This is a genomic window from Halioglobus sp. HI00S01 (assembly GCF_001635445.1).
GTDB lineage: Bacteria > Pseudomonadota > Gammaproteobacteria > Pseudomonadales > Halieaceae > Halioglobus > Halioglobus japonicus.
Genome location: NZ_LWEE01000025.1, coordinates 172250 through 229920, shown reverse-complemented (window position 1 = coordinate 229920; position 57671 = coordinate 172250). Strand labels below are relative to the sequence as shown.

The window sequence follows — 57671 nt, the reverse complement described above, 5'->3', positions numbered from 1 at the left end:
ATCGACGACGGCGAGATCAAGGACAGCCAGTGGCTGACCGGCGCACAGGCGCTTGCCCAGCACCGCGCTGGCGAGATTGAGCTGGTGCCGCCGACTTATGTGACCTTGTGTCTGCTCAGCCGCTATAACAGCGTGGCTCAGGCGATGGCAGATTTTGTGCCACTCGAGCCGCGTTATTACCGTACCAAGATCTCCGCCTGTGGCGAGGACCTGGTGTCCATGTGGGAAGGCGATGCTGGCTACGATGCGGGCGAGGCGGACACCCCGGGACCACGCCATCGCCTGACCATGAAGAAAGCGGGTGGGTTTGAATTTGATGAGTCGGGTGTCGAATGAGTGAACTGATCGCGGATTTCCGCAGTGACACCGTGACCCGGCCCTGTGTTGCCATGAAGCAGGCCATGGTCAAGGCCGAGTTGGGTGATGATGTGCTCGGTGATGATCCCACCGTGAAACAACTGGAAGACACTTTGGCCCGGTTGGCTGGCAAAGAGGCGGGTCTGTTTTTACCCACAGGTACCCAGAGTAATCTGGNCGCGCTCATGGCGCACTGCGAGCGCGGCGACGAATATATCGTCGGCCAGGAAGCCCACACCTACAAGTATGAGGGTGGTGGCGCAGCGGTGCTGGGTAGCATTCAGCCGCAGCCGATTGAATTTGAGCCCGATGCCACCCTGGACCTGGCCAATGTCAGGGCCAAGATCAAAGCGGATGACAGCCATTTTGCCCGTAGCAGTCTGCTGTGCCTAGAAAACACCTGCTCCGGTAAGGTGCTGCCTTTTGACTACCACGCGTCAGCACGTGCGTTTTGCGACGAACACAGTCTCGGCCTGCATCTGGATGGTGCGCGCCTGTTTAATGCCTGCGTTAAGCAGCAGGTCTCACTGGAAGCCATTAGTCGCTATTACGACAGCGTATCGCTGTGTCTTTCCAAAGGTTTGGGAACCCCCGCAGGTTCGGTGTTGGTGGGCAGCGCCGAGGTGGTTGCCGATGCGCGACGTTGGCGCAAGGTGCTCGGCGGTGGCTTGCGCCAGTCCGGCATGCTTGCCGCGGCGGGGCTGTATGCACTGGACAACAACGTCGAGCGCCTGGCTGAAGATCACGACAATGCCCGGCGTCTGGCGGAGGGTTTGTCGCGTATCGAAGGCATTAGCTGTGATCCCGCGACGGTAGAAACCAATATGGTGTTTGCGGTAATTGAGAACACCGAACACGCGGATGCGCTCAAGGCACATCTGGAGGCGCGGGGTGTGCTGACCCTCGGCGGGCAAGTGATGCGGCTGGTGACCCACAAGGATATCGATGCAGCCGCTGTTGATGCCAGCCTGGCGTTGTTTGCCAGCTTCAGTGCTTAGCGCGTAACAGCGAGAGAGAAATCGAGCACCGCGTTCTGCGGTGCTCTCAATAATTTAACCCAGACGGCGTTGCAGCGCCCGGCGGCCGAAGCCTGCCAGTGCCGCTGCAACGAGGCCCAGTGCCCACAGGGGCAGGGTGGGAATACCGTAGGGCGCTTCCGGTACCCGGACACGAGCGTGGAAACGCGTTGTTCCTGACGCAACTGGGAAAGCATGGCCTTCAAGCACTGCGAAACTGCCATCGGGCGAGCGCAGTTCGATGGACGCGGTGTCGGTGAACGTCACGTTGTCCGGGCTCAGGAAATCGAAGCTGTGTAGCCCACCGGTAAAATGGTGTTCAGCTGGATAATCACGTTGCCTTCGATGACGGCATTTTCGGCATCGATGGCCGAATACGGGCTCAAGTTGTCGAGTTTGGACATGGAAGAAGGGGTTTTGCCTTCGCGACCGGTCTCGGGCATCGGGCCGGTATTGGCAATGGCCAGGTTTCCGTCAATGACTGAACAGGTGTTGCCGTCCAGTGCTGATGCCAGTACTTCGATTGAAGCATCGTCAGAAATAGTGAAGTCTTGCGCCGGGCAATTGCTGGCATTGGCTGTGTTCGCATACAGGCTGACCGCAGCTGCAACAGCCGCAAACATTGGATTACGCATTACGCCCCCAGGATGGTCCATTAGTAAATTTCTTATGCTTGCAAAACACCTGATTTTTTAGGTGTTTTATTCGGAACACGTCCCCTATGTCCCTCCGACCCCGCGAGCAGGGAAGGGCGAGCCTTTTTAGGGCTTTTTGCCGGGCGCAACTGTACCAGACTGAGAGCTGGTTCTACTTTTCAGACAGGATAAACGCCGCCCCCTGTTCAGCGATCATGACCGTGGGGGCATTGGTGTTGCCTGAGACGATGGTGGGCATGATGGAAGCATCCACTACCCGCAGCCCGGCAACGCCGTGGACGCGCAGGCGCTCGTCAACCACCGCCATGGGGTCGCCGCCCATTTTGCAGGTGCCTACCGGGTGGAAAATAGTGGTGCCCAGGTCGCCTGCGGCTCTGGCCAGGTCCTCTTCAGTTTCGATGTTGGGGCCAGGCTTCAACTCCTCGGGCGAGAAGGGCTTCATGGCGTCGCTGGCCATGATGCGGCGGGTGAATTTCAGGCCCTCAACGGCCGCCTTACGATCCGCTTCCGTGGACAGGTAGTTGAGTTTGATCTCTGGTGCCGCCTCTGGGTCGGGGCTGCGAATGTGCACATGCCCGCGACTGGTGGGACGCAGGTTGCATACCGATGGCGTGATCGCGTCGAAGGTATGGAGTGGGTCACCAAACTTATCCAGTGACAGCGGCTGTACGTGCCATTCCAGATCCGGCGTGGCGAGATTCGAATCACTCTTGGCAAATGCCCCGAGTTGTGACGGCGGCATGGTGAGAGGGCCAGTGCGAAACAACAGATATTGCAGCCCCATCTTCAGTTTGCCCCACAGCGAGTGGTAGAGCGTGTTCAGGGTTGTGGTGTTACTCACCCTATAGACGGTGCGGATTTGCAGGTGATCCTGAAGGTTTTCACCAACGCCACTCAGTTCCTGGCGGACCTCTATACCGTGCTTTTCCAGCAGGGGACGCGGGCCGATGCCGGAGAGTTGTAGCAATTGCGGAGAGCCGATGGAACCTGCCGCGAGAATGACTTCTTTTCGCGCCTTGAAAATCTGGGCTTCGCCCTTGCCGATGCGCGCTTTTACACCGGTAGCACGCAGCTTATCGTCGCTGGAATCCAGCTCCAGCCCATGCACCATGGCCTGGGTTTTAATGGTGAGATTGGGGCGATCTTTGACAGGGTGCAAAAAGGCATGGGCGGCACTGCAGCGCTGACCTTTGCGCTGGTTCATCTGGAAATAGGCGGTGCCGAAGTTATCGCCGCGATTGTATTCCTCGATTCTGGGAATCCCGGTCTCGGCGGCGGCGTCGCGCCAGGCATCGAGTATGTCCCAGCTGACCCGACGTTCCTCCACGCGCAGCTCACCCTGGTCGCCGTGAAACTCGCTGGCACCATGCTGGTAGCTCTCGGATTGTTTGAATACCGGAAGCACGTCCTTCCAGCCCCAGCCTTGGTTGCCGGCGGCAGCCCATTGGTCGTAGTCGTACTGCTGGCCCCGCATATAAACCATGGCATTAATGGATGAACAGCCACCCAGCACTTTGCCACGGGCATAGCCCAGGGAGCGGCCGTTGAGGCCGTCATCTGGCTCGGTTTCGAAGCACCAGTCGGTGCGGGGATTGCCGATGGTAAACAGATAGCCCACCGGAATGTTGATCCAGAAGTAGTCATCCTTGCCGCCGGCCTCGAGTAGCAGCACCTGCGTATCAGGATCTGCGCTGAGTCGGTTGGCGAGTACGCAGCCGGCGGTGCCGGCTCCGATGATGATGTAGTCGTATGTCTGGGTCATTGCTAGTCAAATGGCGTTGTAAAATATGGGGCCTATTCTCCAGCGTCTTTATAAATCTGGCAATCGGCGCAGCGTGAGTATCGCTCCACGCCGAATTCAGTGAGGGTGATCAGGCAGCCGCCAGTCCCAGCGCTTTGGCTTCTTTCTCCAGCACTGCTTTTACGTGTGGCTGTTCCCTGACACGTGCAATAAGGCCGGCAACGTTGGGCCATTTTTCAGCGTCTACTTCGTAGCCGGCATATCCAGCATTAAAGAAAGGAGAAGCGATGCAGAGGTCGGCCATCATAAATTCGCCAAAGACAAAGCCTTCAGCGGGTACAATGCTCTCCAGGTAGTCCAGCACCGGTGGGAGTTTCTTCTCTGTGATTTTGGCGATCAGTTCCTCGTCCGGATCCTGCTTGAACGCCAGTGGACGCATAAAGCGCTGGAAAAAGATGCCTGCTGCCAATTCCGCGACCTGGCCACCGCAGAAATCTTCATACCAATGGGCGCGTGCTTTGTCTGCTACATCCTCGGGGTACAGCGGGCGCTCAGGATAGGCGTTCTCCAGATGTTGGCAGATCACCTTGGAATCGCCGAGTGTCAGGTCGCCATCAACCAGTGCGGGGATCTTGCCGGTGGGATTGATCTTCAGGTAGTCCTGGTCGCCGGAGAAGGGCATCTGGGCAACGATCTCATAGGGGATGTCTTTGTAGTCCAGGGCGATGAAAACCTTGCGCACAAAGGGTGAGCCGTGCACACCGTAAATCTTGATCATGTGAATTCCTGTTGAATGAAACGCTTGCCAGCAGCGTTGCATATTGGCATGGTGCGTGTCAATTTGGTAAGGCCGGCAGAGTGTGCCAATTGGGTCTTTCGCTCTTCGATGTTTAGCGTGGCATTCGCCTCGAGCGCTGTATTTGAACCAGGACGCACTCTGCCGCGTAAGCTTGAGCAACGTGTCTGGTCTTGAGGTTCCACTTCTCGCCGGTGACACGTCATTACATTAATTGAACACACAGGAATTCATTATGTCCCTCGATCTGGGTAGTCTGTTTCGCCCTTACACCATTAACTCGCTGGAGTTGCCCAATCGCATTTTGATGGCGCCGATGACCCGTGAATTTTCGCCGGGCGGTGTGCCCGGTGAAGATGTGGCGGCGTATTACCGCCGCCGTGCAGAGGGCGAGGTGGGTTTAATTATCACCGAAGGAACCACGGTGAACGACCCGGTGGCCACCATGGGCAAGCGTATTCCACACTTCCACGGCGAGGCTGCGTTGGCCGGCTGGCAGCACGTGGTGCAAGAGGTACATGCCGCCGGTGGCAAGATCATGCCGCAGTTGTGGCACACCGGTATGGCGCGGAAAGCCGAGGACACGGACAATCCAGAGCTAAGCAGCGCAGGACCATCGGGGCTCGTGGCGCCTGGCAAGCAGTTAGCCGAACCGATGACCGTCGAGCACATCGAACAGGTGATTGAGGCTTTTGCGGACGGCGCGGCCGCCGCGCAGCAACTGGGCTTTGACGGTATCGAGATTCACGGCGCGCACGGTTACCTGATCGATCAGTTCTTCTGGGAGGGTACCAATCAGCGCAGTGATGCCTTTGGCGGCAGCTTCGAGAAACGCCTGCGTTTTGCTGAAGAGGTGATCAAGGCGACCCGCGCGGCGACCTCGCCGGGCTTCCCCATCATTTTCCGTTATTCCCAGTGGAAGCAACAGGACTTCGAAGCGAGGTTGTTCGACACACCCGAACGTATGGAGGCTTTCCTGACGCCGCTGGTGAAGGCAGGGGTCGATGGCTTCCACTGCTCAACCCGTCGCTACTGGGAGCCTGAATTCGCCGGTAGTGATTTGAACCTGGCAGGATGGACCAAGAACATTACGGGTAAAACTGCAATCACTGTGGGTTCTGTGGGATTGAGCGAAGACTTTATCGGCGCCTTTGTAGGCATGTCTTCCGACAAGAAGTCTATCGATGATCTGGTGGCCCGCCTGGATCGCGACGAATTTGATCTGGTTGCGGTAGGGCGCGCTGTGCTTCAGGACCCCGCGTTTCCGGCCAAGCTCAGGCGTGGCGATTTAGCCCAGATCGACGCCTTTGATGTGGAGTCATTGAAAGTACTGGCGTGAGGGCAGGGATGTGCTCTGTATGTATTGACACATCATGTGCCATATTGATAAATTGAATACCGAATCGAAGTGACGAGAGAGAACCGATGAAAACACGCATTACTGAAATGCTAGGTATTGAGACCCCCATTGTCTGTGGTGGCATGATGCGCGTGGGCACGGCAGACCTGGCTGCCGCTGCTTCCAACGCGGGTGCGCTGGGTGTGATGACTGCGCTGACTCAGCCCACGCCGGAAGGACTCGAGGCAGAGATTGCCCGCTGTTTTTCAATGACCGACAAGCCTTTTGCGGTGAATCTCACCGTGGGTGTAGTCGCCAGTGAAATCAATTACGACGATTATGTGGACGTCATTATTAAGAGTGGTGTCAAGATTGTGGAGACAGCCGGCCGTAGCCCCGAGCCATTCATGGAGCGCTTCAAGGCAGCTGGTATTAAAGTGATTCACAAGTGTGTGGCAGTGCGCCATGCACTTAAGGCCGAGCGTATCGGCGTTGATGTGGTCAGCATCGACGGCTTTGAGTGTGCCGGTCACCCTGGTGAGCAGGACGTGGGCGGCCTGGTGCTGTTTCCTGCGGCTACCCAGGCGCTGAGCATCCCGGTATTGGCCTCCGGTGGTATCGCCGATGGTCGTGGCCTGGCAGCGGCCCTGGCATTGGGTTGCGAGGGCATTAATATGGGCACCCGATTCCTGGTGACCAAAGAAGCGCCGGTGCATGAGGGCATTAAGCAGAAAGTCGTGGAGATGGATGAGAACCAGACTCGCCTGATTTTCCGCACATACAAAAACACCGCACGGGTGTATCGCAACGGCATCGCTGACGAAGTCGCGGCTATTGAAGCGTCTGGCGCTGATTTTGGTCAGGTGCATCACCTGGTATCCGGGGCCAATCAGGAGAAAGCCTGGAGCACCGGTGATATCGAAGCAGGTATGGTCACTGTGGGTATGTGTGGTGGCCTGATTAACGATATCCCCACCTGTGAGGAACTGGTGCGCAATATTGTGGGTGACGCGGAGCAGATCATTCGTGAACGGTTGGCATCTATCACGGCTGCTTGATGGTATAATTGGCATCCTCTATGCCAGAGTAACCAGGGGATGATCCGGGGGCAATATGTCGAAGACACAGGGAGATGACGTGGTCGACGGACGCAGACTTCGCAGTGAGCGGAGTCGCCTTGCCATTGTTGAGGCGGCTTTGGCCTTGCAGGAGGAGGGGGTGCTCGTCCCCACCGCCCAGCAGGTATCTGATCGGGCGGGCGTCGGTATCCGCTCCTTCTTTCGGCACTTTGAAGATATGGAAACGCTCTTCGAGGTTGCTGACGGCCATATTCGTGACTCCTACGAGGCGCTGTTTCTCGGGGGTGATCGCAACGGCACACTGGACGAGCGTATTGAGCACGCCGTAGAGCGTCACGGTGATGCCTACGAGAGTGTCAGCAATATGGTACTGGGCACCCATGCCCAACTCTGGCGCTACGAAGCACTGCGAAAAAACTACGCGCGCAATCAGCGTGGTTTGCGCAAGGATCTGGACGATTGGATTCCCGAGCTGAAGTCTGTTCCACGCGACACGCGCGAAGCTGTTGATGCCATTGCATCATTCGAAATGTGGAACCGGCTGAGATATCACCAGGGGCTGAGTAAGAGTAGCAGCATCGCCATCCTCAAGGGTTTGCTTAAAAATCTAATCATCGACGCCTGACTAAACTCCCCACGAATGCTTTGGGGTACGTATTGCATTGCTACCTAAATCGACATAAATTGTGCCACAATGATGATTGCTTGTAGATTTGCCGGTGACGCTATCCATCGGAGCTTGGCCAAGCGGAGAAAGCCACTTTGAAGAAAGTATTACTCTCGATTGTTGCTCTGGTCTTCGTGCTGGGCGCGTTCGCGTACCAGAACCAGACCGCGATTATGCTGGCGCTGGTCAAGTACAAGTCTGCCAATGAGTATGAGGTAGGGCCGCCGCGTGAGATTGCCTGGAAGCAGGGTCCAGCGCAGTCAGACACGCCGCTGGCAGATCGTCCCCCCAACATTATCCTGATTGTTGCCGACGACCTCGGTTACAACGATATCTCCACCTTTGGCGGCGGTGCTGCAGGTGGCCGTGTGCAAACACCGCATATTGACCAGCTGGCGGCAGAGGGGGCGGTGTTCACTCAGTCATATTCCGGATCGGGTACCTGCGCCGTGTCCCGGGCTATGCTCATGACGGGGCGCTATCCCACCCGTACCGGCTTCGAATTTACGCCGACCCCATCGGGCATGGCGCCCATGGTGGCGCGCATTGCGCAGGAGATGGATCCCGGCAAGCCACCGATGATTTACGATCAGGCCATGGATGAATCCAAGCCGCCCTACGAACAACAGGGCTTGCCGCCGGAGGAAGTTACCATTGCTGAAATGCTGCGTGAGCAGGGGTACAACACCTACCACATTGGCAAGTGGCATCTGGGGCGTTCAAATGGCATGGCACCTCATGATCAGGGTTTTGAGCAGAGTCTGCTTATGGCCAGTGGCCTGTACTTGCCAGAGGACGATCCCAATGTGGTTAACGCCAAGCTTGATTTCGATCCGATCGATCAATTCCTGTGGGCGCGCCTGGTTTATGCGGCCAGCTTCAATACCGGCGACCTCGATCGATTTGAGCCCAGTGGTTACCTGACAGACTACTGGACCGATGAGTCTATCAAGATCATCAATGCCAACAAGCATAGTCCTTTCTTCCTATACCTCGGCCACTGGGGCGTGCACACGCCACTGCAGGCGACGCGCGAAGATTACGAGGCGGTTGGCGACATCGAACCTCATCGTTTGCGCGTGTATGCTGCGATGATTCGCTCTCTGGATCGCAGCGTCGGGCGCATTAATGCCGCCCTCGAAGAGGCCGGTATTGCCGATAACACCATTGTGCTGTTCACCAGCGACAATGGCGGCCCTGGCTATATCGGCTTGCCCGATATCAATCACCCGTTCCGGGGTTGGAAGATCAGCCAGTTCGAAGGCGGGATTCGCGTGCCCCTGTTTGTTAAGTGGCCGGCGCGTATCACCGCGGGTACTGTCTCTGAAGAGCCGGTGGCGCACATCGATATGATGCCAACGCTGGCGGCGGCCGCCGAAGTGCCACACCCTGAGGGTGTTGAGATTGATGGTAAGAGTTTATTGCCGCTGGCGACAGGAGAGGGCGCCGATCAGTGGGACAGGGAAACCCTTTTCTGGCAGAGCGGCCACTATCGTGTCGTGCGCCACGGTGATTGGAAGTTGCAAGTCGCTGCGCGACCCACCAAGCAGTGGCTGTATAACCTCGCCGAGGATCCTACCGAGCAGGTAAACCTCGCGGAGTCAGAACCGGCCAAGCTGGCTGAGCTCCAGGCGCTGCTCGATGAACACGCTGCAAACGCCCGAGCTCCCCTCTACCCCGCCGTACTGGAATCATCCATCGCCATCGACAAAACCCTTCTGGAGCCCTTCGCCGAAGGTGACGAGTACATCTACTGGCCCAACTAAACTGGGGGCAGACCACCTGATGGTGGTCTGTCCCCCTTGCCCTTACTTCTTGGCCTTTGGCCTCGGCTTTCGCTTCCTTTTGGGTTTGGATTTGCGTTTGGCGGCCTTACTGCTCAGACCTGCCGCTTCCTCCAGCTCCACCAGCGCATCTTCCATGTAGTCGATAATGCGCTGCACATGTGGCATCGAGCGGCGGCAAGCGATGATGCCAAAGTCCACATTCTGGTCGTAGGTTACCAGGGTAATATTCATGGCCATCCCGTCTATGACGATGGAGAGGGGATAGGAGCCGTCCATACGTGCTCCGTTCCAATACATGGTTTCGCTAATGCCTGGCACATTGGAGATGGCGACATTGTAGGCAGGCATGCGGGATATCAGGCCCATGGGCACCAGGAGCAGGGAAGGGGTCTGCATGACCATGCTGACCAGTTCGATCTCCTCGGGCGACATGTCGGTATAGAACGCCCGGCCTGCCCTTACTGAGGCCATAATGGCCTGGATGCGTTTGGCTGGGTCCACAATGTCCGTTGCCAGGTCTGCGCTGATAGAGGCCACAGCATTGCCTGAGTCCACTTCCCCTGCCTGCCTGATCGACACCGGCACCATTGCCTTGAGTGACTCCTCGGGTAGTTCTGCGTGCGTCTCCAGATACTTTCGCAGGGCGCCGGCGCATATAGCCAGAACAGCGTCGTTAAACGTACCGTCAAAAGCACTACCAACTGCCCTTATGCGCGCAAAGGGCCAGGACTGTGCGACAAAGCGCCGCGCTCCATCCACTTCGGTGTTGAGCGCGCTGGTGGGCACCTGTAAATGAGGCAGCGAGAGTTCACCGCCGCGCCCACTCCAGGCTTGCGTAAAACCCTTGAGCGCACGGAACAGGTTGGTGCCGCTGTCGAATGTCGATTTGAGCATGTCCGCGGCGTTACGCAATTCTTCATCGGTGTGTGCTGCCTGCTTGCCGAGGCGCAGGGCGTCTTTATAGCGTTGCCAGGATTGCAGAGACAGGGGCGATTCGCTCAGCACGTTGTAGGGGTCGGCAGAGAGCATGCTGCGTGAAATGTGGATGGAGCGTGCGCCATCGACCGCCGCGTGATGGGTCTTGGTATATACGGCGAATTGCCTGTTTTTCAGGCCTTCGATCAGGTGCATTTCCCACAATGGTCGGGTGCGCTCGAGCAGCGTGCCGTGCAACCGGGATACGAGTGTAAACAGTTCGCGATAGCGGCCCGGTTTGGGGAGCGCGGAATGGCGGACATGGTAATCCATGTCCAATGCGGGGTCCGGCTCCCAATAGGCGTTGCCAGCAATCCCCAGGCGCCCAAGTTTGAGGCGGTCGCCGAAAGGGGGCAGTAATGCATCTGCCTCGCGCACATTGCGGGCGAGGCTGTGCATGAATTCGTGCTCGTCCACGCCATCAGGAAGTGTGTACAGGGAGACTCCGCCCACGTGCATGGGCATCTCGCGTGTTTCCGCCATCAGGAAACCTTTGTCCACAAAACTGAGCTTCTTCATCGCGCCCGCTCCTGCAAAGTGGGACAGACCACTATTAAAAATATTGGTCTGTCCCCGGTTTTATTTCGTCTGGTTGAACACCGGCTTGCGCTTCTCAATGAAGGCGAGCATTCCCTCTTGTTGATCCGGCGTGCCGAATGTTTCCAGTACGGCAGCTCTCTCGGTTTTTAGTAATTCGTTCAGGTCGCGGTCTTCACTGCCAACCGCCACGTTCATGACGCCTTTCACTGCCAAAGCCGGTTGTGATGCGAGCTCACGGGCAAGATCCATGGCACGCTGTTTCAGCTCCTGGAGTGGCCACACTTCATGGACGAGGCCGATACGTAGCGCCTCAGATCCGGATATTTTTTTGCCGCGGAGAATCATATCCAGTGCGTGATCGCGGCCTACGCATTTGCTCAGGCGTGCGCTGCCGCCCCAGGCGGGAACAGAGCCCAGATCCATTTCCGGCAGGCCAATCTGGGCACCTTCTGCTGCGGCAAGGCGGAAGTGGCAGCCAAGTGGTAATTCGAGGCCAGCGCCGAGGCAGTATCCGAATAGAGTGACAACCCAGGGTTTACCCATATTCTCGATGGCGGCGATCATCCGCAGACGTTGGTCGAAAAATGCGTGTGGATTGAAGTCCTGTTGCATCGCCGCGCCGAGCTGCATCAGATCCATGCCGACCGAGAAATTGTCCAGGCCTTCGGCAGTCATTACCACTGCACGGATATTGTTGTCGTCGGCGATGTTGTTGACGAGAGATTCCAACTTATCGACAAACTCGAGGCTCATACGGTTATAGGGGGCATCGTTAACCGAGATAACGGCCACACCGTCGTCAACAGTAAACAGCAGTGCTTCGCTCATATATTCAGCTCTCTTATTATCACGGAACAGACCATCACTTTATCTTTTTGAAAGGGTGGTCTGTCCCCAATTTTTTGCTCAATTACTACAGGCCGATGCGGGTCTTGATAATCTCAGAAGAGTTTGCCGGAAGGCTAAACGAAACCCCATCCTGGCCAATGGTGTACTCCGGAAAAATGTCTTCAGCACCGTCCAGGAACAGCGCATCCTGGCCCGGGATGACCATGGGCGGCACAATGTGATAGTAGAGCAGGTGGCCAACTTTGGCATCTCTGGCGATCTCGGCAGCCTCAACCGGGCTGGTGTGGTAGTCGAGAACATCGTAAGTGATTTTCGCCATGATCGGGTTGCCAATTTTCTTGGCCGCTGCATTCATCCTCAAGAGGAGATTTGGCGCCAGCGCCTCATGCACGAGCAGGTCAATGCCTTCAGAAAATGCCTGCAAGTTAGCCTGCTTGGTTGTGTCGCCAGAGATCAGCAACGTACGGCCTTTGTAGCTGAACCGGTAACCTACCGCAGGATCTATCGGGAAGTGATCGACCACGAGCATCTCTACCTTGAGTCCGTCTTTTTCGTAGACTACGGTGAGCTCGTCTTTTGCGGGCACGTCAAATGCGATGGCCGTCATGCCGGCGCCACTCATTGGCGCGACTGTGTCCCCGTGGTGTTCATGACGATAAACGAAGTCTTGTGAATACGCAGCATTGAATGCCTCTACCACTTTTTCCACGCCTGTTGGACCGTAAACGGGGAGCGGGCTGGTATTGTCGCCAGCGGCCCAACGCAATGTACTTAGTTCGCCAAGGCCATCAATGTGATCAGAGTGGAAGTGGGTGATAAAAACACCGTTCAGGTCGCCGATAGGGTAGTTCATGCGGCCGAGGTTACGTGGTCCATCCGTGCCAGTATCAACCACGAAGAACTGCTCGCCGGCGACGACGGCGACACAGGGTCCTGAGGCTTTGGGTGCTGGCATCGGTCCGCCTGCGCCGCACAGTGTGAGGTGCAGCCCGTCGTCCAGATCGGCAATCAGGTTGGCCCCCATCATTCGTTCAAGGCCAACGTCCATGATTCTGCCAGCAATACTTGCACGTTGGCTGTATGCGATCACAGCAAGTGTGGCGATGACGCCTAGAACGAGCGCAGTCTTTTTCATAGTTCCACCATAGTAGAGAGTAGTTCGACTTGATGCCGCAGTGTTACTTATGGCATTCTTTGTGTCAAATTAATTCACGGTTAGGTTGCTTGCCTATAAGTGTATGGTAATTAAGGTTTTTTGTTTATGAAAAGATTGCTCAAGATCGGTGTGGTAGTGGTTGTGCTGCTGGGTGTGTTCCTGCTTGCGTTACCTACGATCCTGCACAAGGCCGGTGTGCATCCTGAGTACACGGGCCCGACTGTAGAACTGCCTGGCAAGCGTGCCCTGGTCATTGCCACCAGCCACGCCGTGCTGGCGGCTCCCGGCGAAACCGAAGGCCCGGCAACCGGAGTGATGGCCTCTGAATTGACCCACCCTTACTACACATTTCTCGACGGTGGGATGGAAGTCGACGTTGCCAGCATCAAAGGCGGCGAGATTCCTATCGATCCGCAGACGCTTCAGTTTATGATTATTTCACCCGAGGACGAACGCTTTCTTGAGGACAGCATCGCGCTGGCGAAGGTCAAAAAATCCATCCCCATCGCGGATGTAGATGTGTCGCAATACGATATCGTCTTCATTGCCGGCGGCTGGGGAGCGGCCTACGACCTGGCGCAATCGCCGGAGTTGGCGGCCAAGGTGAGTGAGGCCTACTACGGCGATAAGGCAGCGATGATCGGCGGTATCTGCCATGGCGTGCTAGGACTCGTGAGCGCGCGTGATCAAGATGGTGAGCTACTGATCGCCGGACGCCGCATGACGGGGGTGACCGATAAGCAGGTCAAGGAGCTAGGTATTGATATCACGCCACTGCACCCTGAAACGGAGCTTCGCAAGGCCGGGGCTATCTACGAAAGCCAAACTGCGTTCAAGGATTTCTTTGCCACCCACGTCACTGTAGATGATGAGCAGCGCTTTGTGACCGGGCAGAATCAGAACTCAGGCCTGGAGGCTGCCAATCGCATGATGCTTATCCTGGCCGACCGCGAGCAATAAAGCTTAAGTGGACAGACCACAATTCGCCCTTTAATTGTGTTCTGTCCCCAATTGACCAATTGTGGGCTGTACCCATTTTATCGGATGAGCAAATTATGAATAGAGTGTTGAGCGTGCTGGTACTGCTGCCAGCCATTCTTTTTATTGTGATGGGCGTTCGCTGGCTGGTAGCTCCGGCGGGCATCGCACCTGAATTCGGACTCGAGCTGGCAACAGGCCTGGGGCTTAGTTCGCAGGTGGGGGATATGTCAGGGTTTTTTCTGACCTTGGGCATCTGCATGTTGGCTGGCTTGGTGACAGGGCGGCGCACCTGGTTTTACCCGGCTGCGCTCCTGCTGTTTCTGACGGCCATTGGGCGGGTAGTCGCCTGGCTGTTCCATGATGCCGCCCTGGCGCCGCAGATCGGTGTAGAGTTGGTGGTCACGGTGATTCTTCTGCTCGCGTCACAGCGCTTGGCACGGGAGCCCTGAGTGGTGATAGCCCGTACGCTTTCGAGCGCATTGTTTGCCGCGCTGCTGCTACATACATCCCTGGGACAGTCTGAAGAAGCCATTGTTGAGCCGGAGCAGGTTCCCGTCGCTTCAGCGCGGCCCAACATCCTGCTGGTGCTGGCCGATGACCTGGGCTTTAGCGATCTTGGTTCTTACGGCAGCGAAATCAACACGCCCACACTCGATGCCCTGGCGCAGGAGGGCATGCGCTTCACCAACTATCACACTGCGGCGAACTGTGCCCCCGCCCGTGCAATGCTGCTCACCGGGGTGGATGCGCATCTTGCCGGCGTGCCGAATATCCCGGAAATGCTGGCCCCCGAACAGCAACGCCATAGACACTACCAGGGCGTGTTGGGCAGCAACGTGGTCACCGTGGCGACCCTGCTTGAGGGGGCTGGCTACCACACGTATATGGCGGGTAAATGGCACCTCGGGGCAGGTGACGGGCAGCTACCGAGTCAGCGCGGTTTTCAGCGCACGATCGCACTGGCGGACTCGGGAGCCGACAACTGGGAGCAGCGTCCCTATATCCCGCTCTACGAGAAGGCCAATTGGTACGCCGATGGTGAAGAGTACCAGCTGCCTGACGACTTCTATTCCTCACGCTTCCTGGTAGATAAAACCATCGAGTTTATCGATAGCAATCTCGATGACGGCCAGCCATTCTTCGCCTATCTGCCATTCCAGGCGGTTCATATACCGGTGCAGGCGCCGCAGGAATTCATCGATCGTTATATGGGTGTCTATGATGGCGGGTGGGATGAATTGCGCGAGCAGCGGCTGGCGCGTGCCGTAGAACTTGGGATAGTGCCTGCAGGCATCGACATGGTTCAGATGTCGACAACCGGTGACTGGGGCGCGCTGGATGTAGGGCAGCGTCGCTATGAGGCTAAGCGAATGGCTGTATACGGCGCCATGGTTGAGGCTATGGATTTCCATCTTGGTCGCTTGTTGCATTATCTCAAGGCGCGAGGGCAATACGAGAATACGATTGTTATCTTCACCTCGGATAACGGTGCGGAGGCCAGCGGCCCGGCAGATCCTGATTCCCTTGTGGCCCGCCGCGGGCCAGAGGCGCTGGGCTATAACACGGATTACGAAAGTCTTGGCCTCAAGGGTAGCTACAACACGATCAGCCCCAGTTTTGCCAGCGCCGCTGCCAGCCCACTGGCTTACTACAAATTTTATGCGGGGGAGGGCGGCATGCGGGTGCCATTGATTGTGGCAGGGGCCGGCCTAGCCGGGCAGGGTGAGCTCAATCATGCGTTTTCATTTGTCACCGATATTACGCCCACCATACTCTCACTGACCGGGGTGGCTGCACCTGAAGGTCGCTTTGGCGGCCGGCCGGTAGAGCCGATGATCGGGCGCGACCTGAAGCCACTGCTGAAGCAGGAAGTAACGCGTGTGTACGGAGCTGAAGACGCTGTCGGGTATGAATTGGCAGGGCATGCGGCGTTGTTCCAGGGCGATTACAAATTGCTCTCCATTCGCCCGCCTTTAGGGGATGGGCAGTGGCGTCTTTACGATATCGTGCGAGACCCCGGTGAAACCATCGACCTTGCTGCAGAGCAGCCGGTCAGGCTTCAGCGTATGCTGTCGGCCTATGAAGTGTATGCCCGGGACAACAAAGTACTGGCAAACCCGCCAGGATATGACCACATGAAACAACTGGTGATCAACACGCTCTACCAGCGTCTGCAGACGCCAGTGCTGGTGGGATTGCTGACGGCGCTGATCTTGCTGCCATTCCTGGTTGCTCACAGTGCAAGAAGAAAGGTTCAATAACATGTCAAACACACACAAGCTATACGCGATCACCCACTCTCTGTATTCAGGCCGGGCACGCAGCTATCTGATCAAACAACAGATCCCGTTTCAGGAGTTGTCTACGGGCCACGAGAGCTTCAAGGCTGAGGTGCTGCCCAAGGGTAAACTGGCCACTATCCCCACGCTGGTGACCCCTGAAGGGGAAGTGATTCGCGACGGCGCCGCTATCATTGAACATTTCGAGGCGGCCAACGGTCGTCCGAACCGTCCGACAGGCCCTCGTCAACAGGTGATCAGTGCGCTGTTCGACGTGATTGGAACCGATGGCCTGCTGCGGCCGGCCATGCATTACCGCTGGAATTTCCCGGAAGACAATCTTGAGTTTGTGCGTTATCACTTCCTCCACTCCCAGCGGGACATGCCCGAGCGCGAGGAAAAAACCGAGGCGATGATGAATCGCATGCGCCACGCGGGGATGTTTTTTGGTGTCACCGATGAGACACGCGAGGTGGTTGAGGCTCTCTATCTGGAGTACCTGGAAGCCCTGAACGCGCACTTTGAGCAATATCCCTACCTGCTGGGTTGGCGTCCCTCCATTGGTGACTACGGCCTGTTGGCGCCGATGTATGCTCACCTGGGGCGCGACCCTCATCCAGCTAGACTCATGCAGCAGCGCGCCACGCGGGTGTATCGCTGGGTAGAGCGCATGAACCGTGCGGATCAGGATGTGCCCGAGTACTTCAATGCGGGAACTGATTTCCTCGCGGAGGATGAAATTCCCGATACCCTCGTGGCCGTACTCAAGGTATTGGCGGAAGACTTCGTGCCGGAAACCCTTGCTGCCGCAGCGTTAATCAACGCTTGGCTGGACGAAAATCAGCCCGAGGTGGGTTCGGCGGCGGTGGGGCGTCTGGCCCTGGTCCTGGGGACCGCAGAGTTCTCCCTACGCGGTGCTACTGTCAATGCCCTGGCCCAGCCCCATCGCTTCTACTTGCTGCAGCGAGTGCAGGATACCTACGCTGCATTGGCAGATGATGAGAAAGCCGAGGTCGACTCGCTCTTGGCGGACTGCGGCATGACGCCCATTCTCACGGCCACCCTGAGCCGCCGTATCTCTCGCGCCGATAACCTCGAAGTTTGGGACTAGAAAATATGGGACAGCCCACAGTTTTATGCAAAACTGTGGGCTGTCCCATATTGCTATCTGAGGCTGGCTCCTTGAGCGACAAGAAGACCTACCGCCAGACTAAATTCGTGCGACCTGCGGGTGCTACCGAGATTTTGCTGATTCGCCATGGCGAATCTAGAGCGGCCTCCGAAGCTAATCCGTTTCCTCTGGTGAATGGTCAGGGCGACCCGGAGTTGGCCGCTACAGGGCGAGACCAGGCGGAGAAGTTGGCACAACGCCTTGCTGATCACGCGATTGATGCGGTCTATGTAACAAACCTGTCCCGTACGCATGAGACGGCGGCACCTCTTTGCAAGATCAAAGAAATTGTGCCCGGAGTTGTAGAAGATCTGCGTGAGGTCCATCTGGGCGATTGGGAAGGCGGAGTATTCCGAATCAAGGCGCACCAGAATCATCCCAACATTGTTGAAATGTATGAACGACAGGAGTGGGGTGTGATTCCTGGTGCAGAGACTAATGCTGAGCTGGATGCCCGGGTATCACGTGGGCTGGAACACATCATTTCAAAACATCCCGACCAGCTGGTGGCCGTTGTCGTGCACGGCGGAGTCATCGGCAGTCTGCTGGCGCAGGCTACTCGCTCGGAGCCATTTGCTTTCGTCGGTGCCGACAACGGCTCGATCAGTCATCTCGTTGCTCACCGGGGGCGCTTGAGCCTCAGGCGTTTCAATGACACCAGCCATTTGTCTCTCGCGATAGGTTCGGACACGTCGATGCCAACCTGAAACTGGGGGCAGGCCAAGCGCGAACAATGTGGTCTGTCACAAAAAAAAGCCCAGGCACTAGGCGCTGGGCTTGATAATCAGGACATAGCTAAGTTTAGAAGTCGTAGCGAACTGTCGCTCCATACGTTCTCGGTGGGGCCAGGAAGTAGGCGTCCATATCGGTGATGGGGTAGGCTACCAGAGTCTGGGCCGCGTATTCCTCATCGGTCAGGTTCTTGCCCCACACGCTTACATTCCAGTTGTCGTTGCGCCAGCCCAGGGTCATATTCAGGTTCTGGCGGTCCTGTTCATCCTGGGCCTGCAACTGTGCAGCTGGCGCCGTGTTGGTCAGGTGGTCACCCATAAAGCTGTAGTCGCCGCGCAGGTAGGTATTGCCGTCGGCGAGGGGTAGGACGAGGGTTGCTGCCAGGCTGCCGCTGATGTCCGAGGCGTATGCGAGGTCTAGGCCTTTATCCGGTCCGCCAGTGAACTCGTACTTATCCAGGTACTGCAGGCCGAGGGTGACGGTCAGGTTGGGCAGCGGCAGTGCATCCATCTGGAAGTCCAGGCCAGCAACTTCTGCCTCGCCCTGGTTGGAGGTGAACTGGCCAAGACCGCTGGAAGCCTGCTGGTTGGTCTGCATGTCTTCGATCTTGGTGAAGAACAGGGTGGAGTTAATGCGTAGGCGATTGTCCAGCAGGGTGCTCTTGATGCCGAGCTCGTAACTGGTTGTGTCTTCGTCGTCGAATTCGCGCTCATCGGATTCGCCGGCTACACCGTTAAAGCCACCTGACTTGGTGCCCGTTGAGGCACTGGCAAAGAGCATTGTGTCGAGGTTCAAGTCATAACTGACACTTGCCAGCCAGTCCACGTTGTCGCTGCTGCGATTGAACGACTCATCAATCTCCGGGCGGGCTGATGACAGGAGTGAGAAGGGCGGAACAATGCCCTGTTGAGCCAGCAGAGCGAGGACAAATTCAGGAATATTTTCTGGGTCCTGAGCTGTCAGGGCTGTTGACTCGACGTCATTAAACAGTTCCGCATCCTTTTCTTCATCGCTCCAGCGCAGACCGCCAGTCAGGTGCCAGTTGTCTCCGACGTGCCATGTGGCTTGACCGAACACAGCAATAGTTTCGGTTTCGAAAACGCTGTTCTGGATGGCATAGTCACCCGGCGCCGCGATCAGTGGCAGCGATGGCCCGAAGATCTCGGTGCCGACAGCGATATCGTCACCCACAATAGTTGAAATACGCCCCTCGAATTCCCTGGTCTCCTGCTCGAAGTAGTAGAGACCCACCATATAGTCGACGTTGTCTGTACTGTTGCTGAAGCGCAGTTCCTGGGAGAAACTATCACCGGATTGGGGCTGGTCCAACCATGTCACGTTCAGCACAGAGCGGCTAGCTTCCTGTGAAGATTCAAGTTCATATTCATCCCAGGCGGTGATTGACTCAATCATGCCCCAATCCGCTTCATAGTCGATATGGAGCGAAACGGCAGTGGATTCCTGTTCGAATGGGCTGGGAGTGTCCTGTGATGTTTTGTGATCAAAAGGATCGTCGCCCAAGGGCGGGAGACCTTGATCGATAATCGCTTGCTCTGCAATGGGGCTATGAACGGCATCGGGCGAGCAGCAGTACATATCACGTTCTACCCGGCTGGCTTTGAGCAGCATCGACATTTCATCGGTGGGTTCCCAGGCCAGTTTGCCCACAACATTCCACTCATCGGCGTCGTTGAGGTCTGGTCCTGCGAGGTTTTCCAAGTATCCGTCACGCTCATGGTAGTTACCTGCAATACGGTACGCCACGGTGTCAGAGAGGGGGCCTGATACTGAGCCGGTATAGCGCTGCATGGCATAGTTGCCGGCAGTGGCTTCCAGGTGGCCTTCGGTTTCCTCGAAGTTGGGGCGCAAGGTGGTAATGCTGATAGCGCCGGCGTTGGTGTTCTTGCCGTACAGCGTACCCTGCGGCCCCTGTAGTACCTCGATACGCTCGATATCCACCAGGTCTGACACAGCAAGGCCGGTCCGATTCAGGTAAACGCCATCGACGAAGGTGCCCACAGAGGGTTCAAGAAAAGTGGAGCCGGCGGTGCCGATGCCGCGAATGGTCATCCGTGCGCTGAAAGGGCTGATGTTGGCGTTAATGTTGAGTGATGGGGTCAGTACAGCGACATCTCCAGCGTCGCGGATATTGGCTTCCTGAATTGTATCTTCATTGAACGCTGTGACAGTGACTGCAATGTCCTGCAGGCTTTCGGCGCGCTTTGTGGCAGTGACAATTACCTCTTCCAGAGCCAGTGACTGCGCAAATGCGCCAGACCCAGAGGTGGCGAGAGCGAGTGCTGATACCAGGGGTTTTAATCTCATCATAGTAAGGTTCCTCACGGCGTATTATTTTATAACGGCATTGATTATGTCATTTGTATGTGGCATAAAGTATGTCATAATTATGAAAAACGCAAGCGCAATATCGACGAATGTGGATTTCTCCACGCGTTGAGCGCGGCTACAGGATAAGAAAAAGGATCCCTTAAAGATGGAATTCAAACGTACACCGGATCAGCGATTCGAAGACCTTCCTGACTACCCCTATGAGCCACATTATGTGCAGGTGGCCGATGGTGAGGGTGGGGAGCTGCGCGTCCACTATCTGGATGAGGGGCCGTCGGACGGGGATGTAGTGCTGCTGATGCATGGTCAGCCCGTATGGAGCTACCTTTATCGTCACATGATCCCGCCGTTGGTCAGCGCCGGCTTCAGGGTGATTGCGCCAGATCTGGTTGGCTTCGGTCGCTCTGACAAGCCCACTCGTACCGAGGATTATACCTACGCTAGGCATGTGGCCTGGATGAGTGACTGGCTATGCCAGCTTGATCTTCAGGGCATCACTGTGTTCTTCCAGGATTGGGGTAGCCTGATTGGACTGCGGCTGGTGGCAGCCTTTCCCGAGCGATTCGCCAATGTCGTTCTCTCTAATGGTGGGCTGCCGGCTGGGTTGATTCCTGAAGAGTTTGCTGAGCCGTTGCGAGAAGCTTATAAGACGCTGCCGGTTGTCCCTGCGGCTGAGTTGGATTCGCGTTTTCGCGATACCTCCGGGCTGCCAGGTTTTATGTATTGGCGAAAATTCTGCGCAGAGAGTCCGGAGGCACTGCAGCCAGGTAATTTTTTAGACATGATTGGCAATGCCAAGCCCCTGTCAGAAGCGGAGCAGGCAGCGTTCAATGCGCCCTATCCGGATGAGTCCTATCTGGCGGGTGCGCGCCGTTTTCCCTCGCTTGTGCCCCTGTTCCGGGACGAGCCAGAGGTCGAGGAAAATCGTGCTGCCTGGAAAGTTCTCGAGCAGTTCGATAAGCCTTTTTTGCTCGCCTTTGCAGATGATGATCCTGTGACCTCGGCGATGGCGAAGCCGTTCATGGATAAGGTGCCCGGTTGTCGGGGCCAGAAACATAGAACTATCGAGCCCGCAGGGCATTTCCTGCAACAGGACCAGCCCGAGCAATGCGTACAGGCGCTCCTGGATATCACCGGTCGCAACTAACAAAGCATCGGGTACAGACCACCATTGACTCCGTTAATGGTGGTCTGTACCCAATCAAGTAAGGAGTAAATATGGATACCCGTTTTTCTGATGAGGAACTCGCCTTCCAGGCGGAGGTTCGGCAGTTTTTCGCCGAGGTGATGGATGATGACCTCAATGCAATGTTGGCAGCTGGCGAAGCGTCGCCGAAGCTCAAAGAAGGTATGGTGGAGTACCAGCGCCGCCTCAATGCGAAAGGCTGGCTAGCGCCTGGTTGGCCCGTGGAATACGGCGGCCAGGATTGGACGGCGACCCAGCACTACATCTTCAATGCAGAGCGTGGCAATGCCGGTGCCCTTGCACCCATTCCCTTTGGCGTGACCATGGTGGCCCCCGTCATTTATACCTATGGTACTGAGGAACAGAAGGCCCGCTTTTTGCCGCGCATTCTCACCTCTGACGACTGGTGGTGCCAGGGCTACTCAGAGCCGGGCGCGGGTTCAGACCTGGCTTCGCTGCAGTGCAAGGCCGAGAGAGAAGGCGATGAGTACGTGGTTACCGGGAGCAAGATCTGGACATCGTTTGCCCAGGCTGCTGATTGGATCTTCTGCCTCGTTCGCACTGACAACAGCGGGCGCAAGCAGGATGGCATTAGCTTCCTGCTGATTGATATGAAGACCCCGGGTGTGACAGTCAGCCAGATCGAAACCATTGACGGTATCTACCACCTGAACGAGGTGCATTTCGACAATGTGCGCGTGCCGGTGGAGAACCGGATTGGAGAGGAAGGTAAGGGCTGGACTTACGCCAAGTCGCTGCTGGTTCATGAGCGTCTGTCGATTGCGGAAGTGCCTGAGTCAAGGCGCAACCTTGAGAAGCTGCGCGCGCTAGCGCGTGCTGAAGTAAATGGCGGTGATTCCCTGCTGGATGACCCGATTTTCGCCGCTCGCCTGGCTGAGGTAGAGATAGACCTGATGGCACTGGAGTTCACTGAGTTGCGTGTTCTCGCCTCCGCGGCGGAGGGGGGCATGCCCGGTCCAGAGTCGTCCCTGCTGAAGTTGCAGGGGACGACAATCCAGAAAACGCTACAGGAATTGCGCATGGATGTGGCGGGCTATTATAGCCAAGCGCTTCAGGGTGACCTGGATGGCGCGCAGTTTGGCCACGACTTTGCTGACGTTGCCCAAAAGCAGTACTTCCGGGGACGCGCCTCCTCCATCTATGGCGGCTCAGATGAAGTACAGAAAAATGTAACTGCCAAGCATGTGCTGGGCTTGTAGGTAGAACACCAGGAGTAATGTGATGAATTTCAATCTATCTGAAGAGCAGACCATGATCCAGGACAGCATTGCGCGCTTTGTCCAGGATAACTACAACTACGATCAGCGTAATGCCGTGGTGGCACTGCCCGGCGGCTTCAGCACTGAACACTGGCAGCAATTCGCCGACCTCGGTTGGCTTTCCATTCCATTCGCAGAGGAGTTCGGCGGTTTTGGCGGCGGGCCTGTGGATACCATGGTTATCATGCAGGAGTTGGGGCGCGGCCTGGTTATTGAACCTTTTCTTCCCACGGTAGTTCTGTTCGGTGGCCTCTTGCAGGCTGGTGCCAGCGACGAGCTCAAGAATGATCTCATTCCGCAGATCATTGCCGGACAGCTGCAGGGCGGCTTCGCCTATCTGGAGCGCCAGAGCCGCTATAGTGTCGCCGACGTCAAGACATGTGCCCGACAGGATGGCGTGGACTGGGTCCTCAATGGTGAGAAGACAGTTGTGCTCAATGGTGGCGCAGCACAGAAACTGATTGTCCTTGCTCGCAGTTCCGGCGAACAGGCTGATGAGAATGGCTTGAGCCTGTTCCTGGTAGATGGCAACGCTCCCGGTGTGGAGACGACAAGCTACCGTATGACCGATGGTCGTGAAGCAGCTAACGTCGTACTCGATAACGTTAACGCTCAGGCGCTGATTGGCGGCCCCGGTGAAGGCTATGCGCTTATGACACCGGTGATCGAGCAGGCCATGCTCGCCGTAGCAGCAGATGCTTTTGGGGCGATGGAATCCCTGAATGCCCAGACGCTGGAATATCTCAAGACGCGCAAACAGTTCGGCACTCATATCGGTGCGTTTCAGGCCCTGCAGCACCGTATGGTGGACATGTTCGCTGCCTGCGAGAACACCAAATCACTGCTGTATCGGGCCGTGTGCGCCTTTGATGCCGGCGACGCCGACGCGCAGCGTAGCCTGCTGGCTCTTAAGGTCATGGTGGGCCGGGCAGGGCGTAAGATCGGCGGTGAAGGTATTCAGATGCACGGTGGCATGGGTATGACCGAAGAGCTTTCGGTGGGTGCCTACGTCAAGCGCCTTATGATTGCCAACATCTTGTTCGGTGATGCCGATCACCATCAGCAGCAGTTCGCCGCTTTGGTAAACACACCGGCAGCAGCGTAAAAAAGTGGGGACAGAACACAATTAGTTTCACTAATTCTGGTCTGTCCCCAATGAGAGGATCTGAAATGATTGAATATAAGAAAGAAGGCAGTCTTCACCTCGTTACTATGAACGACGGCCAGAACACCATCTGTCCTCAGTGGCATCAAGAGATGCTGGATATTCTCGATACGGTAGAGAATGATTGCGGGCAGGGGGCAGCGTTGGTCCTCACGGGCACCGACAAGTTCTTCTGTAATGGTCTTAACCTGGAAAAGGTCATGGCGCTCTCACCGGAAGAGATGCAGGTTTTTGCCAAAAATATGGCCGAGATCCATAGCCGGTTCCTCGTTTTGCAATGTCCTACTGTCGCGGCTTTGAATGGCCATGCGTTTGCGGGCGGCGCATTTATGGCGCTGTCCTGCGACTATCGAATCATGCGGGAAGATCGCGGCTGGTTCTGCGTGTCCGAGGTGGATGTAGGTGTGCCAATTCCTCCGCCTATGATGGGTATCTTGCAGGGTAAACTCACACCCAACATCGCTCGTGACGCGCTGCTGACGGGCAAACGCTATACCGCTGAAGAAGCAATGGCTGCGGGTATTGCCGATGGTAAAGCTTGTGCAGAAACATTGTTGGAGCAATCCATGGCCCTGGCAAGCCTATTGGCCACCAAAGAGCCCGGTATTTTCAAGACACTCAAGCAGACCTGGTTTGGTCCGATGGCTGAAGCGCTGGTTGCGGGCTAGAAGATATGGGGAGGAATAGCATTGCCATGAAAAAGTTTCTGCTTGCATTGTTGCTTGTACCTTTTTGTCTTGTTCTGTTTGTATTCTGGCTGGGATTTTTGTCCGCGCGTCCGCCCTTGACCACCGATCCAGCCACATTGGCGGGCGATGGCAGTACGCTGGATTACTGTGACTTGCCCGAGCTCGACGGTAGCGGCGTTATGGCCGCCGACATCCCCAAAGGTAATACGCCGGGCTGTGGCTACTCGCATTTTCCCCTGCCGATTCTGGCCCAATGTACTGAGCCATTGCCCGATGCTGCAGCTGATATTCGGGGTCTTTGGATCGGTGTTGAAGGTGGACATATCGGGCATTTGGAGCGGGTGGAACAGTGTGGCGAGCGCACGGTAGTGACCAGTAGTGGCATCATTCACGACTATGGGCCTAACAGTACGGCTGGCCTGAATACCGATGACACAGAGGGCTCAGTGCTGTTTACGGTAGGCGAGCGCGAATACTGTATGCGAACTTCTGCCTCCATGATCTGGAATGATGGTGTACTCGATTTCCATGCCTTTGGCTGGGGGCCTGTTGTCGTCAGGCGCTATATGGATGGCGACCAGCTCATCTGGGAGTATGCCGACGGCAGCAAAACCCGTATGGACAGGATTTGTACGCTGCCTGAAGATGAAAAAGTGCCCGCAGCGCGCGGCCCGCGTTATCAATTGTTTTAGTAGGAAAAGTATTTGATGTCTTCTGTCGATACGCTGGATGAATCAGCTTTAGCCAAATATCTTGAGGTCAACGTCCCCGGTTTTAGAGGCCCGCTCACCGCCAGCAAGTTCCCGGGTGGGCAGTCGAATCCGACGTTCAAAATAGACGCACAGTCCGGCACTTACGTGCTGCGCCGGCAGCCTCCCGGTAAACTGCTCAAGTCGGCGCACGCGGTGGATCGAGAATACCGGGTGCTTGCTGCATTGCGTGACACCCCCGTGCCAGTCGCTGAGGTTTTTCATCTTTGCGAAGACACGTCGATCATTGGCTCCATGTTTTATGTGATGCAGTACTGCGAGGGCAACGTTTACTGGAACCCCGCATTGGGCGAAATAGAAAGCCCCGCGACGCGCACTGCTATGTACGACCAGATGGCACAAACCCTGGCAGCAATCCATAGCGTCGATTTTGAAGCTGTCGGGCTAGGAGATTACGGTCGCCCCGGGAATTACTTCGAGCGCCAGGTAGGACGATGGACAGGCCAGTACCGTGCTTCGGAACTGCAGAGAATTGATCCAATGGATCGCCTGATTACCCGGCTTGAGGCCCATCTTCCCGCTGACGATGGTCAGGTGGCTTTGGTGCATGGTGATTTCAGGCTAGACAACCTGATGTACGCCAGTGACAACAGTAAAGTGATCGCCGTGCTGGACTGGGAGCTCTCAACTCTGGGTCACCCCTGCGCAGACCTGGCCTACCAGTGCATGGCTATGCGACTGCCAGCGAGTGACAAGCCCCAAATGGCACCCTCTGGCCTGGTGGGGCTTGACCTGAGTGCACTTGGCTTGCCTAATGAAGAAGAGTACGTGGCCAAGTACTGCGAATATATGGGTATCGAGCGCATCGACAACTGGAGCTTCTTCCTGGCCTTCAGTTTCTTCCGCCTGGCAGCTATTGCCCAGGGTGTAGCCAAGCGGGCTACCCAGGGTAATGCGTCCAACACTGCCGCAGCAGAGGTTGCTCAACTGGTTCAGCCTATCGCTGAAGCTGCGCTCGAACTGGTCGAATAATAGGGGACAGACCACGTTTATGAAAATGTGGTCCGTCCCCAGTTTTTTAGGGGGTATTGCTCATCGCGACACAGAGGCAAATCAAGCGAGCATTAAAGGATGCGCGCAGTTATGAGGAATGGCGTGACGCGGCCCAGGCCTGGGATGCCCTTAAGGGGCTCGATCGTTGGCGCCGTCAGGACCAAAGCCAGCAGTACGATTATGTCTCGATCAGAAGTCGACTGGACCAGCTGCGTAGCCTGAAGGCCCGGCACGATAGCAGGGGCTTGCTGTATACCCTGAACGAGGGCATTCACGGCAATATGGGTGGTATGGGCCAGGCCGGCCTGTACGGTCACGCACGTTCAGGGACTAAGCACCTGATCGAAGACTACATCGATGAAATCGTGCACACGCTGGAACATTTGGCCAGCGAGACCGAAAGCGATATTTCCGATGACGAAAAGCGCGATTTCTTCCATCGCGCCAGTCACTGTTTTGGACACTCTGCGTTTATGATGAGCGGCTCCGGCTCGTTACTCTATTTTCACGTGGGCGTAGCACGCGCGCTGCTGGAGGCAGATCTATTGCCGATGGTAATGTCCGGCTCCAGTGGTGGTTCAATCGTGGGCAGCATCGTATGTAGCCATACCGATGATGAATTGCGTGACTTTATGGACCCTCAAGCACTGGTGGACGCCGCATCTGGTCTGACGCGTAATACCGGCGTCGCTGATCCAGTCGATCTGGAGGACTACCTCGCGACCTTTCTGCCAGATGACATGACCTTTCAGAAGGCCTTCGAAATAACCGGCCGCGCTATGAATGTGTCGATAGCACCAGCCGAAACCCATCAAACATCCCGCCTGCTCAATGCAACCACGTCGCCCAGTGTGTTAATGCGCAGTGCGGTGATGGCCTCTGCTGCTGTGCCCGGCATTTTTCCCCCGGTGACTCTGCAGGCTTTGGATAGTGAAGGCCAGCGCAAGAGTTATCTGCCTTCGCGTCGTTGGGTCGATGGATCCGTGAGCGATGACATGCCCGCAAAACGACTTGCGCGCCTGTACGGTGTTAACCACTACATCGTCAGCCAGACCAACCCGCATGTACTGCCCTTTGTAACGGATGGTCATCGCAAGCAAACATCGCTTGGTATTCTCGGCAGTGCGGGCCGCCGCGCCACCCGCGAGTGGTTTAATGCCGTCACTATGATTCTGGATCGCGCCGACAAGCGCAATGGTGTGGTGACCCAAACGACTAGCCTGATGCGTTCGATCATCAACCAGGACTACGTTGGGGATATCAATATCCTTCCGGACTACCGTCTGATAAACCCAACCAAGCTATTGAGCTTCCCGGGAGAGAAACAGGTAAAAAACCTCATAGCATCTGGCGAGCGCTGTACCTGGCCCAAGCTGGAAATGATCCGTCAGCAGACCAAAATTAGCCGCACGTTGCGAAATATTTTGCAGCAATACCAGACCGATATCGTGGTCTGAGCAGGAGAGTAAAGTAGTGGAAGTTAATAATCGTGTTTATCCCAACGGCGAGCAGATTCAAGGTTTTCTCGAGCCTGGTCCCGATGGAGCTATCTGTATGGTGAATTTACTCAAGTTCAAGCCACAGGCCGAGTATGAAGATGGCCGCGAGAGTGATCTCACGGGGCGCGAGGCATACGAGATATATGAAGCAGGTGTGACCAAGATCCTGGAGAAGGTCGGTGGCAGCATCGGTTTTTTTGGCGAAGTAGAGCGCCTCACTATAGGAGAGGTGGAAGAGCTTTGGGATACGGTGGCTCTTGCTGTATGGCCTTCGCGCAAGGTTATGTTTGAAGTCATGCAATCCGAAGACATGCAGGCCATTGCGGTGCACCGTGCTGCGGGTCTCGCTGGTCAATTGAATATTGAGACGCGTGATCTTGCAGGTAGTTGGATCGCCTAACCCATTTAAGATTGGAGGATAATATGAATATACGTTTTCTGCTGCTCGTTGCGGTCTTGCTTGCCGCACCGGCGACATATGCAAAAGATATTACAGGTATCTGGAAATACAACGACGCTGCCGTCTGGATTGTGATTGACGGCGAGAAAGGGACCGGTGTGGTCGCGCGTAATGATGAGCATCCTGACCGGGTCGGCAAGGACGTACTCAAGGATCTTGTTCCAGTGAATGCCGAAGAGGGTGTATGGAAGGCGCAGATCCTTGCTGATGGCCGCGATAGATATCGGGATGCGGACATCACCCTCGTGGGCCTCGGTCAAATGAACATTAAAGCAAAGTGGGGCATTTTTTTCCGCAATTTCGAGTGGCTTCGTTATAAAGAAGTTCCTGACGCATCCCAGGAATAGGGCTTGCGATGTTTTTGAAGGCCTTACGGGTCATTCAATGAATACCTCAAAATTGACGGCCATTGAGGAGTATTTACAGCAGGAAGTTCCCTTTGAGGCTCTGGAGAGCGTGGCGTTGGCCGAAGGGCGGATGCCTCATCCCCGCTATGTCAGGCTGTGTATTGCCGGCGGACGTAAACAGAAGGTGTGCTCGTGGGATATTCTGGGCGCTTGACGGCAAGATGAAGGGGCGCAAGTTCAAGGTGCGTAGTCGCTGAAAAGAATAGGGGACAGACCACGGTTTAAACCGTGGTCTGTCCCCTATTTTTCAATTACCGATTGGGGCCGTTGTAGTCCGGGTTGTGTGCATCCATGATGGATTTAGCTATGGCTTTTAGATCGGTCTGGTAGAGCGGGTCATAGGCGTACCTGTCGAGATCGACACCATAGATGGCGTTAATCCAGATGAGTTCTCCCAGGTCTTTGAGTATCTGGCCGGCGTGTCCCTTGTAGTCGGTGAAGATTGCGCTGGTAGCTGGCCCCTGCAGGCTGCTGACATCTGGCAACTCACCTGCTTCAAACATCCTGCGCAGTTCATTAGCGGCAGCGCCGTAAGGGATGGAATAGATGGTGACGCCGGGGTAAAGCGAGCGCAATTCGTCTATCTCGGCGAGCCAAATATCATCGTAATACTCATACCAGGGGTCGGCGTAGGCTTCGGCATCAGCATAGTCTGTGGGGAAGTCCCGCCAGGGCAGCGCGATAAAAAAGTCGGTGTCCGGGTTCTGTGCGAGCGCATAGTCAAACCAGCGCTTGTAGCCCTCAGTGATGAGAGTTCTTTCTTCACCGGGGCCCTCCTCGGTGTCGCAGCACGTCATGCCAAACAGCTCAACATCGCCGGCGTCCAAGACGGCCTGGATGCTGGCGCGGTGACCTGGGTCGTTCCACAACGCCAGGGGGGCCCCCGATTCGCCACCTGAAAATTCCAATCTCTGGCTGTGGCCGTCAACCCCGGCGCGCACTGCATGGTAGGGCATTTCCGTGGCAAAGGGCCTGAAGAAGCTGTGGCCCATTAACATCATCTTCAAACCTGGAATCTTGCGGAACGGTGCGCCTGGGTTGTCTGCCAGGATGTCGTCAATAAATGCATCAACTGTGTTGTTCACAGGCCCTGCATCAAGAGTGGGGACATGACCGCGGTCAGTGACAAAAGCCATCTGGTGAGGTGAGTCTGGCTGGTCGGCAATCGCCTGCCTGATACCTTCGTAGTGATACGCACAATTGCTGTCCAGACCCAGTTCCAGCGCTTCCGGGATAGCAGGAAAGCTTTCGTAGCAGAAGGGATCGTTCTGGCCCCCCACGAAAAGTATGGGTACCTCGTCAAAGCCAGCGTTGATGCGTGCTTCGGGATAGGCCTTGTTGTCGAAGTCGCCATAAAATCCCACCTTTTCCGCAACAGCATCCCGGTCAAGGCCCGGTTGGTTGTTAGAGCCGGGTTCGCCATTGTAGGCTTCAATCAGGGGATCCCCGTTGGGTGTGACGATCGCCGAGTCGGGCACGGCGCCGGTCAGGTAGGTACTTTCGGCGGCAAAGCTCATGGTGAGGTTGTAGACCCCTGTGGAGCCAGCGCTGGTGCCGTGTGCCCAGACTTCTGTCGTCGGGTAGTTAGCCACGGTGTAGTCGACCGCAGACATGGTTGCCTGCATGCCATTTACTTCTCTACCAGGGTTCGGGTTGTTGGGGTAGGACATGCCGAGGCCGGAGTAGAGGTCATGGTCGCACATTGATACCACGAGTAATCGGTAGCCCTCCTGGATACGACGGATCAGAGTGTTGTTGATAAGCTGGCCATTGTTCGACGTGCGAGTGTTTAGTATTTCCTGCAGGTCCCCAAAGTTCTCTTCGTTATTCCAGGTATCCGCTGTCTGGTTCAGCACTCCGTAGTAGTTGCCCTGCTCGTCGAAGTGGCCGACACCACCGCCGTGCAGGTACACCCACAGTGGGGCCTCGTCATCTGCACTGCCGTTGCCGGGATTGAAGACCATAAAGGTATAGTTGCCCGACAGGCCACATCCGTAGGCGGAGTTGCGATAAAAGTCCATGTCGAAGCTCATGCCAGCGCGGCTGGTGGTTGCCTGGTCCGCCAGGGCAATGCCGCTGGTGGTTCGGGGTACGACGAATTCGGGTTTGAGATAGGTAATGCTGGTAGGCTCGGCCAGGGCCGCTTCCAGGTCTTCATTTCCTTCGAAGCCTGCGGTGTTGATAGTGCAGGGTGTCGAGTTGCCACCGCACAGGCCCATATGTCTCTTGTTCCACCTGGCGAACTGCCAGCCAGGTGCGGGATCAGCGACAAAGGTCTCATTGAAGAAAAGGTCGCTCACATCCACGGTGCAGGCCTGGTTGGCTGGGCACTCAATATTGTTAGAGCTTGTGGTTACGCCGCCTTCTACGGGGGTCTCAATTTCAATTTTGCATGCATTCAGGGATGCGACAGCAGTGAGAAGAACGATAGCTTTTACTTTCATAGGTGCCCTCACCAGTAAATGTGCAGGCGCTTCGATGCCGATATCGTGCGCTGAGTTAACAGGGTATCTTGCGAAATATCTGCGCCTAGGAATATGTCGATTTTGACCAATTTATTGTCCGATCTTTACCTTCACCTCGGCAATCTCCCTGGGCATTTCCTCATGCAAAAACCAATGAAAATAGTCCCGTTTGTTCTGGCTTGCATTAAAGTGGGATTCGAAGAAACTGAATATTGTGACCAGGTTCGCCATCTGTTGGCGTAGCGGGTTGATAGAAACAGGTTGGGGATGCGTTGCGCAGGGTAATGGCACATCCTCATACAGAACGCCTTGCTCAGGCGAACCCACCAGGTCGTGCCAGGGCTCTTCCGCGGGGTCTATGTTCCCAAGTACTGCATAGCAACCCACGGAATCCGCGTTGTCCAGCCAGCGTAGAATGCCGGTATGTGCGGCAAATCCCAGGCGGGTACCTCCGGTAATAGTGACTAAGGTTGATCAAGGGGTCCGGTTCAATATCGGCAGGGCGTGCACCGGGTAGGGAACAATGGCATCGCTATCTGCCGCCAGCATCAGAAACGGGATATCCGCCGTCTGGTAAAACTTCTCGGAGAGTGAGTCGAGCGCTCACCGGTGTGGCGAGCCTGGTTGAGAGCTATGGCTATGACCCGGACGACATTGCCCGTCGTGTGGACCTGGAACCGTCTGCGCTGTATCGGCCAGATCTTCTGATCGAGGGTGGCGTGTTTAATGATTATCTTGAGGAAGCGGCGCTGGTTTGTGGTGATCGATTCTTTTCCCTGAAATTGGCCCCAATACAGGGTTGGCATTTGCTGGGCCCGATGTGGCAGTTGATTCGCCAGGCGGAAACGGTTGACGAACTGTTGCGTGTCATTGCTGCACACCTGGAGTCTTACGCAAGTACTATCTCTTCACCGTTGGTAGAGGATGAGCGGGGTATCTCGATATCTCTGGAGGCGAGATGGGACCCTCATTGGGGGCGAGGACTCAACACCAGCCGTGTCCAGGTAGTGGAACTGGCCTGTGCTATTTTCATGCATGAGATGCGACGTTTGCTAGGAACCAATTGGCGCCCAGAGCTGGTGCAGTTTCGCCACTCAGCCCCCGAAAATCCAAGGCCTCTATATAAGTTCTTTGGCGAAAAGCTGAGCTTTAATCAGGACGCCAATGCGATCCTGGTCAGCCAGGCAGATTGTAAACGCACAATTGCCCCCATCCCCGACCGGCCAACATTCGCTGTGCAACATGAAACACCTGTGGACCTGAAGAGGAACCTACCTTTCGTGCTAGAAGTTGATCGTGCTATTCGTCTATTGCTGAATAAGGATGAAGCATCAGTCGATTCCGTGGCGGGCGCTTTGGGTATCAGTGCGCGTACGTTGCAACACAGGTTAAGAGAGAGCGATACCACCTATCAAAGCTTGTTCGATATCGCTCGCGTTGATCTGGCCCTTGAGTACCTGAACGATTCAGATCTCAATATGTTGGCCATCAGCGAACGGCTGGGCTTTACCGATGCGGCGGCATTCTCCAGGTTCTTTAAAAAGCATTTGAAGATGTCGCCGCGGGATTACGCTAAGCGCATCAGTCAGGGGTAGAGAAGTCGTGCGTCTCGCCCCTGTTACCTGTTTTGTCTCGAAAGACGAAGCAGGTCGATCAGCGCTGTAAGGGCGAGCAGGATGAGACCGAGCAACAGTCTCGGATCGCCAAGGTACAGCTGCGGCTCAATAGGGTAGGCGACGGTCTTTGTTAGTGCAGCCGTCTTGAATTCGTGCTTACCCCCAAACACCGGGTTTGTCACAATGTCCATCAAGTCGCGACGGCTGCGATAGCGGAATAGGGCTCCAGTGTCCCAGACTTCAGCGTCTTCGATGCCGACCACATCGATGCTCTGGTAAACCACTGGGCCCATCAGCACAGGGTGGCTGGCGCGTCTTAGCATGGCCGGGAGCATGTGTTCCATGTACTTGGCCATCAACTCTTCTGCGGTCGCGTTGGGATTGGCTCCCTCTACTGCCGGTGGTGTTTCGTTGTAGTCGATATTGTTGACCATTAAGAATTGCTTGCCGCTGTCCTGGCGGGCAAATTCTTCGATGAAGGCAATGGTCTCAGGGGCGCTGCCATTGCTCTCCATGGTGGCTCGATAGGCAGCGATTTCTGTATCGCTAAGTGGCCCGCCAAAATCCGTATACCAGTAGACAAAAGCGGTATAGAGCAGCGTTGGAATAAGCCAGATTTTTGTACGTGTCGACATGGAAGTATCCTTTCTTCTGGTGCGCGTATCTCGAGCTTAGTCGAGGTAGTATTCGAGAATGTCGCGGCCTGCGAAGTATGTTTGAATTTCTGCGTTGTCGTTCGCGCCGATGCGATTAAGTTCGTCTTTTACGTGGAGTCTCGCCTGGTTGAGGCGTTTCTGGGTGCGGGCTTGTGTGGGGCCAAAACCGCAGTCGTATTCGTAGTATTTTTCGCCGGCGAGGCCCGCGGCGATGTTATTAGTCGCGGCTTTGAAGTAGCTCCCTTCAAAGTATCCCAGTAGCCCTGTAAGTGTGTCGGGTAGCGTGTCACCGTCGAGCCACTCGCCTTTCTCCAATGGTTGCCCATCAAAGAACTGGTTCGTGTATCGAGTCAGCATCTCGCGATGTTCTTCCAGCCAACTCAGGGGCTCTGGGTCGGTGATGAAATGCGCTTTACTGGCGCCTGCCAGTGCGAAATCGGCGAGGCAAGGGCGATCGCCGAGCAAAAAGCGATGCAGGGAAAGATGATCGCCGAGCGCAGCGAGCATGTTGTTGAAGTCACCTCTGACAGCATCTCCCTGCTCAGGGCCGACGCCGTTAACCTCACATACCTGCTTGCCAAAGCCCTCGAACATCATCGGCCCAATGGGCGCCAGCTGTTTCAGTTCAGCCTCCGAAAAGGGCGTGTCGATGGAACGGTCCAATATCAGGTTGGCACCAAAGCGAATACCGACCCAGTCGACGTTGTCTGGATAACACCAGCGGGAATGCACGCAGACGCGTCCCAGCCAATGATTGAAGGCATCTTCCAGAATGAAACAGCAGGCTCGCTGGAGCGGCGTTGTTGGGATCACAGCGCGTTCGTTGAAGCGCTCGCTAAGCATAGGCCCGATAGCGATGGTGTCTTGAAGTAACCATTTGTCGGGCGTTTGGAGGAGTGGGATAAAGTGCGTTCCAGCTCTGGCCTCCAGCTCAGCCTTGCGTTCTTCTGTTTTATACAGATACCGCCAGGGTACTTGCTGATATCGCAACTGAGCTTCCAGCTTGCGCGTAAAGAAGCTCAGTTCGCTACCAATAAGCTGATATTCGCCTTGATACATACCTTCTCCGAAAATAGGGGACAGCCCCCAATGTCCTTGAAATTGTGGGCTGTCCCCTATTTGTATATTTCGGTACAGGTTTACATAATGGCACTAAGTGTGTCAATATTCGTGACCCTTGCAACAGCGCCGCTGGCTGACCGTCATAAGGAGATAATCCATGGTTTCGCAGAATCCAATTCGACTGGTAGGAGGAACCGGATCCCCCTACACGCAAAAAATGGTGGCGTTGCTGAGATATCGTCGGGTTCCTTATGCCATTACCTGGGGTCAGCCTGAGCAGGCTTGTGAGGCTCGCGGTGTGGACAAGCCCAAGCCCATTTTTATGCCGACGTTTTTTTTCGAGGAAGAAGATGGGCTTAAGGCCGAGTGCGACTCCACGCCCATTATCCGCCGCCTTGAATCGATGTATTCGGGCCGGTCGGTCCTGCCTGAAGATCCGGCGCTGGCCTTCATTGACTACCTGATCGAAGATTTCAGTGACGAGTGGTGTACCAAGTACATGTTCCACTATCGCTGGTACCCCGAGCTGGATGCAGATAACGCGGGCACTATGCTGCCGCTCGGGCTGGAGATCAGTATGCCGGGTGAGATGCACAAGCAATTCAAAGACTATGTATCAGAGAGGCAGATCAACCGCCTGTATGTAGTAGGTTCAAACGACACGACCGCGCCTGTGATCGACGCCAGTTATCGCCGCTTCCTTGCTGCTATGGAAGCCCATCTCGAGCAGCAGAAGTTTATGCTAGGGCACCGCCCTGGCGCAGGTGACTTTGGCCTGTACGGGCAGCTGACGCAATTGGTTGGATTTGATCCAACCCCGCGAGCCATTGCCCATGAAGTGTCGCCACGAACGGTGGCCTGGGTCGATCAAATGGCTGACCAGGGCGGTATAGAACCCCAATCAGAAGATTGGCTTCCCCTCGACTCGCAGCCCGAGACGTTGCGTGGTCTACTTGCCGAGATAGGCAGAGTGTATGCGCCCGCGCAGCTGGCCAACGCCAGGGCAGTGCAGGCCGGCGAAAAAACCTGGGAATCGGAAATTGATGGCGCCCCCTGGGCCCAGCAGACTTTCCCCTATCAGGCCAAGTGCCTTATGTGGACCAACGAACGCTATCGAGCGCTGTCGGATAGCGACCGTGCCCGGGTAGATAATTTGCTGGACGGTACGGGCATAGAAACTATGCTCTCATTGGCCTGACAAAACATAACGAATTTAGGAGTCGATGAATGACCGCGCGCCCCATGAGAAACCGTGTGACCGAAATGACGGGCACAGACTACCCGATTATCCAGGCGCCCATGGGTTGGATTGCCCGGGCCAGGCTGGCGTCGGCGGTCAGCAACGCCGGGGGGCTGGGAATCATCGAAACCTCTTCTGGTGAGTTCGACAATATTCGCAATGAGGTCGCGAAAATGCGCGACCTGACGGACAAGCCCTTTGGGATGAACGTTGCCTTGTCCTATGTGAAGGGCACCAATGTCATCGATTTTGTCATCGAGCAGGGGATTAAGTTTGTTACCACATCCTCGGGTAGCCCGAGTGTCTGTACCAAAACGTTCCAGGAAGCGGGGATTAAGGTCTTTCACGTAGTGCCCACGTTCGATATGGCTCTCAAAGCCCTCGATTGTGGCGTTGATGGCCTCGTGGTCGAAGGCGGCGAAGGCGGTGGCTTCAAAAACCCCAGCCCGGTATCGACCATGGTGCTGCTGCCGCTCATCCGCTCACGTACCGATGTGCCGATTATTGCCGCCGGCGGCATATGTGATGGCCTGTCCATGGCTGGCGCCTTCGCCATGGGTGCCGAGGGTGTGCAAATGGGAACACGCATGCTTAGCTGTGCCGATTCGCCGGTGCACGATAACTGGAAGCAGGCAGTGGTTGCGGCCAAGGAAACAGATACGGTATTCCTAAATCAAGCCTCGCGCCCTGCGCTGCGCGCACTGCGTACCGAGCGTACCAGCGAGTTACTGCCGTTGGGCGCTTTCAACGCCATGGAACATTTCGCCGGAGTAGGGGAGCTGTATTTTGGCGGCGATATGGAGGCGGCTATTCCCTTGTCCGGGCAGGTTGTGGGGCGCATTGATTCGGTGAAGAGCGCCGACGAGATTGTGCAGGGCACCATGACCGGCTTTTACAGCGCCGTAGATACTCTCGCTTCGACGTATACCGGCTGATCGATATGCCCACCGACTCGGCACCTGTTGTTCTCCACGGTTCCAACATTTCCTATTTCACGGGAAAAATGGAGAACTACTTCCGTGTACGGTCGATTCCCTACCAGTTGCAGAGCCCGACCTATCCGGCCCACAGGGACCGGATGGTAAAAGAAGTCGGCGTTCATCAAATGCCAGCGGTCGAACTGCCTGATGGGCGCTGGATGACAGATTCCACGGTCATGATTCAGTGGTTCGAGAAGGAAGTACCCGGCCCAGGAGTGATTCCTGATGACCCGGTGCTCCGCTTTGTTAGCCTCCTGCTGGAAGACTGGGCTGACGAATGGTGGTGGCGCCCGGCAATGCATTATCGCTGGCACTATCCCGAGGGAGCGCGTTTTGCGTCATTCCACCTGGCCACAGAGGTGCTCGGCGGCTTGCCGTTACCGGTGTGGTTGAAACGCAGAATGATGGTGTACAGGCAGCGCAGTGGTTATACCGTAGGTGACGGTATCCGCCCCGAATCAGTGGCCGGTGTTGAGGCAGGTGTAATGCGCTTGCTGGGACAATTGGAAGGCATCTTCAGCCATCGGCCCTTCCTGCTCGGAGACCGCCCTTCACTGGCGGACATTGGCTTCTCCGGCCCCTTCTTCCGCCATTTCGCACTCGATCCTGTCCCTCTGGAGATTCTGCGCCAGAAAGCGCCGTCGGTGCTGGAGTGGGTGGCGCGCTTGTGGAACACCAGGCTTGAAAGCTGCAGTGGGCAGTGGAGCACGCAACTTCCCGACGACATCGGGCCACTATTGGGCGATATCGGCAGGGCTTACCTCCCTTACCTGTGCGCCAATGCAGAGGCGGTCGCGGCGGATAAGCAGCGCTTTGATATTGAACTTGGCGCTGTGCCTTATCAAGGCGCCCGAACCTCACGTTATCGAGTGTGGTGTCTGGCGCAATTGCGCGGGCACTACCGCAAGCTTGATGAGGCCGATCAGAGCACGCTGAAAGCGCTGCTCGAGCAACACGGTTGCTGGGAGCCATTGTGGCGTCTGGCGACTCTTCCCCTGTCTCCGGCACAGGAGAACCAACTTCCATTTCGCGCCGACGCCAAGATGTTGGCTGTGAACGAATAGATTGATACAAAGAGGAATTAACCATGGGATTTGAAATTACACCCCGCGTGGCCGAGCTGAACGCACAGCTGGAAGCCTTTATGCGCGAGCACATCTATCCGCGTGAACATGACTGGAACGAGTGGAGCCTGGATCAGGACAATCTTTGGCAAACGCCCGACTGGTTTCGGGAATTACGTCAGCGCGCCAAGGCGGAAGGACTGTGGAACCTGTTCCTGCCGCGAGAGTATGCGCCCTGGAGCCCCGGATTAACCAATACAGAGATTGCGCCGCTGTTCGAAACCATGAGCAAAGTGATGTGGGCCCAGGCAGTGTTTAACTGTAACGCCCCGGATCGCGGCAACATGGAAGTATTGGCCAAGTACGGCACCGAGGAACAGCAGGAGCAATGGCTTAAGCCGCTACTGGCCGGCGAGATTCGCAGTTCCTATGCCATGACGGAGCCTCAGGTGGCCTCCAGTGACGCGACTAACATGGAGCTTGAGATCAAGCGCGATGGCGACGAGTACGTACTCAATGGCCGCAAGTGGTGGACTACCGGTGCGATCAACCCTGACTGCAAAATCATGTTGGTCATGGGCAAGTCCAACCCCGAAAACGATCGTCATCGTCAGCACTCCACCATTCTCGTGCCCAGAGATACCCCGGGTGTGACTCTGGTGCGCAGCCTGCGCGTGTTCGATAGCCTGCACTCACCCGGTGGCGAGGCGGAGCTGTTGTTCGACAATGTTCGTGTCCCTGTGACCAACATGATCAAGGGCGAGGGCTGCGGTTTCGAGATTGCCCAGGGGCGTCTCGGGCCTGGCCGTTTTCAGTATTCAATGGGACTTGTGGGGCTGGCACAGCGTTGCCTGGAACTCATGTGTGCCCGCGCCGACGAACGTGTGGCCTTTGGTGAGAAGCTGATCAAAAAGACCAGTGTGCAGCATGAAATTGCCCGTTGCCGCTGTGACATCGAGCAGGCACGCCTGCTGACCTTGCAGGCAGCGCATGTCATGGATACCCAGGGTATGACTGCCGCCAGACCCTATATCAGCATGGTTAAAATCGTTGCGCCGAATATGGCCCAGCAAGTCGCGGACCGCGCCATGCAGGTGTTCGGCGGCATGGGTGTGTCCCAGGACACGCTGATTCCCGAAGTGTTCACGCTGGCACGCTTCTCTAGGATCGCCGACGGCCCCGATGAAGTCCATATGTCGCAGTTGGGCAAAATGACCGCGCGCGAACTGAATAATTGATTAGCTGTCCCCAGAGGCAGACAAGGAGAAAGACAATGAAAGAAGCCGTAATCGTATCAACAGCACGTACCCCCATTGGCAAGGCATACCGTGGTGGTTTCAATAACCTTGGTGGTGCCAGCCTCGGCGCTGCGTCAGTTGCAGAGGCGGTGCGTCGCGCGGGCATTGAGCCCGGTGAGGTGCAGGACGTCATTATGGGTAGCGCGCTGCAGCAGGGCGCAACCGGGGCCAACGTGGCCCGCCAGATTGCCTTGCGCGCCGGTCTGCCGGTAACCACCTCCGGCATGACCATTGACCGTCAGTGCTCGTCGGGCCTGATGGCCGTGGCTACCGCCGCCAAGCAGGTGATGTACGACGGTATGGATGTGGTGGTCGGCGGCGGCCTGGAATCCATTTCTCTGGTACAGAACGAGCACATGAATATCCACCGTATGGTCGACGACGAACTGATGGCCATGCATCCAAACATTCACATGCCGATGCTGCAGACCGCGGAAGTGGTTGCCCAGCGCTACAATATTTCCCGCGATGCCATGGACGAGTATGGCCTTCAATCGCAGCAGCGGACCGCTGATGCCTATGCAGCGGGCAAGTACGACGACGAACTGGTGTCTGTCACCTGCAAGCGCACTGTCTGGGACAAGGAAACCGGTGAAGCGTCTGAAGCAGAGGCAACGGTGGAACGCGATGAAGGCATCCGTGCCACTATGGCCGAGGGCCTGGCAAGTCTGAAAACCGTGATAGAGGGCGGCACGATTACAGCCGGCAATGCCTCACAGCTGTCCGATGGCTCCTCTGCACAGGTCGTCATGGATGCCAAACTCGCCGAGCAGCGTGGCTTGGAGCCCCTGGGTATTTACCGGGGTATTGCGGTCGCAGGCCTGGAGCCCGATGAAATGGGTATTGGTCCTGTCTACGCCGTTCCCAAGCTGCTCAAGCAGCACGGCCTGTCGGTCAACGATATAGGTCTGTGGGAACTGAACGAAGCGTTTGCGGTGCAGGTGCTGTACTGCCGCGATCAGCTGGGTATCGACAACGATAAACTTAACGTCAACGGCGGTGCAATTTCTATTGGGCATCCCTATGGCATGAGTGGCTCGCGCATGATTGGTCACGCACTGATCGAAGGCAAGCGCCGCGGCGTGAAGTACGTAGTGATCACCATGTGTGTCGGTGGTGGTATGGGTGCAGCTGGCCTCTTTGAGGTCGCCTGATCCACTGGACAGGAGTAGCGTCGTTTTATGTCGAATCGTTCCAAAATTGGCGAATTCTTTCGGGTAACGAAGGAATTCGCCGGGGTAATCCCTTATCTCAATTATCGTCAGCCGGACGACGCCAGCCAGGTGTCGTTGGGGGCGCTGTTTGAAGATACCGCGGCAAAATTCCCTGACAACACCATGCTGTTGTTCGAAGATCGTGAGTGGACCTACCGGGCCTTCAACGCCGAGGTCAATCAGCTTGCCAGAGTGCTTGCCAGTCGCGGTATTGGCCGCGGCGATACGGTGGCGCTATTCATGGAGAATCGCGCCGAGTATGTACTGAGCATGCTTGCCGTGGTGAAGCTCGGCGCCAGCTGCAGCCTTATCAATAACAGCCTTACCGGCGCTGGATTGGTTCACTGCATTCAGGTTAGTGAAGCTCGAGCCTGTATTGTCGGCGAGGAGCGCGTTGTCGTGCTTGATGAGGTGCGGTCAGATCTTGGCCTGGAGAACGCCGCCGGGTATCTCTGGTTGCAGGATCACGGCATCGAGGCCATGCCAGCATGGGCGCTGGACGCCCGCAGCGAAATGGCGGTCATGGCTGACCAGAACCTCGAGGTGACGCGTGAGATTACCGCTGGAGAAACGGCGCTGTATATCTTCACCTCCGGGACCACGGGATTGCCCAAGGCTGCTGTGATGCCCCATCGCCGCATACTGGCCGCGGGGCAGGCCATGGGAGCGATTGGCTTCCGTGTGAAGCCTGAGGATCGGCTCTATCTCTGCTTACCCATATACCATATCACCGGGATGGGGCCTGGCTTCTGCGCCTTTATTGCGGTGGGGGCGTCTGTTGTGTTGCGGCGCAGCTTCTCTGCATCAAAATTCTGGCCGGAGATACAGAAGTATCGCCCCAACAGCTTTATTTATGTGGGCGAATTGTGTCGTTATCTCACCATGCAGCCTGAGTGTCCCGAGGAGAAGCACAATTCCCTCGAGAAGATGCTCGGCAATGGCTTGAGACCGGATGTGTGGGACGAGTTCAAGGGGCGCTTTGGGATTTCTCGAATTTGCGAAATCTATGGTTCCAGCGAAGGCAATGTCACGTTCCTCAATATGCTCAATAAGGACAAGACGATTGGTGCCGCCATCAGCAAGGTGGCACTCGTGAGCTACGACCACGAAAACGACGATATTATTCGTGATGCCAATGGTCGCTGTATAGAGGTGCCTTTGGGTGAGCCGGGGCTGTTGCTAGGCGAAATATCCGATAAGGCGCTTTTTGATGGCTACACCGACCCATCTGCTACCGCTAAAAAAATTATTACCGGTGTGCTGCAAGACGGTGACAGGTGGTTCAATACCGGTGATCTTGTGCGTCAGATCGACGTTGGCTTTGCTTTCGGTCTGAAACACTTTCAGTTTGTCGATCGCACCGGCGATACATTCCGCTGGCGTGCAGAAAATGTGTCTACCAATGAAGTAGGCGAGGTGCTCAATCAGCACGCGCAGATTGATATGGCGAATGTTTACGGCGTCGAGGTGCCAGGTGCCGAGGGACGCGCGGGCATGGTGGCATTTGCCCTCGAGCAGGGGGCCGAGTTTGATGTCGAGAGCTTTACAGAGCTTGTCGATGCCGAGCTGCCCATTTACGCCAGGCCGGTGTTTTTAAGGGTCCAACGCAATATAGCGACCACAGGAACCTTTAAACTGCTCAAGACGGATTTGCGTCGTCAGGCCTATCATCTGAATCAGGTAGACCAGGACGAGGTTTATGTGCGCAGACCTCGCAGCGATCGCTACGAGCGGCTGGAGCCCACTTTTTATCAAGAGATAACATCAGGGCAGGCGGGCTATTAGCACGGAGTATCTGTCCTAAAAACACAAGAGGAAAAACCATGGCGATTGGACTACTGGCAACCATTACGGTGCAGGAAGGCAAGAATGCTGAGTTTGAACAGGCGTTTATGGAGCTGACCGCCCAGGTGCGGGCTAACGAACCGGGCAACGTGTTTTACGCGCTGAACCGCAGTACCAGTAATCCGCAGGTGTATAAGGTTATGGAACAGTATGCCAGCCCGGAAGCGCTGGATGCCCACAGTAAGTCAGAGCACTTCCAGGCGGCCAACCAAAAGTTGGCAGGCCTGGTGGCGGCTGCACCCGAGATCGAGATTCTGGACGCCATTACCGGCTGAAAGTCTTTACAAAAAAGATAGGGCTGGCATCTTAAGACCCCGGTTCTGTAACGGAGTGTGACGATGAGTGTGTTTACGACCCTAATGGCCTTAGCGGTCGGTATTTTTCTCGGGTGCCGATATCATTTCGCTAACAAGGTTCAGCCTCGCCGATTCACCGCGGACTGGCCCGGGCGTGATGAGGGTGGAGCGCTGTATTGCACTGGTGATACTGTCATTGCGGTTCGCACCGGCAGTGAGGATGACTCACGCACCGTAGTAGCATTTCCCGGTTTTCTCGAGGATATGCGCTATTTCCAGGCGCTTTATCAGGACTTCACCGGCCAGCTTATCCTCGTCAACAACGCTGACTACCACAATCCTTTCGACGGCGATATCACGCCGCTGGTGGACTGGTCTGCGAATCCCTATCCGCTGGGTACGATTGAGCACGACGGCTTTGTGCTGGCGCAGGTTGTACAGCAACTGGCCAGTGGCACTCAGGTGACTGTTCATGGCCATTCTCGCGGGGGTGCGGTAACGCTCGAGGCGGCCAGGCAGTTCCCTGCGGTAATGCGCCCTGAGGAGCGCGCAGTGAGCGCCATACTCGAGGCTGCGGTGCTGCCGCAGGCGCGTACCGTTGGCCCTACCAGCAGGCCTTTAGGGTTTACTATTGCCAGATGGATATTCCCCTTGGTCATGACGCTGCTGCGGAAAGCGCCGCCCGAGCGGATTCTGGAAAACCCGATGATGCGGCCTACCAATCCTTTAAAGACTGCGCTGTGTCAGTCAATCTTTTTCACACCTCGGCGCTACGCAACGGCGGTGACCAATTTTGTCAGCATTCGTCGCTGGCAGGCAGAACACACCGCAGTGCTATTCAATGGCTACGCACATATTGATGTGGTGATTGGCGAGAAAGATCACGTACTCGACAATCCTACGATGACGGCGAGCGCCGAGCAGGGTGCGGAGCAGAATGCGGGTCTCAATATCGTCCAGACGCAGCAGACCAATCACTTTGTTTCACTGGAACAGCCGGCCATTATTCGCGCACTCGTGGATAGCGCCAAGCCGTAATGCGAGGAGCACCCGCCCAGCAACTGACGTTTTTTGGTGTGGAGGCCTCGCCATATCAGCTCAAAATGCAGGCCCTGGCGGACGGTGCCGGCGTGGCCTGGAGACGATTACCGGCTCAGGGCTCTCGCTGGCAAAACACGGCGTTGTATGCGCAACTGGGCCTGGCGCGGACCCGGGGAAAAATTACCCGGGTGCCCGCGCTTGTCAGCGGAATGGACGAATATCCCTCGGTGCCTTTCTACCGCTTCGATGGCGAAGATATTCGCTACGATTCGAGTGGGCTGGGTCGGGATCTCGCCCTGCGCGGTGCGGGCCACCTCGTCCCTGAGGACCCCGTGCTGGCCTTTGTGTGTCGGCTTCTCGACGAAGCCTTCGACGAATTCGGTCTGTATATGGTGCACCATCATCGCTGGGTGACCTCGGCACACACCAATAAGATGGGCGACAAGACAGCGGCGGAAATGAGTCGCTTGTTGCCCCCGGGTTTTGCGCGTCGTCTCGCCAGAGAACTGCCGCAGCGTCAGGTCCGTCGTTGCCCCTATTTGTTTAGTGTTGCCCCGTCTGATTACGATTGTGGTATGCCATTGGCGCTGACTCCCCCCTCCAGAGAAGGCTTTCCCTCGACACATACACTGCTGGATCAGAGCTGGCGTGACTACCTGGCGGCGATGGAATCGCTTTTGGCAGTCCAGCCATATTTATTGGGTGATCAGTTCAGCCTGGCGGACGCCAGTGCCTATGGCCAGCTAGCCATGAACCTTGGTGACGGGCGAGCGGAGGAACTCATGCGTGAGATAGCTCCCCGAACGCATGTCTGGCTGCAGAAGATATCAATGGGAGAGCATGGCCACAGTGGCGGTGAGAGTGCACTGAGTGAGGCCCTTGGTCCGCTACTGGATGTGGTGGGCGCGACCTTTATTCCCCTCATGGCCCAGAATGCCGTTGCCTATGACCGGGAGGTCGCCGGGGGGCAGACTAAATTCAATGAGAGCGCCTTTGACAGCGGTGAGGCACTCTACGACGGTGAATTGCGGGGTTTCCCGTTTCGCGCCGTGGTGAAAACCTTTCAGGTTCAGGTGTGGCGCGAGATCGGGCAGGCCTGGGCTGAGCTGAGCCTCAGCCAGCATCAGGTGCTGCTTAACGCCTGCCCGGCGCTCAGTGCGCTGCAGGCGGTCTGCGAACCTCTGGAGCTATAAAACGGTCGATCTGAAGCCACTGCAAACTTGTCCCGGCATAGGCTAAGCTGGGGCTCCACTACACACGGGAGAATCAAAATCATGAACGCCCCAGAGAACCCCACCCAGCAGGCCGGTATTGCGGCCGTGATGTCCGACACCCTAGCGGCCCAGCGAGAAGATTATCTGCGCGAGGGAGAAGCCAGTGTAGAAGCCCGGATCGATCGGATTGATCGTTGTATTGATGCCATCCTGCGCTACAGCGACCAGTTGAGCACAGCGATGAACAGTGATTTCACCTGCCGTCCACGAGAGATTAACCTGCTCACCGACATTGGCGGTTCGCTCGGTGCCATGAAACATGCCCGCAAGCATCTTCGCACCTGGATGAAGCCACAGAAACGTCCCAGCATGTTTCCGTTGGGGCTGCTGGGCGCGCGCTCGCGGATCGAGTACCAGCCACTGGGCGTGGTAGGCATTATTGCCCCCTGGAATTTTCCCGTGTCCATGGTATTCCAGCCTATGTCGGGTGCACTGGCTGCCGGCAACCGGATTATGATCAAGCCATCTGAATTCACACCTGCGACCTCGGAGGTCTTGGCGGAAATGATTGGCGATGCATTTAGCCCCGAGGAGGCTGCGGTGTTTACCGGTGGTCCTGAGGTGGGAGCGGCGTTTTCCAGCCAGGCTTTCGATCACCTGATCTTCACCGGGGCGACTTCTGTCGCCCGTCATATCATGGCGGCGGCGGCACAAAACCTTGTGCCGGTGACATTGGAGCTCGGCGGTAAATCGCCCACGGTCATCTCCCGTAGTGCCGATATCGAGAAGAGCATCGAACGGATTATGATGGGCAAGACACTGAACGCAGGCCAGATCTGCCTGGCGCCCGATTACCTGCTGGTGCCCGAGGAGAAATTGGAAGAGGTGATCGCTGAGGCTGAAAAGGCGGTGGCGTCCATGTATCCCACGCTGCTAGGCAATGCTACCTACACATCGGTGATTAACGACCGACACTATGAGCGCCTGACAGGTTACATTACCGAGGCCGAGCAGGCAGGTGCCAGGGTGATCCCTATCAATCCTGCCAAGGAAGACTTCGCAGGCCAGCAGGGTACCTACAAGATACCGCCAACTCTGGTGGTTAAGCCCACGTCGGATCTCAAGGTGTTGCAGGACGAAATGTTTGGACCGGTACTGCCCATACTCACCTATCAGGATTTCGAGGAAACCATCCGATACATCAACGCACAGCCGCGTCCGCTGGCAGCCTATTACTTTGGTTCTGACGCGGCGGAGCAGAGTGCGCTGGAGAAGCGCACTACCTCAGGCGGCATGTGCATTAACGATGTGATTATGCATGTCATGCAGGAGGATCTGCCCTTTGGCGGTGTAGGTCCGAGTGGTATGGGAAGTTATCACGGACTCGAGGGCTTCCGTACCTTCAGTCACGCAAAATCCATCTACAGCCAGACCGGCGTCAATGTCGCCAAACTGGGCGGTATGCTGCCGCCGTACAACAAGAATACCGAGCGTACCATCGCCAGTCAGGTTAAGAAGTAAGCTGCTTCACGCCAAGTGCGATGTCGGCCATATGGCCGGCATCATGCACACCATAATGAGACAACAATAATGAAATCAGTGAGAATGATGCCTTGGGCGGCTGCCGTCGCGGCGGGGATGTTGGTGGGCTGTGGTGGTGAGCAGATCGCGCAGTCGGGTGATGCTTTCAGTGCGGCAGCGGATGTGCACGACGATCCACAGATTATCGAAAACACCGAGGAGATTGACAGTATTATCGTCGATATGAATGCCGATGGTGGTTTTACCCGCAAGGTGTTCGAAACAGAAACTGTGCTCATGGAGCGCGAAGCGGACCCTGGGGCGCCAGATGCCGAGGCTGCGTCGGATCGCAAGGCCTATTTTGGCGACCTACATGTGCATACCACGTACTCTTTTGACGGGCACTCCATGGGCACGCTGGCAACGCCCTATGACGCCTATCGGTTTGCACTGGGCGAGGCGATTGCCAATCCCGCGGGATTTGATATGCAGTTGTCGGCCCCGCTGGATTTCTACTCGGTCACTGATCACGCGATGTTCCTGGGTTTGTTTAATGCAGCATCAGATACCTCCACTGCGTTTTCACGCAATACCTTCGCCGAGCCCTATCGCGACTTTAACGCCGCTGAAAAGAATGGCACAGACATAGTCAGCACCTTGCGCCGCCTGGCGACATTTGCGAGTTTTCTGCCGACAGCCTCCGGCATGATTGCTGCGGGAGAATTGGATCGCGAAGAGGCGCTGGGCATTATTCGTGGCACCTGGGCAGATATCGTCGAAGCCGCAGATCAGTACAACGATCCAGGTAAATTTACGACGTTTGTCGGTTTCGAATACACCACGTCCACGCCGGATATGGGCAATCTGCATCGCAATGTGATCTTCGAGGGCAGCGAACGCCTGCCGCGAGAGCCTTTCTCTCGTTTTCACTCCACCAACCCGGAGGACCTGTGGGACTGGATGGATGAGTTGCGTGACATGGGCGTAGAGAGCCTGGCAATACCCCACAACTCGAATGCGTCCAATGGCCAGATGTTCAAAATGGTCGACTGGGCGGGCAATCCCATGGATGACGCTTACGCTACCCAGCGCCTGCGCAATGAGCCAATTGTTGAGATTACCCAGATCAAGGGTACCTCTGAGACCCACCCGCGACTTTCCAGTCGCGACGAGTTTGCCGGCTTCGAGATTCTGCCTTATCGCGTGGCGACCAATGCACTGAGCCAGATTGAAGGTTCTTATGTGCGTGAGGCACTGCGCACCGGGCTAACGCTGGAAGAGCAGGGTATCGCCAACCCCTATATGTTTGGCTTCATCGGCTCCAGCGACACGCATTCGGCGGCCAGCCAGCTGGATGAATCTACCTATGTTTCGAAGCTTGGCCTGTTGTCCGCACTACCTGAACAGCGGGGATCTGTGCCACGGCAGGGCCTCGACGGTGAGTTTTCGTATTGGTTTACCAAGGCAGCCATGACCCTGGTGCCGTCCCCCCAGGGCAAGGGTATGTTCACGCGTATTAACGGCGATGTTTATGCGCGTGGATCAAGCCCGCTGTATGGCGCCTCGGGACTAGCGGCGGTATGGGCAGAGGAAAATACCCGCGAGTCAATTTATCGGGCCTTTCGTCGCAAGGAGGTTTTTGCAACTTCTGGGCCGCGGATCTCGCTGCGATTCTTCGCCGGCTACGATCTGGACGACAGCATGCTGGAAAGTGCCGAAGCCGTGCAGCGTGCCTATACAACGGGCGTGAGCATGGGGGGTGAGTTGGCGGCGCCGTCTGGCCTCGAAGCCGAGCCGCAATCGCCAGGGTTTATTGTCATGGCTTCTGCCGATCCTCGCGGGGCTCCGTTACAGCGTCTGCAAGTGATCAAGGGCTGGATTGATGCTCAGGGCACTACCCATGAGCAGGTAGTTGATGTCGCCTGTGCTGGTGGCGCTGCTGTGGACCTTGTCACGCAACGTTGTCCCGATAACGGCGCCCGTGTTGATGTCAGTGATTGTTCCATCAATGTGGAGACCGGTGCCAGCCAGCTTGCGGTACTGTGGCATGACCCGGATTTTCAGCCCGGCCAGCGAGCTTTTTACTACGCCCGAGCGCTGGAGAACCCGACCTGCCGCTGGTCAACCTGGGATGCGATACGCGCAGGCGTGGATCCGAGACCTGATCTGGCCAGAACGTTACAAGAGCGGGCCTGGTCGTCCCCCATTCATTTTCTCGGCGCACAATGAGGCGCCTGTTTAAGGAGTTATGACATGTCCATTGAGCCTACTGATGAACAGCTTGCCGCCCTGGTTGAGCGTGATGGGGGTGGACCCATCAACATGTTAAATCTGCTCAAGTTTAAGGATCTGGCCACTTATCCCGACGGCAGCGACGCCGACTTGTCGGGGCGCGATGCCTACCTGCGCTATGGGGTGAAGGTTGCCGAGCTCATTGCTGCCCTGGGGGGAGCGTTTGTCTTCAGCAGCGAGGCAAACACGCTGGTCGTGGGGCAGAGCGACCTCGATTGGGACATGGTCGTTATCGTCAATTACCCGTCGGTGCAGGCGTTTCTCGAGATGACCGAAAGTCAGGCATATCAGGATCTCTACGTGCACCGGGAAGCCGGATTGGAAAGTCAGATACTGCTACAGTGTTAAACCGTAAAAACGGGAGAGAGCCATGACCGACGACGTCATCAGCCACTACCGGGCCTGCCACTTGTGCGAGGCCATTTGTGGTGTAGAAATAAAAACCCAGGGTGAGCAGATTCTTTCGATCAAGGGGGATAAAGACGACCCGTTCAGCCGTGGTCATATCTGCCCCAAAGCAACCGCCCTGGAGGACCTGCACTACGATCCTGATCGGCTGCGTATGCCAATGAAGAAATTGGCTGATGGCAGTTGGCAGGAGATCGAATGGGACGAGGCTTTTGCGACGGTTGCGGATCGACTGGCAGATATACAGGCGCGGTATGGCAACGATACGGTCGCGATTTATGCCGGTAATCCGAATGTGCATAACTACGGCAGCATGACTCACTCAGGCGTAGTGCGCAAAGCCCTGCAGTCGCGAGTTACGTATTCGGCGACCTCGCTGGATCAACTACCGCATCACCTGGCCGCATGGGCCATGTACGGCCATCAGCAGTGCCTGCCCATTCCTGATATCGATCGCACCCAGTTCATGTTGATCATTGGCGGCAATCCATTGGCGTCCAATGGCAGCATCATGACGGTGCCGGATGTTAAGAACCGGCTCAAGGCCATCCAGTCTCGCGGCGGCCGATTCGTTGTAATCGACCCGCGCCGCACTGAAACCGCTGCGATCGCCGACGAGCATCTGTTTATTCGCCCGGGCAGCGATGTCTTTCTACTCATGGCAATGATCCACACGCTGATCAATGAAGACCTGGTCGATCTCGGGCATCTGGCAGCGCACATCGATCACCTGGATGAGCTGCCAGAGATAGTCAGCGCGTTCACTCCGGAACTCGCCGAGTCGAAGACAGGCATTCCTGCTGCTACCGTCAGGGATCTGGCTCGTGAGATGATCAATGCCGAGGGTGCCGTTTGCTATGGCCGTATGGGCGCTTCTGTGCAGCAGTTTGGTGCTTTGTGCCAATGGGCGATTCAGGTCATTAATATTCTCAGCGGCAATCTTGATCGCGAGGGTGGGGCGCTCGTATGCTCACCCGCATTCGGCTATATCACTAGAGGCGAAAAGGGCGCAGGCAGCCTTGGTAGATTTACGTCGCGCGTTCGTGGCCTCCCTGAATTTGCCGGTGAACTGCCTGCAGTAACCATGGCTGAGGATATTCTAACGCCAGGGGAAGGTCAGTTGCGGGCCATGATGACAATTGCGGGTAATCCGGTGCTTTCGGCCAGTAATGGCAGACGCCTGGATGAGGCCTTCGAGTCGCTGGATTTCATGGTGTCAATTGACTTTTTCATTAACGAAACCACCCGTCACGCGGACATTATTTTGCCTCCGACAGGGCCGCTGGAACACGATCACTACGACCTCGCCTTTAACCGGCTTGCGGTGCGCAACGTCACCCGCATGAACGAGGCGGTCTTTGAGCCTGCCCCCGGCGCGTTACACGACTGGCAGATTATGAACGGCCTGGGGGTTGCCCTTGCGGCGCGTAAAGAGCTCGATGCCAAGCCGTTGCCGGCGCCTGATGTATTGATCGATATGGGTATTCAGGCAGGGTTTTACGGCGAGCAACAGGGCCATGCGCTGGCACTGACCCTGGATAAGATTCGCGCTCATCCCCACGGCCTGGACCTTGGGCCGTTGCAACCTTCATTGACTGAGAGATTGGGAACGGAGAGCGGTAAAATCGCGCTCGTGCCTGATTATGTGACCGCGGATATGCCGCGCCTTGCCGAAGTGGCGCAGACACAAAGCGACGATGGCCTGCTGCTGATTGGTCGTCGGCATGTGCGTTCCAATAACTCCTGGATGCACAATTCGCATCGCCTTGTGAAGGGCAAGCCGAGGTGGAAGCTGTTTATGCACCCGCAGGACATGGCCGAGCGTAACCTCAGCGATGACGACACGGTTGAGATACGTTCGCGGGTGGGTAGTGTCGTCACACAAGTCACTGCGACGGATGATATGATGCTCGGTGTCGTTTGCCTGCCACACGGCTGGGGGCATCAGCGTTCGGGGGTGAAACTATCCGTTGCAGCGCAACAGGCTGGGGTCAGCATTAATGATTTGACTGACGATCAGTTCGTTGACGAAGTGTCAGGGAATGCTGCGCTTAACGGCGTACCGGTCACCGTCACCGCGGCCTAGGGCGCTGCACTGCAAAGCGAATTCTAGAAAGAAAATTACAGAGGCATAGTAAGCATGTTGTTTCGAGGACATTTAACTTCCCGTAGCCGGTGTACAGGCGCGATCTCTCTGGTATTGCTGGGGCTCGCAGGGCCGGCCACTGCCCGGGAAGCTTGTGACAATTATTCGGAGCTGCGCCAGCCTTTCTTCGGCGACACGCACGTACATACGGCTTACTCTTTTGACGCCCGAGCGCAGGATACGCGGGCAACGCCAGCCGATGCTTACCGATTTGCCAAGGGTGAACCGCTGCTGATCCAGCCGTTTGATGAAAATGGTGTTGGCCAGCGCAAGATCCAGATCGATCGTCCACTGGATTTTACTGCGGTGACAGATCATGCCGAGTTTCTCGGCGAAGTTAAGGTTTGCTATACGCCGGGGCTTGAGGGTTATTCCAGTTGGCCGTGCATGATACACCGCAACATGTCTGTTCTCGGTATGCAGATGTTTAGTATGAAAACTGCGATCTACAAGCAGCGATTCGGTTTCTGTGATGACGATAGCGGTGAGGGTGCGCTGTGTGAGGAGCATGCACTCAGCCGCTGGCAGAATATTCGGGATGCTGCAGAGGAAGCCTATGATCGAAGCTCGGCCTGTAGCTTTACCAGCTTTGTTGGCTATGAGTGGACTGGTCTTACTAATCCCAATGCGGCGAACCTGCATCGCAATGTGATCTTCAAGAACGAGCACGTGCCCCCGGTGGCTAAAAGCTGGGTGGAGACGCCCTCTGTTGAACAACTGTGGGATTACCTTGAGCAGGATTGTGTGGCCGATACACCGGGATGTGACGCTGTCACCATTCCCCATAACTCCAATATCAGTGCCGGACTGATGTTCCAGAATCCAGCAGTGACCTCTGAAGCCGTGCCGGAGTTGCCGGTATCGCCCGAGCAGGCCCGGCGTAGGGCGCGCTGGGAGCCGCTGATTGAACTCACGCAGCATAAAGGTGAGTCCGAGTGCGATATTCGCCAGGCCGTGTGGGCCGGCGATGAGTTCTGCAATGAAGAAAAATTCAGTTACGACACATTCGGTGGTAAACCCACCGGGGTGAACGAGTGGATTCCCGACTGGCTGCGCGGCACCGCCGGCGATCTTGTGCCACCGACGGAACTGCCCACCGCAAACAACTTTGTTCGCTGGGCATTGAAAGAAGGCCTGCGTCAGCAGGCGGGTATGGGTGTGAATAGCCTGAAATTTGGTCTCAGTGCGGCCACCGATACGCATATTGCGGCACCTGGTTTGACCCAGGAGAAAGGCCATCCCGGCCATGGCGGTGCGGGCCGGGGCGCGAAGGAAGCGATTGTCGGATTGCCCGACGAACTGGAAAACAGCCCGGGCGGACTGACGGTGCTGTGGGCAGAGGAAAATACCCGCGAGTCATTGTTCTCGGCCATGCAGCGTAAAGAGGCCTACGCCACCAGTGGTACACGTCCGCTGTTGCGGTTCTTTGGCGGTGCTGATCTCGATCCCAACCTGTGTGCCAGCGATGCTATGGTCGCCAATGCTTATGCGCAGGGCGTACCTATGGGCAGCGATCTTCCCGCGGCTGATGCGCCGCCGCGTTTTCTGGTGGCGGTGAGTCAGGATCCGGGAACTGTGGATTACCCTGGAGCGGCCTTGCAGCGCGTTCAGATTGTGAAGGGCTGGTACAAGGATGGTGAAGTGCACGAACAGGTGCTCGATGTGGCCGGGGGGGACAACGGCGCCAGTGTTGACTTGAAGACCTGTGAACGCACAGGCGAAGGACATGCACAGTTGTGTAGTGTCTGGGAAGACCCTGCCTTTGACCCTGCGGCGAATGCATTCTACTACGCCCGGGCACTGGAGAATCCCAGCTGTCGCTGGAGTCAGTATCAGTGCAATGACGCCGGCGTGGACTGTGATGATCCCTCAACCATTACTGAGGGCTATGAAGACTGTTGTGTGGCGGAGCACCAGCGCACGGTGCAGGAACGGGCATGGTCGTCACCGATCTGGTACACCGCCAGCAAGTAGCGCTAGCCTCTGGGAGGTAATCCGTGCACGAGGGTAAGCGACACCAGTGTGGTGGCCGCACGCCGATGTTCGGACAGCGCCTGGTACTCCGCATCGTTGTACCAGGCTTCGGCGGCGTCAGCCGACGGGAATTGGAAGATCACCATGCGGCCCTCTCTGGGGTCTGTACCTTCGAGGTGTTTGACGTTGTCATCGAAGGTGAAAAACGATCCCCCATGCTTTTTCAGAATTGGGAAAAATCCTTTCTCATAATTTAGGTACTCGGCCTGGTCGTGAACAATCAGGTTGGCGACTACATAGGCGGGTGCTTCAGACATTATTGTTTCCTTAAGTGGTGTGTGGGGTTATATGCTTTTCAGCCAGGCGGCCACTGCCTGTCCAATGTCTACTGGCGAATCTTCCTGAATGAAGTGCAGGCCCTTTACCGTGACTTCCTGCTGGTTGGGCCAGGTGCGGCAGAATTCGCGCTGTGGGCCGACCAGGATAGAGCCGGGCTCGGCGTTAACAAAGAGCTTGGGAAAAGGCGCCGCGCTCATAAAAGCGCCGTATTCCTCGACCAGTTCCACGATATTCGCAGGATCGCCTTCAATGGGGATCTGGCGCGGCCAGTTAAGCAGTGGCTGGCGTGAATCGGCGTCGGTGTGGGGGGCGCGATACGCGTCCATTTCTGTCTCTGTCAGGGTGCGAAGAATGGAGGAGGGTAGGACGCCCTCGATAAACATATTGCGATTGAGAATGAGGTCTTCGCCTTTTTCCGAGCGGAAACCCTGGAAAATACCCACGCCGCTCGCTGGCCAGTCCGCCCACTTGACGGGTCTGACAATGCCTTCCATATAGGCGACGCCTTTGACCTGATCAGGGTGGCGCATGGCCCACATAAAACCGATGGCGCTGCCCCAGTCGTGGATGACCAGGGTAACGTTCGTCTGGGCGTCAATGGTCTCCAGCAGGCCTGCCACGTAATGATAGGCAACCTCGAGGGTATATCGGTCCGTCCCCTCGCTGGCCGGTAACTTTTCTGAATCGCCCTGGCCGATAAGATCCGGGACGATAACTCTGCCAGAGTTAACTAACTCCGGAACCACGTTTCGCCACAGAAACGATGAGGTGGGGTTGCCGTGCAACAGTACAATCGGGTCGCCTTGCCCTTCTTCGATGTAGGCGATTTTCTTACCTGCGACGGTGGCTGTTTTTTTTGTGTAGGGCATGGTTTCAGATCGCATGATGAGTATCCCGCTTCTTTAGGGTATTCAGGCCGCCTGCTCGAGCATCGACAGGCTGTTATCGATAAGGTGTTGTAACTCGGCTGGCGAGTGGGGTCGTCGACACTGCACCCGCAGGCCGAGGTTGAGTGTCATGACCAGCGCGGCAAGGGTTTGTGGATCGAGATGTGAAGTCGACGCCCCGCTGCTTAGGTCAGCGGTAAATGCGCGAACAAACGCGTTCTCGATAGCGTCGAGTTTATCGGTCGCCAGTTCACATAACTCGCTGTCGACATCGGCTAGCTCCAACACGGTATTCACCATCATGCAGCCCTGCTGCACTTTATTGGGCGATACCTGCAACATTGTTGATTCGAAAAACGCACGCGCGAGCTCCGTCGCGGAGCGGTCCTCTGCGTGCCGCTCAACCATAGTGAGTGTGCGGTCGCCGAACATTATCAGGCACTCAACAAACAGCTCTCGCTTGGTGCTATAGCTCGCGTAGAAACTGGACCGGGCGATGTTCATTGCTGCAAGTAAGTCCGGGAGAGAACATGCGGTATAGCCTCTGGCCCAGAATAGCTTCATCGCCGCCTCAAGGGCCTTGGTGCGGTCAAATTCTGCGGAGCGGGGCATGGCGGCCTCGTGTATACGTCAAAGAAGAATTATATTGTACCGATTGGTACAAAAAGGCAAGTGGACGTAAACCCCGATACAGCGAGCAGATGATAGCCGTAAGCCTCCCGAGCCGTTTACAATGGGCTGGCACGATAACAAAACCCGGGGAATTCCATGCAAGACGTTCTGCAAATACACACGACGCTAATGTTCGCTGCACTATTCGGCATACTGCATGTGATCTTCACGCTGCGGGTAGGGGCATACCGTTTCAAGTCAGGAATCAGCCTGGGTGATGAGGGCGATAAGGAATTGCGCAATCGGATTCGGGCACATGGCAACTTTATCGAGAACGTCCCCATCGGCCTTATTCTGCTGTTGCTCAACGACTTGAATGGCTTGTCTGATACTGTGCTGATGGCGCTCGGCTCGGTACTGTTGGCGGCCCGAGTGCTGCACTACGTGATGATCGTCTCCCGATCGCTGCCCATCGTGCTACGTCCGATCTCCATGCTCGGCACTCTGGGTTCAATCCTGACCCTGGCGATTCTGCTACTGGTGTAGCCGGGCGCAGTGGCGGCGGTACGCACCGAGTCAGGCAACTGATTCCTTCTCATTGATCTTGCGCAGGACGCGAACAAAGGTTTCCGCGTCCTGTGCCCCTGGAACCTGATACTTATTGTTAAAGATGAAGGTCGGCACCGCGTGAATGCCCTGATCAAGCCAGTGTTCGAGCTCTGCGTTCACTTCGTCTGAGAACGTTCCCTGTAACAGAACCAGACTCGCCTCATCCTCGGGCAATCCTGCCTCTGCCGCTGTTGCGGCCAATACCTTTGCATTGCTCACGTCTTTCCTGTGGCTGAAAAAGGCGGTAAACAGGGCCAGCTTCATTTCAGTCTGGCGGCCTTTCAGTCCCGCCCAATGTAGGAGCCGATGAGCGTCGAATGTATTGACCATGCGCATGTCGTCAAAGTAGTCAAAACTGAACCCCAGGGATTCGCCCAGGTCCGTCAGGCGCTGTCTGGCGGCTATACTCTGTTCTGCGGTGGAGCCATACTTCATCATCAGGTGTTCGCGCAGATTCTGTCCTTCAGGCGGCATGTGCGGATTGAGCTGAAATGGATGCCAGCGAATGTCCATATCGCCCACTTCCGGGGTTGCCTGTAACGCTTTCTGCAATTGCTTGTAGCCGATGATGCACCAGGGGCATACAACGTCGGATACGATATCGATGTGAAATGTATGCTGACTCATGGTTATAGCCTCAGGCTTTTTCTGTGGCCACTGATTATGATCACTTGCACCTGGCATGCAAGGGCTGCCCGAAAGTGCGCAGCCTGGTCGCCGCCGGATCAGCGTCGAGCTGGCTTGCGGGTACCTTTGTTGTAGAGGTATTGAAGCAGTGCCAGCGTCAGCAGATTGATAGCCAGCGCCCATATGCCACTGTGGATGTCTGTAAGCGGCGAAAGCTGTGGCCATGCCCGCAGAGCAACAGCGACAGCGCAACCTGTCAGCAGACCTCCCATTATTGCTTCAGTGCGTAGTTGCGGCATGCGTAGGCCCAGGACCACGGCGGGAAAGACCTGAATAACCAGTTCCAGCTTCAGCACCAGTAGCGACCAGATGGTGTTGGGAAGCAAAATAGCCATGGCTGCCATTGCTGCCATCATCATCCATGTGAGGCGTCGGCCTATCCGGTGTAAACGCGGCTGCGGAATCTCGGGGTAACGCCGAGCAATGACATCCTTATTCACGATTGAGCCCAGCGTAAGCAGGCCGGAATCAATCGTCGACATGATGGCGGCTATGGCTGCACCCATGTAGAGCGCAAGTAGCCAGCTCAAGCTGCTACCATCGGTGAGCAGATCGCTAATGGCGATGACGACTATCTGTTCGCTTTCAGCGCGATTCAGATCGCTGAACCACTCGGCGCCGCTGATACCGATGAGAAACAGCGGTAGTGTGGTGAGCAGCGGCATAAAAAACATAAGCGTATAAGACCGGCGCAACGTGGTCTCACTGCGGGCTGCATAGATGCGTTGAATCGCCTGCGGATACACTGCCGCGCCGAGCGCAATCAGTAGAACGAGGCTGATAAACTGGTGCGTTGGCGCTGGCTGAGAGAAAAAACGGGCTGTTTCAGTCAGTAGTAGTTCAGGGTGGTTCATTAAACCGGTATCGGTGCGGCCCAGTAGCAGAAAGAACACAATCAGGCTGCCACCCATGAGCATCAGGCCCTGGATCATGTCGGTCCAGATAACGCCGCGCATACCCCCCAGGGTTTCATAAACCGCCATGATAATGCAGACCAGAACAATGGCCTGGGCAAAGCTCAACAGGCCACCACTGGCAGTAGTCAATAACAAGCCGATGGCCTTCAGGTTGCCGAGGATAAACGTTACCAGAACTACCACAAACACAGCGTTTACCGTGTAGAGCAGTGCGTTGCTCTCATAGCGCCACAGAATGTAGTCACCGACGGAGATAAACTGCTCTTGGCGTGCGATGCGGTGCAGTTTTGGCGCATAGAGCAGGTAGATCAGCACAATGCTCATCACGCCGATAATAAACGCGCCGGCCATGATGCCGTCGCGGTAGGC

53 protein-coding genes (2 of these 53 running past the window's edge) are annotated in these 57671 nt (G+C 56.3%); 37 read left to right on the top strand and 16 right to left on the bottom strand.

All coding sequences use genetic code 11. The features are described 5' to 3' along the window. Both A3709_RS06000 and ltaE read left to right on the top strand, forming a co-directional pair. On the top strand, positions 1-336 hold the end of the coding sequence (locus A3709_RS06000; RefSeq protein ID WP_082849928.1) for an NUDIX domain-containing protein. Its footprint begins 396 nt before the window's first position; 336 of the gene's 732 nt are visible here — the last part of the coding sequence; its start codon lies off the left edge, out of view; the stop codon is at positions 334-336. Continuing rightward, complete coding sequence (gene ltaE, locus A3709_RS05995) at positions 333-1355, top strand: low-specificity L-threonine aldolase (protein WP_066051541.1); 1023 nt, start codon at positions 333-335, stop codon at positions 1353-1355. The genes A3709_RS06000 and ltaE overlap by 4 nt, the downstream gene beginning before the upstream one ends. Before the next feature lie 54 nt (positions 1356-1409). On the opposite strand, the gene A3709_RS05990 is transcribed toward ltaE, so the two are convergent. The 4 genes from A3709_RS05990 to A3709_RS05975 form a co-directional block, all read right to left on the bottom strand. Continuing rightward, positions 1410-1640: an IPTL-CTERM sorting domain-containing protein gene (locus A3709_RS05990; protein WP_066051538.1), complete on the bottom strand. Its 231-nt coding sequence runs from the start codon at positions 1638-1640 to the stop codon at positions 1410-1412. Between the two features lie 11 nt (positions 1641-1651). Further along, the gene (locus tag A3709_RS05985; protein ID WP_156507580.1) at positions 1652-2008 is read right to left on the bottom strand and encodes a hypothetical protein; all 357 of its coding nucleotides are present in this window, start codon (positions 2006-2008) and stop codon (positions 1652-1654) included. A gap of 172 nt (positions 2009-2180) precedes the next feature. Then, positions 2181-3791 (bottom strand): GMC family oxidoreductase, encoded by a 1611-nt coding sequence (locus A3709_RS05980; protein ID WP_066051532.1) that lies wholly within the window; start codon positions 3789-3791, stop codon positions 2181-2183. Positions 3792-3900: 109 nt separating this feature from the next. Beyond that, the gene (locus A3709_RS05975; RefSeq protein ID WP_066051530.1) at positions 3901-4548 is read right to left on the bottom strand and encodes a glutathione S-transferase family protein; all 648 of its coding nucleotides are present in this window, start codon (positions 4546-4548) and stop codon (positions 3901-3903) included. A 253-nt stretch (positions 4549-4801) separates the two neighbouring features. Here A3709_RS05975 and A3709_RS05970 point away from each other — a divergent pair, with 253 nt between their 5' ends. The 4 genes from A3709_RS05970 (at position 4802) to A3709_RS05955 (ending at position 9417) form a co-directional block, all read left to right on the top strand. Continuing rightward, positions 4802-5905, top strand: a complete 1104-nt coding sequence (locus A3709_RS05970; protein WP_066051526.1) for an NADH:flavin oxidoreductase — start codon at positions 4802-4804, stop codon at positions 5903-5905. Between the two features lie 86 nt (positions 5906-5991). Further along, positions 5992-6963, top strand: a complete 972-nt coding sequence (locus A3709_RS05965) for a nitronate monooxygenase family protein (protein WP_066051523.1) — start codon at positions 5992-5994, stop codon at positions 6961-6963. A gap of 55 nt (positions 6964-7018) precedes the next feature. Next, on the top strand, positions 7019-7609 hold the full coding sequence (locus tag A3709_RS05960; RefSeq protein WP_066051520.1) for a TetR/AcrR family transcriptional regulator: 591 nt from the start codon (positions 7019-7021) through the stop codon (positions 7607-7609). 137 nt (positions 7610-7746) lie between these two features. Beyond that, positions 7747-9417 (top strand): sulfatase, encoded by a 1671-nt coding sequence (locus tag A3709_RS05955; RefSeq protein ID WP_066051517.1) that lies wholly within the window; start codon positions 7747-7749, stop codon positions 9415-9417. Between the two features lie 42 nt (positions 9418-9459). Here A3709_RS05955 and A3709_RS05950 read toward each other — a convergent pair whose 3' ends face one another. From A3709_RS05950 to A3709_RS05940, 3 genes are all read right to left on the bottom strand, one after another. Further along, complete coding sequence (locus A3709_RS05950; protein WP_066051514.1) at positions 9460-10932, bottom strand: wax ester/triacylglycerol synthase family O-acyltransferase; 1473 nt, start codon at positions 10930-10932, stop codon at positions 9460-9462. A 60-nt stretch (positions 10933-10992) separates the two neighbouring features. After that, positions 10993-11781 (bottom strand): enoyl-CoA hydratase/isomerase family protein, encoded by a 789-nt coding sequence (locus tag A3709_RS05945; RefSeq protein ID WP_066051510.1) that lies wholly within the window; start codon positions 11779-11781, stop codon positions 10993-10995. An 85-nt stretch (positions 11782-11866) separates the two neighbouring features. After that, positions 11867-12937 carry an MBL fold metallo-hydrolase gene (locus A3709_RS05940; RefSeq protein ID WP_066051507.1) on the bottom strand — a complete coding sequence of 357 codons (1071 nt, stop codon included), beginning with the start codon at positions 12935-12937 and terminating at the stop codon, positions 11867-11869. Between the two features lie 126 nt (positions 12938-13063). Here A3709_RS05940 and A3709_RS05935 point away from each other — a divergent pair, with 126 nt between their 5' ends. From A3709_RS05935 to A3709_RS05915, 5 genes are all read left to right on the top strand, one after another. Next, complete coding sequence (locus A3709_RS05935) at positions 13064-13918, top strand: type 1 glutamine amidotransferase domain-containing protein (RefSeq protein ID WP_066051504.1); 855 nt, start codon at positions 13064-13066, stop codon at positions 13916-13918. Positions 13919-14013: 95 nt separating this feature from the next. Continuing rightward, the gene (locus A3709_RS05930; protein WP_066051501.1) at positions 14014-14388 is read left to right on the top strand and encodes a hypothetical protein; all 375 of its coding nucleotides are present in this window, start codon (positions 14014-14016) and stop codon (positions 14386-14388) included. Then, entirely contained in the window at positions 14389-16200 is a 1812-nt protein-coding gene (locus A3709_RS05925) for an arylsulfatase (protein ID WP_082849927.1), read from the top strand. It begins immediately after the preceding gene. A gap of 1 nt (position 16201) precedes the next feature. After that, on the top strand, positions 16202-17329 hold the full coding sequence (locus A3709_RS05920; RefSeq protein WP_066051498.1) for a glutathione S-transferase N-terminal domain-containing protein: 1128 nt from the start codon (positions 16202-16204) through the stop codon (positions 17327-17329). 71 nt (positions 17330-17400) lie between these two features. Further along, positions 17401-18096, top strand: a complete 696-nt coding sequence (locus A3709_RS05915) for a histidine phosphatase family protein (protein WP_066051495.1) — start codon at positions 17401-17403, stop codon at positions 18094-18096. A 94-nt stretch (positions 18097-18190) separates the two neighbouring features. On the opposite strand, the gene A3709_RS05910 is transcribed toward A3709_RS05915, so the two are convergent. Next, a complete protein-coding gene (locus A3709_RS05910; protein WP_066051493.1) occupies positions 18191-20449 on the bottom strand; it encodes a TonB-dependent receptor in 2259 nt (752 codons plus the stop codon). A gap of 166 nt (positions 20450-20615) precedes the next feature. Between A3709_RS05910 and A3709_RS05905 the strand changes: the two genes are divergently transcribed. From A3709_RS05905 to A3709_RS23055, 10 genes are all read left to right on the top strand, one after another. Continuing rightward, complete coding sequence (locus A3709_RS05905) at positions 20616-21617, top strand: haloalkane dehalogenase (RefSeq protein WP_066051490.1); 1002 nt, start codon at positions 20616-20618, stop codon at positions 21615-21617. Between the two features lie 71 nt (positions 21618-21688). Further along, complete coding sequence (locus tag A3709_RS05900; protein WP_066051487.1) at positions 21689-22876, top strand: acyl-CoA dehydrogenase family protein; 1188 nt, start codon at positions 21689-21691, stop codon at positions 22874-22876. 22 nt (positions 22877-22898) lie between these two features. Next, entirely contained in the window at positions 22899-24041 is a 1143-nt protein-coding gene (locus A3709_RS05895) for an acyl-CoA dehydrogenase family protein (protein ID WP_066051484.1), read from the top strand. Positions 24042-24106: 65 nt separating this feature from the next. Then, entirely contained in the window at positions 24107-24769 is a 663-nt protein-coding gene (locus A3709_RS05890; RefSeq protein ID WP_066051481.1) for an enoyl-CoA hydratase/isomerase family protein, read from the top strand. A 26-nt stretch (positions 24770-24795) separates the two neighbouring features. Next, positions 24796-25482, top strand: coding sequence for a hypothetical protein (locus tag A3709_RS05885; RefSeq protein ID WP_066051478.1), 687 nt, complete (start codon positions 24796-24798; stop codon positions 25480-25482). A gap of 15 nt (positions 25483-25497) precedes the next feature. Then, on the top strand, positions 25498-26532 hold the full coding sequence (locus A3709_RS05880) for a phosphotransferase (RefSeq protein ID WP_066051475.1): 1035 nt from the start codon (positions 25498-25500) through the stop codon (positions 26530-26532). Positions 26533-26588: 56 nt separating this feature from the next. Continuing rightward, positions 26589-28010, top strand: coding sequence for a DUF3336 domain-containing protein (locus tag A3709_RS05875; protein WP_066051473.1), 1422 nt, complete (start codon positions 26589-26591; stop codon positions 28008-28010). A gap of 16 nt (positions 28011-28026) precedes the next feature. Then, entirely contained in the window at positions 28027-28452 is a 426-nt protein-coding gene (locus tag A3709_RS05870; RefSeq protein ID WP_066051469.1) for a DUF1330 domain-containing protein, read from the top strand. Between the two features lie 23 nt (positions 28453-28475). Then, positions 28476-28859 (top strand): hypothetical protein, encoded by a 384-nt coding sequence (locus A3709_RS05865; protein ID WP_066051466.1) that lies wholly within the window; start codon positions 28476-28478, stop codon positions 28857-28859. Between the two features lie 37 nt (positions 28860-28896). Beyond that, complete coding sequence (locus tag A3709_RS23055) at positions 28897-29073, top strand: hypothetical protein (RefSeq protein ID WP_156507579.1); 177 nt, start codon at positions 28897-28899, stop codon at positions 29071-29073. A gap of 97 nt (positions 29074-29170) precedes the next feature. Here the strand turns inward: A3709_RS23055 and A3709_RS05860 are convergent, their stop codons facing one another. After that, on the bottom strand, positions 29171-31363 hold the full coding sequence (locus A3709_RS05860; RefSeq protein ID WP_066051463.1) for a hypothetical protein: 2193 nt from the start codon (positions 31361-31363) through the stop codon (positions 29171-29173). Between the two features lie 611 nt (positions 31364-31974). On the opposite strand from A3709_RS05860, the gene A3709_RS05850 reads away from it, so the two are divergent. Further along, positions 31975-32979, top strand: a complete 1005-nt coding sequence (locus tag A3709_RS05850; protein WP_066051457.1) for an AraC family transcriptional regulator — start codon at positions 31975-31977, stop codon at positions 32977-32979. A gap of 23 nt (positions 32980-33002) precedes the next feature. Here the strand turns inward: A3709_RS05850 and A3709_RS05845 are convergent, their stop codons facing one another. Both A3709_RS05845 and A3709_RS05840 read right to left on the bottom strand, forming a co-directional pair. Further along, positions 33003-33635, bottom strand: a complete 633-nt coding sequence (locus A3709_RS05845; protein WP_066051454.1) for a hypothetical protein — start codon at positions 33633-33635, stop codon at positions 33003-33005. Positions 33636-33671: 36 nt separating this feature from the next. Then, positions 33672-34715, bottom strand: coding sequence for a glutathione binding-like protein (locus A3709_RS05840; RefSeq protein WP_066051451.1), 1044 nt, complete (start codon positions 34713-34715; stop codon positions 33672-33674). A gap of 160 nt (positions 34716-34875) precedes the next feature. Between A3709_RS05840 and A3709_RS05835 the strand changes: the two genes are divergently transcribed. The 14 genes from A3709_RS05835 (at position 34876) to A3709_RS05770 (ending at position 53251) form a co-directional block, all read left to right on the top strand. Next, the gene (locus tag A3709_RS05835) at positions 34876-35916 is read left to right on the top strand and encodes a glutathione S-transferase N-terminal domain-containing protein (RefSeq protein WP_066051447.1); all 1041 of its coding nucleotides are present in this window, start codon (positions 34876-34878) and stop codon (positions 35914-35916) included. 29 nt (positions 35917-35945) lie between these two features. Next, a complete protein-coding gene (locus A3709_RS05830; RefSeq protein ID WP_066051445.1) occupies positions 35946-36893 on the top strand; it encodes a nitronate monooxygenase family protein in 948 nt (315 codons plus the stop codon). 5 nt (positions 36894-36898) lie between these two features. After that, positions 36899-38002, top strand: coding sequence for a glutathione S-transferase family protein (locus A3709_RS05825; protein WP_082849923.1), 1104 nt, complete (start codon positions 36899-36901; stop codon positions 38000-38002). 23 nt (positions 38003-38025) lie between these two features. Then, the gene (locus tag A3709_RS05820; RefSeq protein ID WP_066051439.1) at positions 38026-39240 is read left to right on the top strand and encodes an acyl-CoA dehydrogenase family protein; all 1215 of its coding nucleotides are present in this window, start codon (positions 38026-38028) and stop codon (positions 39238-39240) included. A gap of 35 nt (positions 39241-39275) precedes the next feature. Then, positions 39276-40454 (top strand): acetyl-CoA C-acyltransferase, encoded by a 1179-nt coding sequence (locus tag A3709_RS05815; protein ID WP_066051436.1) that lies wholly within the window; start codon positions 39276-39278, stop codon positions 40452-40454. 27 nt (positions 40455-40481) lie between these two features. After that, positions 40482-42299, top strand: coding sequence for a long-chain-acyl-CoA synthetase (locus A3709_RS05810; protein WP_066051433.1), 1818 nt, complete (start codon positions 40482-40484; stop codon positions 42297-42299). 38 nt (positions 42300-42337) lie between these two features. Next, positions 42338-42634, top strand: coding sequence for a putative quinol monooxygenase (locus A3709_RS05805; RefSeq protein WP_066051430.1), 297 nt, complete (start codon positions 42338-42340; stop codon positions 42632-42634). Positions 42635-42697: 63 nt separating this feature from the next. Beyond that, complete coding sequence (locus A3709_RS05800; RefSeq protein WP_066051427.1) at positions 42698-43693, top strand: alpha/beta fold hydrolase; 996 nt, start codon at positions 42698-42700, stop codon at positions 43691-43693. Next, positions 43693-44889 carry a glutathione S-transferase domain-containing protein gene (locus A3709_RS05795; RefSeq protein ID WP_066051424.1) on the top strand — a complete coding sequence of 399 codons (1197 nt, stop codon included), beginning with the start codon at positions 43693-43695 and terminating at the stop codon, positions 44887-44889. Before A3709_RS05800 ends, A3709_RS05795 begins: the two co-directional genes overlap by 1 nt. Before the next feature lie 81 nt (positions 44890-44970). Continuing rightward, entirely contained in the window at positions 44971-46431 is a 1461-nt protein-coding gene (locus tag A3709_RS05790) for a coniferyl aldehyde dehydrogenase (protein ID WP_066051422.1), read from the top strand. Positions 46432-46500: 69 nt separating this feature from the next. Beyond that, complete coding sequence (locus A3709_RS05785) at positions 46501-48660, top strand: DUF3604 domain-containing protein (protein WP_082849922.1); 2160 nt, start codon at positions 46501-46503, stop codon at positions 48658-48660. A 24-nt stretch (positions 48661-48684) separates the two neighbouring features. Continuing rightward, on the top strand, positions 48685-49071 hold the full coding sequence (locus tag A3709_RS05780) for a DUF1330 domain-containing protein (protein ID WP_066051419.1): 387 nt from the start codon (positions 48685-48687) through the stop codon (positions 49069-49071). A 22-nt stretch (positions 49072-49093) separates the two neighbouring features. Beyond that, positions 49094-51217: a molybdopterin-dependent oxidoreductase gene (locus A3709_RS05775; RefSeq protein WP_066051416.1), complete on the top strand. Its 2124-nt coding sequence runs from the start codon at positions 49094-49096 to the stop codon at positions 51215-51217. Positions 51218-51271: 54 nt separating this feature from the next. Next, the gene (locus tag A3709_RS05770) at positions 51272-53251 is read left to right on the top strand and encodes a DUF3604 domain-containing protein (RefSeq protein WP_066051414.1); all 1980 of its coding nucleotides are present in this window, start codon (positions 51272-51274) and stop codon (positions 53249-53251) included. 2 nt (positions 53252-53253) lie between these two features. Here the strand turns inward: A3709_RS05770 and A3709_RS05765 are convergent, their stop codons facing one another. Genes A3709_RS05765 through A3709_RS05755 form a run of 3 tightly spaced genes read right to left on the bottom strand, consistent with a single transcriptional unit; the run spans position 53254 to position 55089 of the window. Next, complete coding sequence (locus A3709_RS05765; protein WP_066051411.1) at positions 53254-53568, bottom strand: DUF1330 domain-containing protein; 315 nt, start codon at positions 53566-53568, stop codon at positions 53254-53256. A 27-nt stretch (positions 53569-53595) separates the two neighbouring features. Then, the gene (locus A3709_RS05760; protein WP_066051408.1) at positions 53596-54474 is read right to left on the bottom strand and encodes a haloalkane dehalogenase; all 879 of its coding nucleotides are present in this window, start codon (positions 54472-54474) and stop codon (positions 53596-53598) included. 27 nt (positions 54475-54501) lie between these two features. After that, positions 54502-55089, bottom strand: a complete 588-nt coding sequence (locus A3709_RS05755; protein ID WP_066051406.1) for a TetR/AcrR family transcriptional regulator — start codon at positions 55087-55089, stop codon at positions 54502-54504. Between the two features lie 156 nt (positions 55090-55245). Between A3709_RS05755 and A3709_RS05750 the strand changes: the two genes are divergently transcribed. Beyond that, entirely contained in the window at positions 55246-55635 is a 390-nt protein-coding gene (locus tag A3709_RS05750) for an MAPEG family protein (RefSeq protein WP_066051402.1), read from the top strand. A 30-nt stretch (positions 55636-55665) separates the two neighbouring features. Here A3709_RS05750 and A3709_RS05745 read toward each other — a convergent pair whose 3' ends face one another. Both A3709_RS05745 and A3709_RS05740 read right to left on the bottom strand, forming a co-directional pair. Continuing rightward, positions 55666-56325 (bottom strand): DsbA family oxidoreductase, encoded by a 660-nt coding sequence (locus tag A3709_RS05745; protein ID WP_066051399.1) that lies wholly within the window; start codon positions 56323-56325, stop codon positions 55666-55668. A 98-nt stretch (positions 56326-56423) separates the two neighbouring features. Beyond that, positions 56424-57671: the 3' portion of a sodium:solute symporter family protein gene (locus tag A3709_RS05740; RefSeq protein ID WP_066051396.1), read on the bottom strand. 207 nt of this gene lie beyond the right edge of the window; only the last 1248 of its 1455 coding nucleotides appear in the window; the start codon falls outside the window, past its right edge — the gene reads right to left on this strand; it ends in the stop codon at positions 56424-56426.

Coding starts and splice junctions, on each gene's coding strand:
- A3709_RS05985 (WP_156507580.1), bottom strand. CDS start 2,008: ATGCGTAATCCAATGTTTGCGGCTGTTGCAGCTGCGGTCAGCCTGTAT.
- A3709_RS05980 (WP_066051532.1), bottom strand. CDS start 3,791: ATGACCCAGACATACGACTACATCATCATCGGAGCCGGCACCGCCGGC.
- A3709_RS05975 (WP_066051530.1), bottom strand. CDS start 4,548: ATGATCAAGATTTACGGTGTGCACGGCTCACCCTTTGTGCGCAAGGTT.
- A3709_RS05970 (WP_066051526.1), top strand. CDS start 4,802: ATGTCCCTCGATCTGGGTAGTCTGTTTCGCCCTTACACCATTAACTCG.
- A3709_RS05965 (WP_066051523.1), top strand. CDS start 5,992: ATGAAAACACGCATTACTGAAATGCTAGGTATTGAGACCCCCATTGTC.
- A3709_RS05960 (WP_066051520.1), top strand. CDS start 7,019: ATGTCGAAGACACAGGGAGATGACGTGGTCGACGGACGCAGACTTCGC.
- A3709_RS05950 (WP_066051514.1), bottom strand. CDS start 10,932: ATGAAGAAGCTCAGTTTTGTGGACAAAGGTTTCCTGATGGCGGAAACA.
- A3709_RS05945 (WP_066051510.1), bottom strand. CDS start 11,781: ATGAGCGAAGCACTGCTGTTTACTGTTGACGACGGTGTGGCCGTTATC.
- A3709_RS05940 (WP_066051507.1), bottom strand. CDS start 12,937: ATGAAAAAGACTGCGCTCGTTCTAGGCGTCATCGCCACACTTGCTGTG.
- A3709_RS05935 (WP_066051504.1), top strand. CDS start 13,064: ATGAAAAGATTGCTCAAGATCGGTGTGGTAGTGGTTGTGCTGCTGGGT.
- A3709_RS05930 (WP_066051501.1), top strand. CDS start 14,014: ATGAATAGAGTGTTGAGCGTGCTGGTACTGCTGCCAGCCATTCTTTTT.
- A3709_RS05920 (WP_066051498.1), top strand. CDS start 16,202: ATGTCAAACACACACAAGCTATACGCGATCACCCACTCTCTGTATTCA.
- A3709_RS05910 (WP_066051493.1), bottom strand. CDS start 20,449: ATGATGAGATTAAAACCCCTGGTATCAGCACTCGCTCTCGCCACCTCT.
- A3709_RS05905 (WP_066051490.1), top strand. CDS start 20,616: ATGGAATTCAAACGTACACCGGATCAGCGATTCGAAGACCTTCCTGAC.
- A3709_RS05900 (WP_066051487.1), top strand. CDS start 21,689: ATGGATACCCGTTTTTCTGATGAGGAACTCGCCTTCCAGGCGGAGGTT.
- A3709_RS05895 (WP_066051484.1), top strand. CDS start 22,899: ATGAATTTCAATCTATCTGAAGAGCAGACCATGATCCAGGACAGCATT.
- A3709_RS05890 (WP_066051481.1), top strand. CDS start 24,107: ATGATTGAATATAAGAAAGAAGGCAGTCTTCACCTCGTTACTATGAAC.
- A3709_RS05885 (WP_066051478.1), top strand. CDS start 24,796: ATGAAAAAGTTTCTGCTTGCATTGTTGCTTGTACCTTTTTGTCTTGTT.
- A3709_RS05880 (WP_066051475.1), top strand. CDS start 25,498: ATGTCTTCTGTCGATACGCTGGATGAATCAGCTTTAGCCAAATATCTT.
- A3709_RS05865 (WP_066051466.1), top strand. CDS start 28,476: ATGAATATACGTTTTCTGCTGCTCGTTGCGGTCTTGCTTGCCGCACCG.
- A3709_RS23055 (WP_156507579.1), top strand. CDS start 28,897: ATGAATACCTCAAAATTGACGGCCATTGAGGAGTATTTACAGCAGGAA.
- A3709_RS05860 (WP_066051463.1), bottom strand. CDS start 31,363: ATGAAAGTAAAAGCTATCGTTCTTCTCACTGCTGTCGCATCCCTGAAT.
- A3709_RS05845 (WP_066051454.1), bottom strand. CDS start 33,635: ATGTCGACACGTACAAAAATCTGGCTTATTCCAACGCTGCTCTATACC.
- A3709_RS05840 (WP_066051451.1), bottom strand. CDS start 34,715: ATGTATCAAGGCGAATATCAGCTTATTGGTAGCGAACTGAGCTTCTTT.
- A3709_RS05835 (WP_066051447.1), top strand. CDS start 34,876: ATGGTTTCGCAGAATCCAATTCGACTGGTAGGAGGAACCGGATCCCCC.
- A3709_RS05830 (WP_066051445.1), top strand. CDS start 35,946: ATGACCGCGCGCCCCATGAGAAACCGTGTGACCGAAATGACGGGCACA.
- A3709_RS05825 (WP_082849923.1), top strand. CDS start 36,899: ATGCCCACCGACTCGGCACCTGTTGTTCTCCACGGTTCCAACATTTCC.
- A3709_RS05820 (WP_066051439.1), top strand. CDS start 38,026: ATGGGATTTGAAATTACACCCCGCGTGGCCGAGCTGAACGCACAGCTG.
- A3709_RS05815 (WP_066051436.1), top strand. CDS start 39,276: ATGAAAGAAGCCGTAATCGTATCAACAGCACGTACCCCCATTGGCAAG.
- A3709_RS05810 (WP_066051433.1), top strand. CDS start 40,482: ATGTCGAATCGTTCCAAAATTGGCGAATTCTTTCGGGTAACGAAGGAA.
- A3709_RS05805 (WP_066051430.1), top strand. CDS start 42,338: ATGGCGATTGGACTACTGGCAACCATTACGGTGCAGGAAGGCAAGAAT.
- A3709_RS05800 (WP_066051427.1), top strand. CDS start 42,698: ATGAGTGTGTTTACGACCCTAATGGCCTTAGCGGTCGGTATTTTTCTC.
- A3709_RS05795 (WP_066051424.1), top strand. CDS start 43,693: ATGCGAGGAGCACCCGCCCAGCAACTGACGTTTTTTGGTGTGGAGGCC.
- A3709_RS05790 (WP_066051422.1), top strand. CDS start 44,971: ATGAACGCCCCAGAGAACCCCACCCAGCAGGCCGGTATTGCGGCCGTG.
- A3709_RS05785 (WP_082849922.1), top strand. CDS start 46,501: ATGAAATCAGTGAGAATGATGCCTTGGGCGGCTGCCGTCGCGGCGGGG.
- A3709_RS05780 (WP_066051419.1), top strand. CDS start 48,685: ATGTCCATTGAGCCTACTGATGAACAGCTTGCCGCCCTGGTTGAGCGT.
- A3709_RS05775 (WP_066051416.1), top strand. CDS start 49,094: ATGACCGACGACGTCATCAGCCACTACCGGGCCTGCCACTTGTGCGAG.
- A3709_RS05770 (WP_066051414.1), top strand. CDS start 51,272: ATGTTGTTTCGAGGACATTTAACTTCCCGTAGCCGGTGTACAGGCGCG.
- A3709_RS05765 (WP_066051411.1), bottom strand. CDS start 53,568: ATGTCTGAAGCACCCGCCTATGTAGTCGCCAACCTGATTGTTCACGAC.
- A3709_RS05760 (WP_066051408.1), bottom strand. CDS start 54,474: ATGCGATCTGAAACCATGCCCTACACAAAAAAAACAGCCACCGTCGCA.
- A3709_RS05755 (WP_066051406.1), bottom strand. CDS start 55,089: ATGCCCCGCTCCGCAGAATTTGACCGCACCAAGGCCCTTGAGGCGGCG.
- A3709_RS05750 (WP_066051402.1), top strand. CDS start 55,246: ATGCAAGACGTTCTGCAAATACACACGACGCTAATGTTCGCTGCACTA.
- A3709_RS05745 (WP_066051399.1), bottom strand. CDS start 56,325: ATGAGTCAGCATACATTTCACATCGATATCGTATCCGACGTTGTATGC.